This is a genomic window from Candidatus Manganitrophus noduliformans, assembly GCF_012184425.1.
Classification (GTDB): domain Bacteria; phylum Nitrospirota; class Nitrospiria; order SBBL01; family Manganitrophaceae; genus Manganitrophus; species Manganitrophus noduliformans.
Window position 1 is genome coordinate 228840 of record NZ_VTOW01000004.1, and the last position, 56070, is coordinate 284909.

Below are 56070 nucleotides of genomic sequence, written 5' to 3' on the forward strand. Positions count from 1 at the left end.
GTAGAGGTGAGGATCAATACCGACAAAGAGGACTAATGATGTCAGCAGTTAGTTTGGCTCCGCTACAAAAGAAGAAACCATACCTACCGCCGCCACCGTACTATTATCCTACCCCAACCAAATTCAAGGCTACGCTGACGAAATTAAAAGAGAACTTGAGGTCCAAGCTGCTCGCTCGTTTTCCACCTCCGGAAAAGAAATCCCGACCGTATCACGATACCGAGAGAACCCTGCTAACTTCCATGGACAACATGGAAGCAATGATTACAACGTACCTGGAGGTTAAGCCTGTGGAGCCGGTGCTGGTAGGAATGACGATTTTCCCTACATTGTCTGGTTCGGTAGGCCGGCGGAAGCCCACATTTAAGAGCAGCGCGGTGGGAGATTTCTACGTTCAAGTCGCCCCCCTGGTCCAGAGAGTTGAGACTGACCTTGCCCCAGAAGCCTTTCCGGTCGATGATTGGCAACAATTCTTGCCGAAATTTGAAGAGCATATGGCTTGGGTTAAAATCGTCCGATTGTGCATCGTCATAACGATGGTAAATGCCTTAGACTACAAAAGTATATGGGGAAAAAAAGATGGAGATGCTGGCTGGTCTCTTTCTGAGAGGGCAAAGGACTGTGCTGCTTTTATTTTGAAGTTAGAGGCTTATAATGAGATAAGTATTCACCTTTTGAACGAAGATACCTTCTTGGAAGATTTGGGTTTGAGGAACAGTGTTCAAACTTACATACAGGCTATTGAGAGCCTGATTCGTGAAGTAAATATTTGGCAAAACTGGTGCAAGCTTAAAGTCTGTTCCGTTGGGGAACTTGGCGAAACTTATCCCTGGGAATTTAAACCTATTCCGCGAGATCTATTTTCGGCGGGCGATCTAGTTTCTGCACCTTTTCCAGTTGAGATGTATGCACGGGATGGCGCGATAATCAAAGCAGCGAAAGTGAAAAAGTTGTGGGACAACCTTATTGAGAGGGGGGTAGTATCAAACGACTTTCAATTCTGTATCACTGCAGGGACGCTTAAACATGGAGGAGCCCATCCGCCACACATTGAACACAGGAATGGTTCAATGTTCGACTTTGACCTGAAAAATCTTCCAAATTTGGTGGGAAGAGAGGGGCCTGCAACTCTCGTCGTTACCATGGGACAGCACGTTGAAGAGGAGCCAATAGGAGTTGTGTTAGAACTTGAATACTCTCTGGGAGATCGCCTCTTTGACTGGGATTTTCCTCCGCACAAAAGGTATGAGGAGTTTTATAACGTAGCTAAGAAATTCACCAAGTGTATTTATCTGACCTTCCCAACTTCTGTCCTTTATGCCTCTGAGAAAATAACAGTACAGGCTAAGAAGGAATTATTAATACGCATAGACGAATTACTTGCAACTACGATAGATAAAGCAAACATTGCAGATCTCAGTGCCATTAGAGAAGCTATTAAAAAGATCAACCCAACACCGTGGAAGGGAAAGCCAAAGGAAAAACAGGACAAAATGAGATTACAACATAGGCACCATTGGCATGTTAATTATTCTCCAGACACGTTCGGTGAGTAACGCAGTATTCGAGGCTTGTACAGAACATGGATATTGCCGCAGCTAAAAAAAAAGAAGGGCTATGGAAGGAACTGTTGGAAGATCCGATAGTTTTTGGAAATTCGAATTTTTTCTCGCTCCTCAAGACCAGAGGAATTCCAATGGCGGTGGGAAAGGATAGCGAAGACCCTGAAGCCAATTGGGCGGTTGTAGAGGCATCGAAAGTTGATCTAAAAATCATTGAATACACGGTCGCAGGCAAAACTATTCATGATGCGGTCAAGGACTTTTCGGATTCTTCGATAATCATCAATGGTGCCATGTTCAACCCCAAAGGAATTGATCCTCCAAAGACAATTGGCTTACTCTATGATCAAGGGCAGCGTCTTTCGACCTCACTTGATCCCCAAGCAACGCCAGGGACTCAGGAAGCCAAATTACTGAATGTGGTCCGCAAGAGATTCACCTTCGGGCAAACTTCTCCAGGTAGAGGCATACGTTCATACAAATACGGTCAAAACGCTACGCTACCATTTGTCGAACAAATCAAAACACACGTCACTGGTCTTTTTTCATTCATAAGATTCGGGGTAAAGCAAACAGTGAACGATGACAAAGACCTTAATGTATTCTTCGATATGCAGCAGGATTGGAGGGGTATAGGAATAATTGGAGTAGCTCCAGAATCTGGCTATCTTTTGTTTTATGCTCGGGAAGGTGGAACATACGGCAGACATACGGATGACATTCAAGAAGCGCTGGTTAATATGGGTGTAAGAGATGCGTTCTTGGTAGATGGTGGGAGCTCTGTGGCGCTTGCAGTGAATGGTGCTGTTGTGGTCGCTTCGGACAGGCATGAGGATCCTAACCTGATTGCTACAGTTACAAACTATTTAGTATTTTATCCAAAGCAAAAGGCAGTGCATGCCAAGTGAACTGGACTGCACTCCTCCGATGACAGGGAGAAACCTGATGGCCAAGCCCAAAACCAAGTCCCAAATCGTTGAACATCTCTCCGCCAAGACGGACCTCTCCAAAAGGACTGTCACCCAGTTCACCATTCACAAATCGCATGGGAGTGAATTTGAGGCTGTCATTATCCCCGTGGCGACACAACACTTTAAAAAATCCAAAGACACCCTAAAATGCCTCACCAACTTTTTCTATCTCTGTTCTTGGGTGACACCAAGGAGTTGACCTCCAGCTTCATGTGTCAGGCCCAGGTCGAATCGTCTTTTTCGTAGATGCTCTCCGATAGTAACTGGTGAGACAGGATAGCCCTTTGGCGGTTGAATCGGGCGCGGTAATGAGATGGAATAGCGTAGATACCGGCCAAAGATTACCAAACCCCTGAGGATGTGGTCACCTTTGTTAAGTTGACCGGTTTTCGTAAAACTCAAGAGTCATTGTCTGCGAAGTGACTTTTTAATGTGTCAGGATTGTGTCATAACTCGTCTGAATAGGTAGAACCGGTATGAAAAGAAAACAATGTATAAAAGAGTTTTTTTCTTGTGAATCAATTGCATTGGGAGAAACCAGCCGAATCACAAGGACTTATGTTATATTTCTTTTTGGGATTGCCAAGGCGAGGGTCGCGGGTTCAAATCCCGTTTCCCGCTCCAAATTTTAATCAATTTTAAGTAGAAGCGATTGATTCCTGCCGATGTTACCCGTGACCCTCTGTGGGTTCCGCGACGAATACAATAAGCGAAGCTTCCCCTCGGCACGCTCCCTATCATTTGGGAGAGCCGATCCGGTTTCCTGCTTCAACACAATCCCGCCATTCCCTGAATCATTCGCCTCCCTCTCCGTTGTAAGCGCTTTCACGGACCGCCCTTCCATGTCGGTGTTAATCTAATTACATCCGATACGGAGGGCTGTCATGGACCATCTGTTCAAAACGGTTTTCGCTCTCTTTTTCATTCTCAGATTTATTTCCGAAGGGGTCCCTCTTCCGTTCCTCGCCCATGCCGTGGAGCCGCCCCGGGAGAGCCGTTCGCTTCCGGCGGATCCCCCTTTGTCGGAACCGGTTTTTGTGGAGATCGCGGAACGGATGACCCCGACGGTGGTGAACATCTCGACCACCAGCCTCCACGGCGGGCGCGATCTCCCCTCGTTGGACCCCTTTTCCGAGGACTCGTTTTTCAAGCGGTTCTTCGGCGACTCCCCCTCTCATCTCCGTCAGGTGCAAGGCCAGATCGGGTCGGGGGTGATCATCGATCCGAACGGATATATCGTGACCAATCACCATGTCATCGCCGACGCGAAGGAGATCCGGGTGATCTTAAACGATCGAAGGGCGTTTTCCGCAAAGGTCGTGGGGAGCGATATCAAGAGCGATCTCGCCGTGGTGAAGATCGACGCCCGGAACCTGCCGTCGGCCTCCTGGGGAGATTCTTCAAAATTGCAGGTCGGAGAATATGTGCTGGCGATCGGCAATCCGTTCGGACTGATGGAAACGGTCACCCTCGGCATCATCTCGGCCGTCGGGCGGGCGAATGTCGGCATCGCCGATTATGAAGACTTTATCCAGACCGACGCGCCAATCAATCCCGGAAATTCCGGTGGCGCGCTGGTGAATATCCGGGGGGAACTCATCGGGGTGAATACGGCGATTTTCAGCGAGGGGGGAGGATCGATGGGGATCGGCTTCGCCATTCCGAGCAACATGGCGAAGCCGGTGATGGAGAGTTTAATGAAAGCGGGGAGGGTCGTCCGGGGCTGGCTGGGGATCTCGATTCAGGAGGTGACCCCGGAGCTGGCGAAAGAGTTCGGTCTCTCCAAACCGAAAGGGGTCCTCGTCGGAGATCTTCTGATCAACGGTCCCGCCGACAAGGCGGGGCTGCGGCGGGGGGATATTATTTTAGAGGCGGACGGAGAGCCGGTCGAGAGCGTGGGGCAATTTCGGAACTTGACCGCCTCCGCTTCGGTCGGAAGCCCGCTCAAGCTGAACATTTACCGGGAAGGGCGTCCGCAGACGATCGGCGTCACCGTCGAGGAAAATGTGGGAGAAGCCGCTCGGGAAGCGCCGCCGCAAGCGGAGCAGAGGGAGACGAGCGCGCCGATGGACGGCATCGAGGTCCGCGACATCTCCCCGGAGGCGTTGGAAGAGCGCATTCTGAACAATAGCCGGGAGGGGGTCGTCGTGGAGGGGGTGGCGACGGGAAGCGGCGGGGAGGAGGCGGGGCTCCGGCAGGGCGATATCCTTGTGGAGGTCAATCGAAAACCGCTCAAGAATGTGAAGGAGTACGAGACGATGATCTCAAAGATGAAGAAAGATCAAACGGTGCTTCTATTGGTCGACCGGGGAGGCCGGACCTTTTTTATGGCCGTCCGGCCCTCCTAGAGGATCATCCGGAATAAAAACCGAACCCGTTGCGCGCTTTAAGCGGGTCGACGTTTCGCCTCTTTTCGGAGGCAGATGATCTTCCCTTCCATGCCGAGTCTCCGGTGGCCGGGGAGAGGGCAGAAGTAGGGGAACGCTCCTTTCTTCGCGACGAATTTGATGATCGTCCGTTCGCCCACCGTGTCAACGCGCGCCGACTTCACCGCCAGCTCGGGGATCGACAAAACATGCGGCGCCCCGTCGCCGTTTTCGATGATCAATTCAACCACCTCTCCCTCATACACCTCCAGGGTCGGGTTCTTGGTTCCATCCTCTCCGATAAAAGCGAACTCGCCCGACATCTCCGTCTTAAGAAGATACGTTTTGGCATGGGCCGTTCCGGCGCCGATGAGGATGAAAGAAATTAGGACCAACGCTGCGACCTTCATTGTTCACTCCTTTTCCGTGGGTTAAGAGACGACCATCGCCGTTTTTTTAAGATGCCGCTCGACCGCCCTCCGGTGGATCTGCTGCGGTCTGCTCTCGAGCAGGCATTCTTTCGAGCAGAGGATCTCCTCGCTGCAAAAGAGCGGGCAGCTCACGACGTCAAGCCCTTTTCCGATTTTTCGGGGATTCCGGAAAATGTTGATTTCCATCCCGACCCGGAGCGGGTCTCCCGTTTCGGGACAGATCACCGGAACGCGCTTGCGCGCCGGCCGCGCGACGGAGAGAAAATAGACGGCCGGAATCAGAGCGAAAACTCCCACGGACAAAAAGCCGATCCAGGGGGAGAGCGCCGATGTCAACCAGGCCATAGATTCCATAGGAGACCTCCTTGTTTGAGTGGGTGGACGGGTCAATCGTTTACAATTCCCAGTCTGCCTCATCCCTCAAGGAGGGGCAACACCACAAACGGGGTGTTTTGCGGGAGGACCGATCAAGGAGGGAGAGGGAGGGCGGAGGCCGTTGTTTCTGGAATTTTTGCGACGGAGTCGGGCCGGCACACCGGCAAGATCGTTATGGCCGTCCGTTGATTTGAAAAATTGACTTTGCCGAACGGAATTTCCTAAGATGGTATACTATCCATCGCAAGCCGATGTCGCGGGAGGGATCGCGTTGATGGGGATATTCCACAATGGGAAACGGATTATGTGTTCGAGGGGGGCGGTCTCGCCGGTTCTCTCCATTTTTCTTCTCTTCTTTCTCTCCGCCTGTGCGACACAGCGCTACCAGGGGCCGGTCAGCGGCCTCTCCGCCAATTCCCAGATCATCGAGACGGTGGCCCTTGGAAAGGTGGTCGATCGCCTTGATCTGGGCGCGTATTCCGGAAAAAAGATCTTCCTCGACGTCGTGACCCTTACCGAGCGGTTCACGGAACGAAGCCCGGAGGAGACCTTCATCCAGTCCTGGATCGCGGAGAAGCTGGTGGAGCAGGGGGTTCGGGTCGTTTCCTCCGAGGCCGACGCCGATTTGCGGTTGACCGCCCGGGCGCGCGCTTTTGGGGTCGATCGGGTCCGCCGCGATCTCCCGTTGATCTATTACGCCGAGGTCGTCCGCGGCCTCGCCGATTTCCACTTCGCCCTCTACGACCTGAAAGAAGCGCGCCTCGTCACCACGTTCGACCGCGTTGGGAAGGCCTCTCTGCGGGAAAGTTTTTGGTTTTACATGATCGGCCCTTTCCGGACGTTGAAATGAGGCTGCCGCTTCTCCCTCTGCTCCTTCTTCCGGCCCTCTTCCTGGCGAATTGCGCCACGGTGATGCAGGTCCCCCCGACGTCCGGAACGGGTTCTACCGCCCAGCGGGTCATTTCGACCGGGCTCGATCGTAATTTAATCCTCGATCCGAGCCTGGTGCAGGGGAAGAAGGTTTCGTTGGAGGTGGAGATGTTGGGGACGGCCCCCCTCTCCGCGGCGATCCTTTCTTACGCCCGATCGGTTTTAAAGGAAGCGGTCGAAGCGCTCGACGGCGAAGTCGTTCCCCGGGGAGACCTCTCCGTCGTGGCGAAAATAAATGCCGCCGGGATCGGCTCCACCAGCCGAACCTTCAGCATCCGCACCGGGACCCACCTTTCCATCCCGTTCTGGTACAGCGAAAGCCTCACGGGGGAATCGCACGTCACGCTCATATACCGGAATGCCGAGGGACGCGCGCTCCGCTCCGCCGTGAATCAAGCGGAGGTTCCGCATCAGGATATCTATCTCTTTTATTTCTTCGGGCTTCCTGAAACGGAGTGAGGCGGGTTCTGCGACGGCAACCGAATTTCCGCGAGGCTTCCGCTTGTGAACGCGCGCGCGTCGCATTCCTTGCGGCTTGTTGCGGGGAGCTTCAATGTCACATCAGCCACCTTTTTTTCATTAATGTATAGGAGAAAAAACAGGCCGCCAGACCGGCCAAAAGCAAGTAGGCCCATTCCAGGGCGAAATTCGGGAAGCGGTTTCCCTCCAAAAGAATCGCCCGGATCGGCTCATAGAGCCGATAGGAAGGGAGGAGCGGCGCCACCGCCGTCAATTTTTGAGAAAAGTCGGACAAGGCGGAGGGAAGCAGGTGCGGCAGATAAAAAAGGACGCCGAGGGTTCGGGCGCTCGCCTGATTGCGGCACAAAAAACCGACAAAAATTCCAAAGGCGCTGAAGCAGAAACTCCCGGCGATCAGAAAGGCCGCATAACTCAAGCCCCCTCCCGGATCGAATTGAAATCTTCCGAGCAGATGAAGAAAGAGCACGCCGGCGCCGGTTAAAGTCATCCCGAAGAATAACTTCGCCGCCAGCCACTCCGTCTCTCGGATCGGCGTTTGCAAAAGCCCCAGGAGGAGTTTCTTCTCTTTTTCTTCGGCCACCTGCGCCGGCAAGATGATAAAGCTCACCAGCAGAACCAGCATCAAGACCCAGGTCGGCAGGGTCTGCTTTTGGACCGCGGTTTCCTGAAGCGCCCGAATCTCGGAAATCCAGTGCTTGCGATTCCCCTCGACGGCATTTTGCAACGCGGAAACGCTTTCGATGATGGCGAGCGTTTGGAAAGAGGCCTTTGTCAAAACGATCAGCGCCAAACGGGGAGGCTCTTTCTCGGAGGGGATCAAAAGGCCGTCCCCTTTTTTTTCTTTCAACCATGCTTTCCCTTCCGCTTCATCCGCAAACCGGAAAACTTCGAATGTCTGATCGGCGGATCGGAGGCTTTCAATCATGGCTGAGGAATAGTTTCCTTTTTGAATCAGCCCGATTTTTATTTTTTGAAGGCCGGCATCGCTCTGATCGACGAGCTGCAAGGTGAAGAAAACGAACAGAGGGGTAAAAAGGATCAGGTAGAGGCTCTTGTTCTTGAATGCCATCGCCAGATCATTCGAGGTCAGCGTGACGATATTCCTGATCATGCGTAGAGGTTCTCATGAATCTCGGATTGGAAATAGGTCCCCGGCGGGCCGTCGAAGACGAGCCCCCCTTGATGCAGGACCATGATCCGTGTGGCGAGGGTTTGAATCTCTTCCGGCCGATGAGAGGTAAACAGAATGGTTTTCCCGGAGACATGAAGGCCCTTCAGCAGTTTGTAAATCTCTTTCGTCATTTCAAAATCAAGTCCGGAGGTCGGTTCATCGAAAAGAAGGAGCGGCGGATCGGGGAGCAGGGAGCGCCCGATGCTGACCCGCTGCTTGAGCCCCTTTGATAATTCCCGCACTTTCGTGTGGCGGAATGAGAGCAGATCAAATTCCTTCAGCGCTTTTTCGATCCGTACAAAAGGAATCTGAAATAGGCGGGCAAAGAGTCTGAAATTGTACTCCACGGAGAAGAGATCGAAAAGGTTCGGCGTTTCAGGAACAAAGCCGATCTTTCGAACCAGCGCCAATCTGTTTTTCAGGTCGATCCCTTCCACCCGCGCACGCCCGCTGTCGGGAACAATCCAGTTAGCCAATATTTTCAAAAGGGTCGATTTGCCGGCGCCGTTGTGTCCGACAATCGCGATGCACTCCCCTTTTTCCACTTTAAAGCTCGTCGCGAGGAGCCCTCTTTTTCCGGGATACACTTTCGTCAGATGGTCAACTTCAAGCTGCATGTTTTCCGCCGTTAATGTTTGCGTCGGTCCCGCCCCCGACAGGACCGGGGGCGGGACCCGCGTCTATACTCGCTGAGCTAAATAGATGATCAAAAGCACCAAAACGACCACGACTAATACACCGACCATTCGTTTGCCTCCTTATTCCGGATTTTCATCTCCGATCTCTTTTCGGGTACAATCCAACGTGAAGCGACCGTTGTCTCAGTGGATGACTCTGAATAAGTATGAAGGTTCTGAAGAATAAAAATCAACCCCGCGCCGCCGTCGCGCGACCGAGAGACTAAAATTTGCTTGCCTTTTTATCCCTTATTCGAGGATGAGGGAAAATGTGTCCCGCGTCACCGGGGAATCGACGGTTCCTATCTCTTTGACTCCCCCTTTCCCCCGGTGTATGATATCCTCTCAAGGAATTCGGTTCCCGCTTGTCCTTCACGGCGTGATGCTGGGCGCCGGCGGTGCTCCGGCCCCGAAGAGGAGGGTTTTCCGCAGCATCGCTTATGAATCTGTTTATCCGTTTGATCGCCATTTTGATCGGCAGCTTCTTCCGGCCCCCCTTAAAACCGCTCGACGCCTCGGTTTTGACGTTGCGGGTCTGGCCGACCGACCTCGACATCAACGCCCATATGAACAACGGCCGATTTTTGACGGTAATGGATCTCGGCCGGCTCGATCTGATCGCGCGGACCCCGCTGGGAAGAACGGTCGTCCGATTCCGATGGCAGCCGATCGTCGCCTCGGCCCTCATCCGTTACTTCCGCCCGCTGAACCCGTTCCAAAAGTATCGGTTAAAGAGCCGGGTCGTCGGCTGGGATGAAAAATGGTTTTTTGTCGAGCAGCGCTTCGAGCGCGGCGGGGAGTTGATCGCGATCGGATTGGTGAAGGGCTTGTTCCGGGGCCGGAACGGGAATGTCCCGATCGCCGATGTGTTGAAAGCGGTCGGCGTCACCCACCCCTCGCCCGATCTCCCTCCGGCGGTTCAACGCTGGCGGGAGGCGGAGGGGTCGCTGGAGAAGACCCGCCGGGGAGAGTCGTCTTAACGGGGGGCCGATCCGCGCGCCGTTTTGCTTTTGGGCTTCCCCTCTCGTGCGACGCTTTTCGGGTCCCTTCGGCGGCTTAATCGCCGCCACAGTGTATGAGTTTCGGGAATGACACGAGAAAAAAGGAAACATTCGAACCCGAGCGCCCCGATTCTGATCGGCCTTTTGGCCGGGACGCTCCTTGGCGTCGCGGCGCGGGGGTTGGGGGAAGGAGCGCCGTGGTTCGACCCGCTGGTGAACCAGATCGTCCTCCCCGTGGGACAGATCTTTCTTCGGCTTCTCTTTATGTTGGTCATTCCGATGCTTTTCTCGGCGCTGGTCGTCGGCATCGGGGGGCTGGACCTGCTGCGGCTGGGGCGGATCGGCGTCCGGACGCTGGCGTATACGGTCGTTGTTTCTCTCATTGCGGTGGCGATCGGGATGGGGCTGGTCAATCTGGTCCGGCCGGGGGAGGGGGTTCCGGCGTCGCTCCGCGCCCTTGCCGCGTCGGGGACGGCGCCGTTCGCCGCAAAGCCGCCGGAGCGGTCGGGGATCGGGCTGATCGTTTCGATGTTTCCCGACAACCCGATCCGGGCGGCGGCCGAAGGAGAGATGATCGGGGTGATCCTCTTTTCGCTCCTCTTCGGGATCGCCCTGTCGATGACCGAGACGAAAGGGGCGGCCCGGCTTCGGGAAACGATCGAGGGGCTCTACGACGTCAGCCTCACCCTGATTCACGGCGTTCTCAAGCTGGCGCCGTTCGGCGTCGGCGCCCTCCTCTTTACGATGACCGCCCGGCTGGGGGTCGACCTCCTCCGCCCCCTTGCGGCGTATGTCGGGGTGGTGTTGCTGGCCCTTTCGCTCCACATGTTCGTCGTCTATTCCCTCTCCGTTCGGTTTTTGGGGGGGCGGTCGCCCCGCTCTTTCTTTCGGGATATCCGGGCGGCGATGATCACCGCCTTCGCCACCGCTTCTTCCAGCGCCACCCTTCCGACCGCGCTGAAGGTCGCCGAAGAGGAGTTGAAACTCCCCCGCCACGTCAGCCGGTTTGTTCTCACCGCGGGATCGGCGATGAATCAGAACGGCACCGCCCTCTTCGAAGGGGTGACGGTCCTTTTTCTCGCGCAGCTCTTCGACGTTCCCCTCGACCTGTCGCAGCAGGCGCTGATCATGTTGATCGCCGTGCTGGGGGGGATCGGAACGGCCGGGGTGCCGGCCGGGTCGCTTCCGGTGATTGCGATGATCCTGGGAATGTTCGGCATTCCGTTGGAGGGGCTCGGTTTGATCCTGGGGGTCGACCGGTTGCTCGATATGTGCAGGACCACCCTCAACGTCACGGGAGATCTGGCGGCGGCGGTCTACGTGGCGCGGGGAGAGGCAAAAGACAATGAGGAATCTGGAATTAGGAATTAAGAATCAAGAGCCGACAGGCTAATGCGAATGGCCGTCGTCTTCGTGATGGTCGTCCTCTTCCGCCGGCTTGGCGAGCACTTCGGGGTTGATCCCGGTGCCGAACTCGAAGACCAGCCGGCCGCCCCGGTCGGCCCCCATGGCGACGAGGGCGGACAAAATCATCAGCCCGAAGAGGAAAGCCCACCGTTGCGAGCGCCACTTCCCCCAGCCGTTGATCCAAAAGAGATAGATCGTGAGAAGAATCCCGACCCCGGTGGTGGCGACCATCCAGTCCCGGTGCACGTGGATCAGTTCATGGCCGGGGGCGCTGTGGCCGCGCGGGTCGTTCTGCGCCGCCAATTCGCCCGCGATGAAGCCGGTCGGCAGGGCGATCAGCGCCGAAATCGTTCCGAGGTAGAGCATCCAGGTGGCGGCGAAGTGGAATTTCTCATCCCGGAACACCGCCATCGCTTCCATCGCCAACGCCCCGACAAAGAAGGCGATGGGGAAGTGGATCATCAACGGGTGAAGGTTATTCTTCAGGATGGTCATCCCCGGAAGTAAAGTTTCGATCATTCGGTCCTCCTAAAATAATGCCTTGGAAAGCTTCTTCTATTCTATCAATTCAGATCGACAAATGACAGAGTATATCGGGAAGAATGATTTGTCAATTTCCCCACCGTTTCCTCATCCATCGTGCTTCATTCGTAAGGAATCTACTCCATCGGGTCTAATTGCGGCTCGTTCCGGAGGGGGGGTAAGATGGGATTAAGATAGATCTAACCGAGGAGGATGCCATGGCAGAGAAAGCGGAAGCGAAGGTCACCACCGATCCCGAGACGATCCGCCGATGGGCGGAGGCGCGCGGGGGAAAACCGGCAGTGGTGAAGGGGACCGATATCTTGCGGATCAACTTTCCCGGCGGGGCCGAGGCGGAGTTGGAGGATATTTCGTGGCCGGAGTTTTTCCAAAAGCTCGAAGAGAAGGGGCTCGCCTTCCTTTATCAGGAGAAAAAAGCCGACGGGGAGCCGAGCACCTTCAATAAGCTCGTCAGCCGGGAGACGGTGAAAGATCAACTCAAAGGGAAAAAGGCGGCCTAAGCGCCGCCTTCACCCCTTTCTTTTCTGATCCTGCCTGAAGCGATTTAAAACTCCATCGTCAGATAGGCCACCGCCACCTGCGCCCGGTAGTCGGGGACCGACCCGCTCAGGGTCACAACAGTCGGAATGGTGGCGGAGCCGGGAACGATCCCGTCTGTCGCAAAATCGTCCGATCGGTAACTCTCATATAGAAAGCTCGCCCCCACGCTCAGCCTCTCGGTCACTCGGTATTGTCCCGAGAGCTCGACCGAATGGAGCTCGGTCGTTAAATCGGGGAGGTCGGCGGCGGGGGGGAGGGCCGGTCCGGCGGTCACCCCGATGGCGACGTTCGACTTCGAGACCGAGTAGAGGGCGCCGAGGATCACCCGATTCTCCATCAGGCTCACGTTGACGCCGGCGCCGAAGGTGTCGGTCCGATCATCCTGATCGATCCGCCAGTTCCGGTTCGGATCGAGATAACCGGGCTCGGGGGGCTCTTCAAAATTTCTCCCCGCCTGCCGGATGTCGATCTGCTGCCGGGTGTAATAGCCGTAAACGGAGAGGATCTCCACCGGGGTCACGGAAACGTCGACCGTGACGCTTCGATCATCCCGGTTTTGCAAGCCGAGCACCGAATCGTCGTAATCATCTCCGATGCGATTGTAGTGAAAGCCGACGGTGGTCGTCTCGTGGGGAAAGGTGGTCAGCTGGGCGCCGTATTTGACCCGATCCCGGTCGGCGATGTCGAATTTCCGGAGCAGGGGATGGTTTTGAAATCGAAGGGCCGGGTCGGCGATCGTGTTGATGTACTCGGCCGAGTGGATCTCATTGAAGAGCTTTGCCTGGTCGTAGTCGTCCACCCCTTTTCGGACGCCGGAGGAGGCGTTGAGGCCAATATGCGCCTTGGAGAAATAGGTGGAGCGAAGGCCGGCCCGGACCGTATTCTCCCGCGTCTTGTTGATCTCCCGGTAGTCTCGCTCGATCGTGTCGATGTCGTATCCCGCTTTCACGCTCGTCCCGGCCGCCAGATAATAGGCGGCGTCGAGCTTCATCTGCTCCTGCGCCCAATCGTAAGGAAGGCTGTAGTGCGCGTTCACGGAGGCGATGTCGGCCTGGGTTCCGAGGACGTTGTCGGTCTTCACATACAAGAAGAGATCTCGCGGCATCTTGTTTTTGGTCGTATAGTTTCGATATTGAGCGTCGAGCGAGAGGCGCGACAGCGGTCGGGAGGCGACCTTGAGCCAAAGAAGCCTTGTGTCGATCTCGGCGTCGGACGTTCTCCTTGGAAGCAGGCTGGTGTCGGTGCTGGTGGAAAAGGGGAGAAGGTCCTCGTTTTGCTTCATCTGGCCGAGACCGACCCAGGCGGTCACCCGGGTGGCATAAGGGAGGTTGATCCCCCCCGTCAGGTGGAGATTGTGCGCCTGGTTGTCGGGGTAGAGCTGGTGCCGGGCCTGAAAGCCGGTGGAGGGCATCGGGCTTTGATACGGCTCGAAGGTGAAGGTCGGCGGATTAAAATGGACGTCGAACGGCGTGCTCCAACGGAGCGTCTCTTCCCGATTGTTGAACTGGGAGTAGTGATAAACGAGCTCCGCCTGGCTCCTCTCTCCGCCGTAGGAGACCGAGGCCTTGATGTCGTCGGTGATATAGTCGATCGGCTCCGGCAGGATGATGCTCCGGGCATCCCCGCCGTTCGTTCCGACCACCCCGCCGAGCGAGCCGATCCCTTCCTTGTATTCCCTCTTGAAGGATAAATCAAATTGAATCAGGCCGATGACATAGGAGTAGCCGGCGGTCGCCGCCTTCCGCTTCACTTCCAAATCGACCTCCTTCAGACTGCTCTGAAGGGTGAGGAGGTCTTGGGTGTTCGCCCCGGTGACGAATCCGGCGGGGAGGGTCAGGTTGCCTCCCCCGGCGCCATGGAAGGGGGTTTGGCTCGTATTCGAGCTTCGCCGGATCGTTTCGTCGTAATTCAAAAGAATTTCATACCGCCCGTACCGCCCGCTCTTCAACGACAGATGCCGGTTCTCCAGGCCGAGATCTTCCGCCAGAAAGTCCATATGATAATCATTTCGGTTGAAATGGAGGTCGGCGTCTCCGACGAAGAAGAATCCGTCGTCCGGGATCCGGTCATACTCGGCGAATTTGAACGACTCGTTGTCGAGCCGGACCCCCCCGCCGCCGACGGTGACCCGCCCGTGCCACCGGTCGATTTCCGACGGCTCTTCCTTCGCCTCCATCGGCACCGCCTCTTCCAGCGGGGCATTCTCTTGGGACATTTCGGGTGGTTCCGCGGCCGGCGCCTCTTCGGCGCTCGAGTGAAGCGGGATCGAGAGAGGAGAGAGTATTAAAAATCCGGCCAACAGCAGCTGCTTCAGTATTGTTTTCCTCTTTTCGTTTTGATCTTCGCGCGTCATCGTTGGAACCTCGCTCCGGACGGGTGGCTGGAACCATGGATTTGGCTGTGGCAATTCACGCATCCTTTCCCGACGAGCCGTTGGGAAGGGGCCTCTTGCGGGGAGGGGGGGCCTCCCGGCAGGTTGGTTCCGCTGTAGAGCCAGCTCGGATGGAAGACCTCCGAATGACACGACTGGCAGAGCTGCGGCGGCCGCATCTTCAGCAGGCTCGGAAAATTGGAGCCGTGCGGTTCGTGGCAATTCGAGCAGCGCTCCCGGACCGGCGGATGCTCCCAGACCATCGGTCCCCGCTTTTCGGCGTGGCACATGTAACAGGTGTCGTTCACCGATTCGGTTTTCAGAAGCGACGGTCCCGGCCCGCCGTGCGGGTTGTGGCAGCTGGTGCAGGTCATCTTTCCCTCCCGCAACGGCATATGGGACGACTTCATCAGCTGCGCTCTTTTATCTTTGTGGCACTGGGTGCAGACCTGCTTGGGATCTTTGGCGACCAGGAGCGCTTTCGCGGAGCGCGGCTCCGAGAGGTAATGGCAGTTGCTGCAGCCGACGTTGCTCATCTCATGGAGGCTCCCCTGCCAGTGCATCCGCTCCCCCTTTTCATGGCACTGCAGGCAGACGGAGTCTCTCTGTTTCTGCGTGAGGGGACCGTCCGCTTTCAGGGAGAGGCGGAACTCCGGGACCCGCGGGCGCTGGACATGTTTGCTCTGGGGACCGTGGCAGGCCTCGCAGTAGCGCTCCTGGAGCGGGTTTTCGGGGTGACTAGTGAATCGTTTGCTGTGGGTCGTCTTCTCGAAGGTGTGGATGTACTCTTCGTGGCATTTGGCGCAGACCTTCACGTCGCCGACATATTCCGAATCGGCCATCGTCGGGTTAATCGCAACCCAGTTCACCGGTCCGGCCGCCTCCGCGGCGACTGCAAAGAGGCCGAAGGTTGCGACCATCCCGATCAGCACCGCCGATCGTCTGAAGATCTCTCGAATCCGACCCCGCTCGAATAGGAAATTGGGACCCTGCCCCTTGCTCATGAACGACCTCCTTGTCTATTTGATCTTGACCGCCTTGATCATCCCTGTCGACGAACCCAACCCGATGCTGATCGGAAACGAGACATAATGTCTTCTCTGTTTCACCTTGTCGTCATGGACCGCCACACCGACGGAGATCTCGTCCCCCGGCGCCAGCTGCACATCGTTGGCATCTCCGGTCTGGAGCTTTCTCTTCAGAACGACGGTATATCGTCCATCCTTCCAATCACCGCTCCCTTCGACATCGGCCTGCTTGTCTTTGAGCCGGTCGGCAAAAATCGACCAATCCTCGGACTCGGTCTTTTGTCCGGAAAATTTCACCCGCCAGAGATCGATCAGTCCCCCCTCGCTCAAAAGTTTTTTCAGATCGGCCTCTTTTTTCATCGAGGCCCACCCTTCCTCTTCCCGGGTATAGAAGGCATAAAGCCGGAGGTCGTCCCGTTTGAGTGGGCCGTAATAGGGGTGGCTCTCCAGTTCCTTTTTGGAGGGGGTTTCGATCATCGAGGTGAGGAACTTATGACAGGCGACGAAACAGCCGTATCGTTTAAAAGCGTTCTGGCTCTTGTTGACCTGAACCGCCACCGAATCGAAGCGTTCTTCCCCCGCCATCGCCGGCTCCTTCCAGCTTGTTCCGTTCGACTCCCAATCAAATCGCAGATATAAATAGTCGTCGTCGTACGCCGCTTGGACGTTGACCTTGAGGAATCCCTTTTTTCCGGGGATCGGATCGGGCTCGAAGTGTTGGCTCGACCGCTTCATCGTCAGTTTGCCTGCGGCGATCTGCTCCGCCCCGAGGTCGAGATTGCCGGTCGCTTCGTCGAGATGGCATTCGATGCAGGCCCGCTCCCCCTTCTTGATGTTCTTGCCGCCGAGGCGGTGGCTGTCGCTCAAGAGGAATTCCCAGGAGGCGACGCCCGGATAGAAAAGGGTTGCTTTGAAAGGGGGGATCTTCTCCCAGCCGATCTCTTGTGCCGCGCCGGCAGACGGCCGCCCCGCCGATGCAACGATCCAAACCAACATTAGGAATAAACGCAATGCCAACATGGGTCTCCCTCAATTGTGATTGAAACGGCGTTTTACGCTTGAGCTTGGTCGTTTTTCATCGGCGTTGAGATCAGCGGCTGCCGGGCCCGCTTTCCCGCCGGCGTCCGGTTTCAACTCGTTCGACTCCACCGTGAACTTGTCGATCAGGGCGATTAAATCGGACGCCCGTTTGGCCAGATCTTCGGAAGAGGCCAAGACGCTCACCGCCGCTTCCGCCGTGCTCTTTGAGGCCGCGGCCACGCCGCTGATGTTCTGTGCCACCTCGCTGGTACCGCGAGCGGCCTCCGCGACGTTGCGGCTGATTTCGTGGGTGGTGGCCGCCTGCTGCTCCAACGCTCCTGAAATGGAGGTCGCGATGATATTGATCTCGCCGATAATTTTTCGAATCTCGTTGATCGCCTTGATCGCCTCTTCGGTGTCGGCCTGAATGATCGAGATCTTCAGGCCGATCTCTTCGGTCGCTTTCGTCGTCTTCTTCGCCAGATCTTTCACTTCGTTCGCCACCACCGCGAATCCCTTTCCGGCTTCTCCGGCCCGGGACGCTTCGATCATCGCATTGAGCGCCAGCAGGTTGGTCTGCTCGGCGATCGACGTAATCATCCGCACCACCTTTCCGACTTCGGCGCTCGATCCGCCCAGCTTCGAGATGGTGCTATTGGTCGCCTCCGCCATTTGCACCGCGTGCGAGGTCTTCTGAGCCGCCTTCTGAACATCCTGCGAGACCTCCTTGAATGAAACGGACATCTCCTCCGCCGAGGTGGCGACCGATTGGACGTTCCGGTTGGTCTCTTCGCTGGCGCTGGAAACGTTGCTCGCCAGCGCTTCGGTTTCTTTGGAGTTGGCGCTCATGTGCTGGCTGGAGGCGGAGAGCGATCGGGAGGAGGCGACGATCTGCCTGGAATTCTCCCGGATGCCGGAGGCGAGCTCCCGCATGCTTCTTTTCAAGCTGGTGGCCATTTCCGAAAATGCGCGCGCTAAAATTCCGACTTCATCGTCGGTGCGGACCTGGATCTCCCGGCTGAAATTCCCCTTTGCGATCTGAGCGGCGATCTCGGTCATCTGTTTGAGCGGCGAAATCAGCCACCGGACGAAGAAGGTCAGGGTCATGCAGGTTCCGACGAGAATTGAGACGCCGTATAAAATCCAGTCTCTCCTGCTGTCGGCCAGCCGCGCGTCCATCTCCTGGAGGGAGGTGGAGATCATCAAGACCCCCCGGATCGTCTCGTCTTTGGTATGGCAGGCGTTGCATTTTTTCTGTTTGATCAGCGGGGTGAGATAGGTAAGGATTCGCCGGCCGTCGACCTCCTCGGTATAATAGATGCTTTCCAGACGGCCCTCTTTAAACGCCGCCAGCGCCTCTTTAAAGCGGGGATCGTCGACCCCCGCGGCGACATTGACCTCTTTGTTCGGATGGTTGTCGGTCCACTCGGGCCGGAGGCCGTCATACTCCACCTCCACTTCCCGCAGCGTTTTGAAGTCTTGAAAGGCCTCCTCCACCCCGTTTCCTCGAACGATCTGTGTCCGCACGGTGTTCCCCTGTGCGATCATCCCCGCAATCAGGTAGCGCGCCATGTCGGCCCTTTCATCGAGCATGTCCTTGTAGATGCTGTGGACGATCGGCCCGGCCATCAACTTGCTCGCCTGCACCTTCTCATCAAAGACGCCGCGCTCTTCATTTTTGATCGCGTGGGTGATGAGAACGGTTCCGCTGATCACGGCGATCGTGATGATCAAGGTCAGCAGCTTTGCGAGGAGACTCATCTTGAGAAGGCTCATTCGGACCGGCGCCTCACGCAAATCTCCGGCGGCTCGAAGCGCGCCGGATTCGAGTATGCTTTCTTCGTAGGAATGATCGGATCCTTCTAGCGTTTAAAAGTGCTCAGTGGGATATCCTGAGGCGCAATCAATCGCGAGGGACACAGTAAATATATCCGAGATCGTAAATTTGGCAACTGATCTCGGCCGTCGAAAGGAAAAAAGACGGGATTTGAAGAGAATCAATTGAAGAGAATCATTTAGAAATCCAAAGAGGCCCCCCGCTGCCGGGCCGCCCGGCCCGGTTCGGACGTCCTTCCTCCCCTCCATTCCGTTTGTTGTTTTTGACCGGGCCTCTCCCCGGGAGCGCTTTCTTTCTTTTCGCGTCGGTTGATCTCTCAATAAAAATGTAGATCCCTATAGTGAGCGGACCCTCTCTGATGGTATAGTGGACGCTTCGGCATCAGATCGACCCCCGGCCGGTTGTCGGGGCCGTTTTGTCCAAAGGGTTGGGAGGAAAATAAGAAGCGTGATCGCGAAATTGCTCCGGCGCCTGGGGCTGGACCGTTCCGAGCTGCGGGCCTGGGCCATGTATGATTGGGCGAGCTCGGCCTTCACCACCACCATCGTCGCGGCGGTTTTTCCGATCTATTTCCAGCGGGTCGCGGGGGCCGATCTCGATCCGGCCGGCGCGACCACCCGCTTCGCCCTCGCCACCACCCTCGGGCTGATCCTCATCGCGGTCGCCTCGCCCCTTCTCGGCACCCTCGCCGACTACGCCGCCCTCAAGAAAAAAATGCTCGGCGCGTTCGCCGCCCTGGGGGTGGCCGCCACCGCCTGCATGGTCTTCATCCAGCGGGGCGACTGGCTCCTCGCGGCGGTGTTGTTCGTCCTCGGCAACATCGGGGCGGCCGGCAGCTACGTTTTCTACGATTCGCTCCTTCCCCACATCGCGCGCGAAGAGGAGATGGACCGCGTCTCCGCCGCGGGGTACGCCCTCGGCTATCTCGGCGGGGGGCTGCTGCTGGCGGTCAATCTGGCCTGCATCCAGATGCCCGAGCGTTTCGGGATTCCCGACGCCGGAACCGCCACCCGGCTCTCTTTCCTCAGCGTCGCGATCTGGTGGCTCCTCTTTTCCTTTCCGCTCTTCCGGCGGGTGCCGGAGCCGGCCGCGCGGACGGAGGCGGGGCCGCCCCGGGCAGGCCATTGGGCGACGATCGCTTTCGGCCGCCTGCGGGAGACCCTCCGCCATCTGCGCGGCTACAAGCAGGCTTTCCTGATGATGATCGCCTTCATGATCTACAACGACGGCATCCAGACGATCATCCGGATGGCCACCATCTACGGCGCGGAGATCGGCATCTCCCAGGGGGCGCTGATCCTGGCCCTCCTGATCACGCAGTTCGTCGGCATTCCCTTCGCGTTTCTCTTCGGCGCCCTCGCCGGAAAAATCGGCGCGAAGCGGGCGATCTTTCTGGCGCTGACGGTCTATGCCGGCATCACGGTGCTCGGCTATTTCATGACCACCGCCTTCCACTTCATGCTCCTGGCGATCCTCGTCGGCACCGTTCAAGGGGGGGCTCAGGCGCTGAGCCGCTCTCTTTTCGCCAGCATGATTCCGCGCCACAAATCGGCCGAGTTCTTCGGCTTCTTCGGCATTTTCGAAAAGTTCGCCGGGATCGCCGGCCCGGCCGTCTTCGCCTTTTCGATCTGGGCGACCGGCTCGACCCGCAACGCGATTTTGTTGATCGTTCTCTTTTTCGTGGCGGGGGGGATTCTTTTGTCGTTCGTCAAGGTGGAGGAGGGGCAGCGGGCGGCGCGGGCGGCGGAGGAGCGGGGGGGCGTTTGAATATTTCCAAATGATATGATAAAGTCCGCGGCGATGCGCACTTAAGCGGCTTAAGCCTCCGCTTTTGTGACCCGGTACGACCCGTGCCGCTTTGCTCGCCCGGGGTTCGTTCGGCTCTCTGTCCGGCCTCCCTCTCCCGATGAATCAGAGAAACCACTCCCATCCGCAGGTTTTATTAAAGAGCAACGGGGAGAGATGAAACCGAAAGGGCTCTTTCCTCATGCCTAAGAAAGACAAAAAATCGGCCGCTTCGGCGCCGGCCCGCCGAAAGGGAAACAGACCGGCCGTCCACCGGTCGGGACAGAACTATCGCGCCCTCCTTCAGAATTCTCCCGACGTCATCTCGAATCTGGATCGCCGCGGCACGATCTTGTTTATCAACCGGACATTGCCTGAATATACGGTCGAAAACGTCATCGGGACGAACGCCTCGGACTATCACGCGCCGGAGGAGGCGGCGCGGTTTCAGCGGCTATTGGAAAAAATGTTCGATTCCGGAGAGCCCCAGAGCGTGGAGATGGTTGCGGTCGGCCCCACCTATTGGCTCACCCGGATCTTCCCGATCCAGCGGGGCGGAAAAGTGGAGTCGGCCCTGGTCATCGCCACCGATATGACGGCGCAGAAGCGGACGGAACGGGCCCTTTTGGAAAGCAGCGAGCTCAACCGCCGGATGATCGAAGGGGTCTCGGCCGGGATCGTCCAGGTGGCGGCCGACGGGACGATTTGCATGGCGAATGAGAAGGCCCAGGAGATTTTGGGCCTCCGGTTTGACGCGCTGAAGAAATTATACGTCGCCGATTTCGACACCAAAACCGTTTGGGAAGACGGCACCCCGTGCGAGAGCAAGGACTACCCTGTTTCGAAATGCATGGAGACGGGGCGGCCCCAGCCGGGTGTGATCATCGGCGTCCGCCGTCCCGACGGGAGCACCTCCTGGGCGATCTACAGCGCCCTTCCGATGAGAGATCCGGACAACGGAAAACTTTCCGGCGCCATCGTCACCTTCGTCGAGATCACCGAGCGAAAGCGGGCGGAAGAGGCGCTGAAGAACTCTCGGCAGCAGCTGCGGGATCTCTCCGCGCGGCTGCAAACCATCCTGGAGGAGGAGCGGACGCGGATCTCCCGCGAGATCCACGACGAGCTGGGGCAACAGCTGACGATTCTGAAAATGGATCTCTCCTGGTTGAAGAAGCAATTGTCTCGAAATCAGAAACCGCTCCGGGAGCGGACCCAATCGATGGTCCATCTGGTCGACGCGACGATTCAAACCGTCCGAAAGATCTCGACGGAGATGCGGCCGGTGGTCCTCGATGATCTTGGGTTGACGGCGGCGATGGAATGGCAGGTCGAGGATTTCAAGCGCCGGACCGGAATGCGCTGCCGGTTCACCGCCCGGCCGGAGGAGATCACCCTCGACCGGGACCGCTCGACGACCGTTTTTCGGATCTTTCAGGAAACCCTCACGAACATCGTCCGGCACGCCGGCGCCGATAAGATCGACGTCCGGCTGGAGAAAAGGGGAGATCACCTCCTTCTGGAGGTCGGCGATAACGGAAAGGGGATCACCGAGGGGCAGATCGCCAATTCGAAATCGCTCGGACTGCTCGGCATCCGGGAGCGGGCGCTCCTCTGGGGGGGGACGGTGTCGATTCAGGGGGAGCCGGGGAAGGGGACGACCCTCTCGGTGAAGATTCCGCTTGCTCCGCCGGACGGGAGAAACGAATGCGTGTGACCCATTCCGTCATCGCGGCGGAGGCGGCGGCGGAAATCGCTGCGCGGGAGTACGACCTCGGCGCTCCGCTGACCGGCCGGCTTCTGAGTGACACCGCCAATAGCCATTACCTTCTCACGGCTGGCGAGGCAAGGTATGTCCTGCGCATCTACCGCCGAGGAAAGTCGTGGGTGACGAAGGAGTCCGACTACCGTTTCGAGCTGGAGTGGCTGGCTTATCTGCACGAACAGGGCCTGCCGGTGGCCTATCCGCTTCCGCGCCGGAACGGAGATCTTCTCGGGCTTCTCTGCGCACCGGAAGGGGAGCGTTATTATGCCCTCTTCAGCTTTGCCCCCGGCCGGATTGTTCATTCGATGGATGCCGGACAAAGCCGTCTTTTCGGCGAAGGGATCGCCCGGATTCATCTTGCCTCCGACCGTTTTCAGGCCAAGCAGACCCGCTTTCATCAAGATACCGACGAGCTCATCGACGCCACGCTGGCGCGCATCGAGACCTTTCTCGAAGGCCGGCGGCCGGAGGATGTCGCCTTCTTCCGCGCGCTCGCTTCCTCTTTAAAAGAGACCCTGCGGGGTCTGCCCCGATCGGCGCCGTTCTACGGCATTATCGGAGGGGATTTTCATGGGGGGAACCACTTCTTCTCTTCGGAGAATCGGCTCACCTTTTTCGACTTTGACATGTGCGGGTACGGCTGGCGCGTTTACGACCTGGCGAACTTTCTCCGGTCGACGAAGCTTCGGTCGGAGATCGGCACGACCTGGACCGACGTTTTGCAGGGCTATGAAAAGGTCCGTCCCCTCTCGGAGGCGGAACGCGCGGCGTTGCCTGCGATGGTAAAGGTGCGGCATCTTTGGATCATGGGGTTGCATACCACTTACAGCGATCAGTTGGGAGTGGGATGGCTCGGTGATCATTATTGGGAGCGGAATGTGGCGCGGTTGCGGGAGTGGGGGGAGGAGGAGGGTGGGGGGTGAACCGGTACGGGGGAGCATTAGATCTAAGATCCGCGGTGCAGACCGTCTTTCCTATCCGTTCAACCACAATTTTTACGGAACATCTCCCCAGAGGTATGGTATGATCCTGCGACACAAGGGAGGTACAACAAAATGATTCAAGTGACCGAAGCGGCCAGAAAGAAGATCGACGCGCTGACAAAGGACCAGGAGACACAAAAGAAGACAAAGATTGAGGGGCTTCGCCTGACGATGAAGGGGGGGGCGACGAAGACCGAGTATAGCCTCGCTTTTGTCGAAGCGGGCAAGCGGAAGGAAGACGATGTCGTGTCGGAGGCCGACGGCCTCGCCTTTTTTATGGAGCCGCGGGACGCCTCGTTTCTGGAAGATGTGAAGATCGACTTTGTCACCACGCTCGACCAGACCGGTTTTAAGGTCGACAATCCGAAGGGGGCGATGCCGGCGCCGTCCGCCGATTTAGACAACCCGGAGGCGAAAGCGATCCAACACCTCCTGAATACCGAGATCAATCCGTCGGTCGCCAGCCACGGCGGCGTAATCACCCTGGTGGGGGTGAAAGACCATATCGCCTATCTTCGCTTGGGGGGCGGGTGTCACGGTTGCGGGAGCGCGGAGGTGACGCTCAAGCAGGGGGTGATCGTCGCCATCAAGAAGGCGGTTCCTGAAATCGTCGATGTTTTGGATGTCACCGACCATGCCGGGGGGAAGAACCCCTATTTCGTCGCGCACAGATAACCACCCAAGATCCGTCTGCGAGGAGCAAAGTCGTGGGGCTGCTCGCCCCACCCCCCTTCGGATTCCCAGGGCAGCGGGGGCTACCGCCCCCCAGCACCCCCCACGGTCAGAACTCGCTCAACACACGGAAAGACACCGTGGATTGAGCTTCGACATGCTGACCTGAATTGGTCGATAATACGTCTGACAGAAGGAACGCAGGAGAATGGGGGGCACAGGACGCCCTCGACGCGCAGGCTCTTTGCTCTTGGATTTTAAATTCCTAATTCCTAATTTTCAGATTTCTGATTAGCTAACTCCAGCGGGAGATCCGCTTTGGAAGATCTGTCACACCCCACGCTTCACACATCTCTTTGAGCCGGCTCCGGGCCCCCTGCCACTTCAAATCATCGAGCTTCTCCTGGAGCGGAACGTCGTCGCGGAGCGTCGCGAGCTTCCGGTAGAGGAGCGCTTCCTCCCGGTGGGCGGCCAGGCTCTCCGCGAGACGCGCGGCGCGGCCGGGGCCGAGGCCGAATTGACTCGGGTCGTTCGGGATCGATTCGAGGTGTTCGTAACGCGCCAGCACGGCCGATGCGGACTTGGCCCCCCAGCCCGGAATGCCGGGATAGCCGTCGGCGGCATCTCCCACCAGCGCCAGCCAGTCGGGGATCGATGACGGACCCACGCCGAACTTTGCCACCACTCCCGGCGCATCCAATACCATGTCTCGCCGCCGGTCCCAACAGACGATCCGATTGCCGGAGACGAGCTGCGTCAGGTCTTTGTCGGGCGAGCCGATGACGATCTGTTCGACGGCGGGGTCGTTCTTCCACCTCATCGCGGCGGCGGCCAACGCATCGTCGGCTTCGAACTCCACCATCGGCCAGACGACCACGCCGAGAGCGGCGACCGCCTCTTCGGCCAGGGGGAATTGGGCGAGAAGGTCGGGATCGATCCCCGCGGAGGTTTTGTATCCTGGATAGAGGTCGTTGCGGAACGATTCGATGACATGATCGAAGGCGCAGGCGACGTGGGTCACCTCCGGCCTCGCCAGTAATGCGGCCAGGCTTCTTAAGAGGCCGAGGGTCGCGCCGATCTCTTGGCCGTCGGGGGCTTGCTTCGGCGGGGCGCCGAAGTGGTTTCGGAAGAGTTCGTAGGTGCCGTCGATCAGGTGGAGTTTCATTCGTTCGCGGCGTCCGAGGTTAACCCTGTTGGTTCTCAACCACCTTCGCGGAACGCACTTTCGCCGTATCGGGATTGGCCTGGGCATCCCGCAGGCCGCGCCGTTGCCGCAGCAGGTCCCAGCATTGGTCCAACTCCGTGGTGACTTCTTTGAGGCGTTGCATTTCCTCGTCGCTCAAGTTTTCGTTGGAATAGAGTTGGTGTTCCTCTTTTGCGAGCTCATCGATGTGTTTTAACACCTGTCCATCTTCCATCTTCAAACCTCCATCGATTGGGGAAGTATGATGCAATCTATATGACTCATTTTAGTTTAATGAAACGCATTTTTGTTTACAAGCCGGCGCGAGGTGAAAGATGTGGTGCCATCTCTGCAAGTCAATATTCAACCTAACCCCGAAACCTGATCTTGCATTACCACATATATGAGTGAATGCTTGATTGCAAGACCTGACCATCGTCCGTGTACTCGTCCGTGTAGATGCCGTCGATCAGGTGAATTTTCATCGGTGAGCATTCCTTAGAGTTGAAGCAAGGCATCATAGGGAAAGAAAACTGTTTTGTAAAGGCAGACAGATAACAAGGGAGTATCTAGTTGGAATAAGTGCTAGTTGATGAGGAGCATAATTGTGGCAAAAGAAACTTGACATGGAAATCCTCGCTATTATATGGTTAGGCCACTTTCCTAGTTATAGGGTATAGTACAAGGTACAGGTTAATTAGAGATTTAGGCTATGGCTGAGCCAGAGATAATCTATCAGGAAGGAAGCATCGTTTTAGTTGGTTCTTTTAATCCTGAGATTTTCCATCCATCATGGTTTGCCAAAAATGATCTAATACAGAAGGTAGAAGCGGAAGAGTCTAAGATCGAAGGTCTTGAAATCGTACATCGTGAGCTAACGAAGTTCTCGCTTAACTGGCTAAGTATACAGGTCGTTCATCAGAAATTTGTTGCTTTGACTTCAGATGTAGCACATTTTAATCCATTACGTGATCTTGTAATAATGACATTTGAAATACTGAAGCATACGCCAGTAAAACAACTTGGGATGAACCGAATCGTAGATTTCTCTTTTGAAGATGAGCAAGCATGGCATAAGGTAGGCGATACATTGGCACCAAAGGGAATATGGGAGAAATCTCTTTCCGGCCGTGTTGGTTTAACAGCACTCGGTGTGCAGAGTAAATTGACAAATGGTCTGCAGGGTTACACCAACGTGAACCTGCAGCCCTCGGCCAGAACAAAACATGGCGTTACTATTAATATCAATAACCATGTCGAAATTGCTGATGGGCAGAATATTGCGGCAATTCTTTCTGAACATTGGGTGACTTCAATGGACAAAGCGATAAAGATTGCCCAGACAACCCTCCGAGAGGTATTAACCTGATGGGAACGGCAGAAAATTCTTCTAACCCCCGCGATACAACGCAAAACTTACCTGAAAAACTGCTGATTGATGATTTTGTTAGAGGAACTGGAATTGTGAAAGATCCTCAAACACTTCGAGAACTAGAAATTAGTCCGACCATCCATCAGTTACTACAGTCTCCCCGACGTGCAGTGATCAAACCTGTCAGCCCGTCGAAAGGCCATTTCCGGCTTCTACAGTTATGGGAAGGGCGTATTATTGAAGTACATGAGAAAGATTTTACTTCTATTATTTCAGACCGAACCAATCCAGATTTTCCCAATGAAGAAGTAACACTCGATTTGGAAGAAGTACCCATTGACGATCTGCCACTAATTAAACTTGGTGCAGTGTTTTATTGGTCAGTTGGATATGCTGATCATCCGGGACGCCCTAGAGTGCGTGAGTCTCGGATCCGTTTCCGTCGTTTACCTAAATGGACACAGGCAGAACTAGACCGTGCCAAAGAAAAAGCAGAACAGCTCTCAACCTTCCTTACCAGTTCTTGAAACCACTCCTCCTGCCTCCGATGAATTAGAGATTTCCCTCTTTGGTCCAGGAGTAGGAGAGTGCATTGTTGCTCATTTAGGGCAAGGAGTCTGGATGGTCGTCGACTCCTGCTTTGAGGCAACTACAAAAGAACCAATTGCTCTTCATTATCTCAGAAAAATTGGTGTCGATCCTGCTACTGCCGTAAAAATAATAATTATTAGTCACTGGCACGACGACCATACGGCTGGTGCTTCACGCATGATCACCGTGTGCGAATCGGCGAAGGTTTTCTACTCAATTGCCCTGCTGGGAAAAGAATTCATTACTTTATATCAAGCTCTCGCAAGTCCTATCTCGCTGGTTGATCGTTACATATTAGGAGTCAGGGAGATGGCATCCATTGTGGAGGTTCTTAATCATCGAGCCCGGCTCAATCCTCGCAATAAGGCACAGATTCTACATCCAGTTATTGCCGATCGGTTACTTTTTCAAAGTCAAATCGGAACTGATGAGGTAAAAGTTTGGGCGCTTTCCCCATCAGGCGGATCTGTTCAAAAAGCTTTGATGGAAATTGGATCCCTAATCCCTACTGAAGGGGACGATAGAAGAGTTGTACCGAGATCTTCACAAAATCATAATGCGGTAGTCGTCTGGATTCAGTTTGGAGAACGAGCTATCCTCCTTGGATCAGACCTTCTTGAAACTGGCGACCCCTATACCGGATGGACGGCAATTGTAAACTCACAGCTTCGGCCCCAAGGAAAAGCCAATCTCTTTAAAATTCCTCATCATGGGTCACACACTGGACATTGTCATGAAGTCTGGACTGAGATGACGGAAGGGGACAACAGCCACGCCATTCTTACGACCTTTACCCGAGGACAATCGATTCCAACAAAAAAAGATATTGATAGACTCAAAGGTTACACTCAAAAGGTCTACTGTACTTTAGAGCCTAAATCGAAAACCCAAAAACGACCTCCTGCCGTTGAGAAAACCATTAAAGGAATGGTAAAGCAACGTAAGGTATTAGGTGGTGAAATGGGGCAGATTCAAGTGCGAATGAAAAGGAACTCCGAGATCCGATTGGCTCTAAAACCCCCAGCAATTTTATTGTAGTTTAGACAACGTGAATAATCCATCGAAGAAGTCAGTAACTGCGAAACTGCATCCTAATTACTGAGGTCTCACTTCAAGGGAGAAGCCCCCTTATCCAGGCCGGCTCCTCCCTCAGTTCATTACCACCTCACTTCAAGAATCAGATTAAAAGGCGTCTCGGCCGCGCGCCGAAAGTGCGTGAACCCCGCCTTGCGGAAGACCTCCGCCAGACGCGCCTCTCCCGCCTGCGCCCCGAGGACGAGACGCCCCCCCTCCGAGACCGCATGCGTACAACAGAGCGTCGTCGAGGCGGCGTAGTACAGCCGCGCCACCGGCGAAATGTTTTCTTCCACCCGGTCGTTGGCGAACGGCTCGATCAGCAGGACCGTGCCGCCGGGGGCCAGCACCTCGGCCGCGTGCCGGGCGTCGGCGACCGGATCGCCCATGTCGTGCAGGCAGTCGAAGAAACAGATCAGCCCGTACTGCTTGTCGGGGTAATTCATCGCCCCGGCGACATCGCCTGGAAAGCGCATCCGCGCTTCGCGAGCCCGCGGCGAAGCGCCGGGGGATTCGTCACATCTGCTGGGCGCATTATATTCTGAAGACACGCTGTTCATTTCCCCGGACATCCTGGAAGTCGTGCAGACGTGAGCCGCCTTCGGTTCATCGCGAGCGACGATCGACGATGACTTGTATCCTGGAATGCCGCTGCGATATAATGCCTAAATTGATAATGCAGCTGACAAAGAGTCGCTGTTGTTTGGATGCTGAGAGACCCACATGGATAATCTGGCGAGAAAGCCTGAAGGGGTTGAACCGGAAGATTTCCTGGCCGGAGGCGGGGAGATGGGGGCGCTGATACGCGCGCTCGACTGGTCGAAAACGCCGGTCGGCCCCCCGTCGCAGTGGCCCCAGAGCCTTCGCACGGCGGTCGGCATTCTCCTCAGCTCCCGGCATCCGATGTTCCTCTGGTGGGGACCGGAGCTGGTCCAGTTTTATAACGACGGATACCGGCCGATCCTCGGCACCACCAAACATCCCGCCGCCATGGGGCAGCGCGGCCGCGAATGCTGGAAAGAGATCTGGGAGATCATCTCGCCGATGCTGGAGACGGTCTTCGCCGGGGGATCGACCTACGTCCAGGACGGGCTCCTCTGCCTCTACCGCCACGGCTTTCTGGAAGAGAGCTACTTCAACTACGCCTACAGTCCCATCCGGGACGAGGTCGGCAACGTCGCCGGGGTCTTTGTCGCCTGCTCGGAGAGCACCCGACAGGTGATCGGAGAGCGCCGCCTCAAGTTGTTGAGCGACCTGGGGGGAAAGGCGTCCGAGGCGATCGATCCCGCGGAAGCGTGCGAGACCGCGGCGCGGCTCCTCTCCGCCGCCGGCCCGGACGTGCCGTTCGCGCTGATCTACCTCCTCGACCCGACCGGCCGCGCCGAGCTCGCCGGGAGCGCCGGGATGTCGGACGCCGGCGATGGCGGCGACCCCTCCCACTGGCCGATTGAGGAAGCGATTGCGACCGGCCAGCCGGTCTTCGTCGAAAACCTGGCGTCGCGATTCGGAAAACTGCCGGGAGGCCCCTGGCCGGAATCGCCTCAGAGGGCGCTCGTCCTTCCCCTTGTCCGCCCGGGGTCGGGGAAGGCGAGCGGCGCCGTCGTCGTCGGCATCAGCCCCCGGCTGGCCCTCGACGATCAATACCGAAGTTTCCTTGAATTGGTGGCGGGGCATATCACCACCGCCATCAACAACGCGCGGGCCCGCCAGGAGGAGCGCCGCCGCGCGGAGGCGCTGGCGGAGCTCGACCGGGCCAAGACCGCCTTCTTCAGCAACGTCAGCCACGAGTTTCGAACGCCGCTGACCCTGATGCTGGGGCCGATCGAGGAGGCGCTGGCCGACGCCGAATCACCGCTCCCCCCCGCCCAGCGGGAGCGGATCGAGCCGCTGCGCCGCAACAGTCTGCGGCTGCTCAAGCTGGTGAACGCCCTTCTCGATTTTTCCCGGATCGAAGCGGGGCGGGCCGAAGCCGCTTATGAGCCGACCGACCTCGCGCAGTGGACCGCCGACCTTGCGAGCGTTTTTCGCTCGACCATCGAGAAAGCGGGCATCCGCTTTACCGTGGAGTGTCCTCCACTCCCCGAGGCCGTTTATGTCGATCGGGAAATGTGGGAGAAGATCGTCTTCAACCTCCTCTCCAATGCATTCAAATTCACCTTTCAAGGGGAGATCTCCGTGGTACTCCGTTGGAAAGAAGATCGGGTCGTGCTTCAGGTCCGCGACACCGGGACCGGTATTTCCGAGGCGGATCTCCCGCATCTCTTCAAACGGTTTCATCGGATCAAAGGAGCGCGGGCCCGGACGCATGAAGGCTCCGGCATCGGGTTGGCGCTGGTGCAGGAGCTGGTCCGGCTTCACGGCGGGAGGATCGAAGCGGAGAGCCGGATCGATGAGGGGACGACCTTCACCCTTTCGATTCCGACCGGGTCGTCGCATCTGCCGCCCGACCGGATCGGACCGGCGCGAGCGGGCGCTTCGGCCCCCCTCGGCGCGGCGCCCTATCTGGACGAAGCGATGCGGTGGCTTCCGATGGAGCTTTCCGATTCAGGGCCGGCGCTTTTTGCTCCGTCTCTCCTCCCGGCGCTTGGAGGGGATCAGCCTGCCCTTCCGCTTCAAACCCCGCGCGCCCGCCTCCTTCTGGCGGACGACAACGCCGACATGCGGGACTATGTCCGCCGCCTCCTCAGCCCGCGCTGGGAGGTCGAGACGGTGGGAGACGGCGCCGCCGCGTTGGCCGCGGCCCGGGAGCGCCCCCCCGATCTGATGATCAGCGATGTGATGATGCCGGGGCTCGACGGCTTTCAGCTCCTTCGCGCGCTCCGCGCCGATCCGTGGACCAAGGAGATTCCGGTGATTCTCCTCTCCGCCCGGATCGGGGGGGAGTCGCGTCTGGAAGGGCTGGCGGCCGGCGCCGACGACTATCTGGTCAAGCCGTTCTTCGCCCGGGAGCTGATCGCCCGGGTGGAGGCCCATCTGGAGCTGGCCCGCGTCCGGCGGGAGCGGGACAAGGCCCTTCGCGAAAGCGAGTGGCGGTTCCGGACCCTGGCCGATACGCTGCCGACCCTCATCTGGATGTCGGGAACAGACAAACGGTGCACCTATTTCAATAAATCGTGGCTGGAGTTTACCGGAAAGACGATGGAGCAGGAGTTGGGGGACGGCTGGGCAGAAGGGGTCCACCCCGACGACCTCGCCCGCTGCCTCGACACCTACGTCACGGCGTTCGACGCCCGCCGCGCGTTTGAAATGGAATACCGGTTGAGACGCGCCGACGGGGAATACCGCTGGGTGTTCGATCTGGGGAAGCCTTGGTTTCATTCGGATGGCGCATTCGCGGGGTATATCGGCTCCTGCATCGACATTTCCGATCGGAGGGGGATGGAGGGGGCGCTGCGGAGGAAGACGGACGAAGCCGAAGAGGCGAGCCGCCTCAAGTCGCAGTTCGTCTCCAACGTCTCGCACGACTTGCGGACGCCGCTCGGCGCCATCCTCGGCTACACCCATCTTCTTTTGGCCGAGACGTATGGGCCGCTCGGGAAGGCTCAGAAGGAGCCGCTCGACGGGGTCCGGAGAAATGCGGAGAATCTCGTCAAAATGATCAACGATGTTCTCGATCTGGCCAAAATCGAATCGGGGAAAACGTTCTTGGATCTGGGGCCGGTCGACCTCGCTTCGCTGATCCGCGACATCCTGGAGGAGATCAAGCCGCTTTTGGAAAAAAGATCGCTTTCGATGCAGTGCGAGATCGAGGAGGGAGTTCCGGCCATCGAATCGGACAGAACGAAGATCCATCAGATCTTGACCAATCTTCTGTCCAATGCGATGAAATTCACCGAGGCCGGAGGGATCGCGATCCGGTTGAAAGATCAGCCATACACGGGGGGGATCGAAGTCGCCGTTCAAGACACCGGGATCGGAATTCTGCCCGAAGACCTCCCCAGAATCTTCGAGGCATTTTATCAAGCGGAAGGAAAGGGGAAATCGGCCGGAACCGGTCTCGGCCTCGCGATCGTCCGAGATCTGATCGGGCTTCTGGAAGGGAAGATCGGGGTCGAAAGCGAATTTGGAAAAGGGACGACCTTTACTGTTTTTCTTCCTTACCGCCTAAATGGGAAGAAAGAGTGATGGACGACGATCTGGAAACCCTGTCGCGGGAGCAGCTGATCGAAGAGGCCAGGAAACTGCGAAACGGCATCCGCCGGCATCGCGACAGCACGCAGCATGAACTCTGCTGGCATCACCCCGCCCTCTGGGGGCTTTTGCCGGAGAAGAGCGACCCCTTACCCGTCGTCCCCGATTGGCCGCAGTTCCTGCAAGGGTGCATCAAGTATCGCCAGTCGCTCGACGAACAGGCGCCCGGCGCCCCCCGGACAAAAGAACCTTATCCGGAATGATCGACGATAAATTTGGAATGGGGCTCTTCACCCCAAGCTCCACCTGCGACGATCAAAGTCGTGGGGCTGCTCGCCCCACCCCCCGCCGCGGGGGGTGCGTGCCCACCCCCCTTCGGATTCCCAGGGCAGCCGGGGGGAAAGTACCCCCCCAGCTCCCCCCGTCTACGGTCAGAACTCGCACAACGCACGGAAGAGCACCGTGGATTGTGCTTCAAACATGCTGACCTGATTCGGTCGATGAAACGTCTGACAGAAGAAACGCAGGAGAATGGGGGGCACAGGACGCCCTCGACGCGCAGGCTCTTTGCTCTCGGATTTCTAATTCCTAATTCCTAATTTTCAGATTCCTATCGTAGTTTTTTCAATACAAAACTGTAATCCTTATTACAGTCCTCCTGATAAGAAAGAAGATAAAGTCATTTATATTACTTTTGGCTCTTTTTCTGGTGGAGGAAATGAATGAGTGAGTCATCCATGGTGTCCCAGCCGCCGGTCTTTCAAACCCCACCCTCCACCCGCAAAGGGGAGATGCTCTATCGCACCCTCGGCCGCACCGGCGAGGAGGTCTCCCTGATCGGCCTCGGCGGATACCATATCGGCGATCCTCCCGACGAGGCGGAAGCGATCCGGATCATCCGCAAGGCGATCGACCACGGCGTCACCTTCATGGACAACTGCTGGGACTACCACGACGGCGGAAGCGAAATCCGGATGGGGAAAGCGCTGCGCGACGGCTATCGGGAGAAGGTTTTTCTGATGACCAAGATCGACGGCCGCACCAAAGAGGCCGCCGCCCAACAATTGGATGAATCGCTCCGGCGGCTGCAGACCGACCGGATCGACCTCCTCCAACACCACGAAATCATCCGCCTGGAAGATCCCGACCGGATCTTCGCCGAAGGAGGGGCGCACGAAGCGCTGCTGGAGGCGCGGCAGGCGGGGAAGATCCGCTATATCGGCTTTACCGGCCATAAAGACCCGCTCGTCCATTTGAGAATGCTGGAGATCGCGGAAAAATATAATTTCCGGTTCGATGCGGTCCAGATGCCGCTCAATGTGATGGACGCCCACTTCCGCAGCTTTCAAAACCGGGTCCTCCCCCTTTTGATCGAAGAGCAGATCGGGGTGCTCGGGATGAAATCGATGGGGGGGAAGATCATCCTGGAAAGCAAGGCGGCGACGCCGATCGAGTGCCTCCACTATGCGATGAACCTGCCGACGTCGGTCGTCATCACCGGGATCGACAGCCTGCCGATTCTCGATCAGGCGCTCGAAGCGGCCCGCACCTTCCGTCCGATGACGGCGGCCGAGGTAAACGCCCTCCTTCAGCGGACCGCCGGGGCCGCCGCCGAGGGGCGCTACGAACGCTTCAAGACCTCTTCGATGTTCGACGGCACCGCCCTCTCCCCGCAATGGCTCGGCTGAATGTGGGGGCCTGGAGAAAACAGGACCGGGGCGGTCTGTGCCGTGGCGGGAAGCGGACTCCTTTTTGCCGGGACCGCGCTCCATCCGATGGCGGCCGACCCCAACGATGCCGTGGCCGCATTCACCGAATACGCCGCCGATTCCCTCTGGGTCGCCAGCCATCTGACCCAGCTTGCGGGCGTCGCGCTGATGGTCGCGGCGCTTCTCCTCCTCGCCCGGCAGCTGGAGTCGGGGACGGGCGCCGGCTGGGCGCGCATCGGGGGGGCCGGAGCGATTGCCGGTCTCGCCTTGGCCGCCGCACTGCAGGCGGTGGACGGAATCGCCCTGAAGGTCATGGTGGACGCCTGGGCCGCCGCGCCCGCATCGCAGAAAGAGAACGCCTTCCACGCGGCGTTTGCCGTCCGCCAGGTGGAAGTCGGCTTGGCCGGGATGTTCTCCCTGTTATTGGGTGTCACGGCGGCGGTGTATGGCGGCGCGCTGCTGGCGGACGGCCGGTATCCGAGGTGGATCGGTGCGCTTGCCGTCATCGGAGGGGCGCCCACGGCGGCGGCCGGCGTGGTGATCGCCTATACCGGATTTTCCAGGCGCGCGATGGCGATCAATATGCCGGCGAATTCCGTCCTGCTGGTGTGGATGCTCGCGCTCGGCGTCTGCATGTGGCGCCGCGGGGAGACCCGACGCGAACGTTAGCCTCACGATCGCGAATTGCAATTTGAAATCCGATCGATTAATATTCTAAAATTAAATCCGACCCGCCGAAGCGGCCCCGCTGCAAACGATCAGAGAGCGCGCGTGCGAACCACCGTACAAAGTCAAACGGGACTTCAGAAAAAAACATCTTCCCACCCGGCGGGACCGGACAGAACCCCCTCCGTTCCCGAAGATCACCTCGCTTCTCTCCTTCTCCTGCAACAGAAGATCGGAAATCAGGCCGCCCTGCGGCTTCGGACGAAGCTCGCCGTCAGCGCTCCCGGCGACAGCGATGAACGGGAGGCCGACCGGATCGCCGAAGCGGTGATGCGGATGCCGGACGAAGCGGCCGGCGAGCTCTCCGATTCGAAGGGGGAGCGGCTGCAGAAAAAATGCGCCCCCTGCGCCGGCGGGGAGGGGCCCTGCCCGAAATGCGCCGCGGAGGAAAAGCTCTCGATGAAACGGGAGAGGGCCGATCCGGCCGGGCCTTCCGCCGCGCCGCCGATCGTCCATGCGGCGCTTCGCTCCGCGGGGCGGCCGCTCGATCCGGCGACGCGTGCCTTCATGGAGCCGCGCTTCGGGTACGACTTCGGCCATGTGCGGGTCCATACCGGCGCGGAAGCGGCGGCGTCGGCCCATGCGGTGAATGCCTTCGCCTATACGGTGGGAAGGGATCTGGTCTTCGGGGCGGGCCAATACGCGCCGCAAACCGACCGGGGGCAACGGCTCTTGGCGCATGAGCTGGCGCATGTGGTCCAGCAAGGGAGCACCGGCCGGCCGGCGATCCAGCGCCTGAGCTACACGGAGGATGCGTCACGTTGCACCCTCACCGCCCACTACACCGCCTCGCTCGCCTTCTTGGCCTCATCGAGCCACGGGTGGACGCCCGCGCGGGAGGAGACCTTCATGACGGAGCTCAAGAGCGCGATCGAAACGACGTTCAACGCGAACCCCTACCGCATCACCCCCTCCGCGAGCAGCTACAGCAGCCTGATGGGGTTGTGGACCTCCGCTTGCCCCTGTCACGGCACCGGGTTTTCGCCGCGCGTCGACCTCACGGCGCGGCGCGGGGGGATCAATTCGCGCTCCGGCGACTGGAATACGACCGTGTTCGCGAACCCGACCGGCACGTTCCATCGGTCGAGCGCGGGAACCACGTCCGACGAGCTCGGCTTCCTAGACGAGGCCGATGTCCGATCGTCCGGCGGCCAAACGCCGGCCGTGCACGAGTTCGGGCATTCGATCGGTTTGGAGCACCCGGGGCGGGGGATCGCCGGGATCGCGCGAAGCTCGGAGGCGGAGTATCAGTACACCGGGCCCGACATCCACGGGCGGCCGGTGGCCGGAAGCGACCTGATGGGGGAAGGGATGGGGCTGCGCCAGTTTTATTTCAACCGCTGGCTCCAGCGCCTGCAGAGCGACTACCCCGATTGCAATTACAATTTCGTTTGATCTAAGAGAGGGTAAAAGGATCGGCCATGGGCGGCGCGAACCGCCCGATGAAAGACGCCATCCGATAAGGTTACTTCGATCCTATTATTGACTCGTCGTCGCGGTCGGATTTAACCTGAAGTCAGGAAGTCAAAAAACGACTTTTAGGAAATCGCAACGAGGGGAGGAGAGAAGATGAAACCATATCTGCTCATCGCAATCATGCTATCGGTCTTACTCGCCACAGGCGCGCCGAGTGCTCAGGAGAAACCGGCGGCCGGAATCGTCGATAAGGGGCCGGAGCATCATCTGACCTATCGGCCCGGAAAGATCGAATGGAAGGATGCGCCCGCGTCTCTCGAACCGGGGGCGCAGTTCGCCGTATTGGAGGGGAATCCCGGCGAGCAGGAGGTCTTCACCCTGCGGATCAAGATGCCGGACGGTTATTTCATCTCGCCGCACTGGCATCCGAACGTGGAGCGGGTGACGGTGATTTCCGGCGTGTTTCACCTCGGCTCCGGTGAGACGCTGAATCGAGAGGCGGCGGAACCGCTCCAGGCCGGGAGTTATACCTCTCTGCCGCCGGAGACGCGTCATTACGCTATCGCCGAAGGGGAGACGGTCATTCAGCTCACCTCCGTCGGTCCGTGGGTAATCAACTATGTCGATCCTGAGGACGACCCGCGTCTGAGGAAGTGACCGCTGGATGCCATCATGACGGATTTTTCAATGAGGAATCTTCCATGAGCGCCCCGCTTCGCGTCGTCTGCTCCCACTGCAACGCCACCAACCGCGTCCCGCCGGAGCGTCTCGGCCAGGGGCCGAAATGCGGCCGATGCCATCAGCCCCTCTTTACCGGCCGTCCGGTGGAGCTGAACGAAGCCGCCTTCGCGCGCCAGATCGCAAGCAGCGACATCCCGGTGGTCGTCGATTTCTGGGCCCCCTGGTGTGGGCCTTGCCACATCATGGCCCCCGAATTCGAAAAGGCGGCCGGGATGCTCGAGCCCCATGCGCGCTTCGCGAAGGTGAACACGGAAAAAGAGCAAGGCCTCGCGGCGCGTTTCAACATCCTCGGCATTCCCACGACGGTCCTCTTTCGGAACGGGCGGGAAGTCGCGCGCCAGTCGGGCGCGATGAACGCGGCGGCGATTGCGAAGTGGGTCCAAGGGAACATCGGGGGGCAAAGTAAAGCCGTCTGAGATTCCCTGTCAAGTAAGACACGCCGAAATTTCGAAGGATCTTCTCCGTTCTTCTTTACAAAAAAGAAACTCTTTGTTAGACTTCGCTGCTGTAACCGCTCGGTCGGAGATCACTCAAACCCATATAAAAAACAGAATCGACCTCGGAAGTAGGGATTACCCCGCCTGATTGGATGAGTCATTGCGTCGGCCGGCCCACTCGAAGGGATTCTAGAAAGCCGCCTCTTTATGCTGGTCGAACCAAACGAGATTGCAACCGAAAAAAGCGCGCGCCAACGGACCCGTCCCTGGTTCGAGATCCGCTCCTCTAAAATCCAGGGGTCCGGCGCCTTCGCCCTCCGGCCGATTTCAAGCGGAACGCGGATCATCGAATATACCGGAGAGCGGATCACCCACGCGCAAGCGGACGCCCGCTACAACGACATCGAAATGGAGCGGCACCACACCTATCTCTTCGCCGTCGACGAGCAGACCGTGATCGACGCCACCCACGAAGGGAACGACGCCCGGTACATCAACCACTCCTGCGACCCCAACTGCGAATCGGTCGTTGAAGAGGGCCGGGTCTTTATCGATGCGATCCGGGATATCGCCGCCGGGGAAGAGCTCTTCTTCGATTACGCCTACGAAAGAGACGGGGAAGAAGACCCGGAAGCGGAGAAACGATACGCCTGCCAATGCGGCACGCCAAACTGCCGCAAAACAATCCTCGCCCCGCGCGAGGAAGAGACCGAATCAGACGACCCATCATGAAGGTGACCCGCCTGCGTCTGTTTTTAGAATCAAACGTTTGATCGACCCCATCAGCAATGAAGAATTCAATTCCTCATTCGTCATTCTTAATTGATCTGCTGCGACAGCGTCCCGACCTCACCCGCCTAAAATTGACAGATCGATCTCTCCCGATATACTTGGATCGAATTCTTCCCCCCTTGAAGAGGCCTCCATGCAATCAGAAACAAAGTCGATCGATCCGTTCGGCCGGGCGGCGCACGTGTGCGGATGGATCGCCGCCTCCATCGGCGGCGTCGCCCTGCTCGGCTGGATGATCCGGTTTCATCTGCTCGCCAGCATCCGGCTGGAGTATATCCCGATGGCCCCCAACACCGCCCTCGCGTTTATGCTGCTGGGGAGCGCGCTCCTCATCCGCGTGCATCGTCCCGCCTGGCCGCCGGGGCAAACGTTTGGAAAGGGGGCGAGCCTCCTTGTGTTGATGCTGGCCGCCCTCACCCTCGGCCAGCATCTTTTCGGTTTCCAAATCAATATCGATCAGTGGCTGGTGAGCAGCTCCGAGAAGTTCGGCGCGGTCCTCATCGGACGGATGTCTCCCGTGACGGCGGCGAACTTCCTTCTCGCCGGCTTCTCGCTTCTTCTCGCCTTGACCGCCTCCGCGGAGAAGCCGCGCCGGCGCGGCATGGCCGCCGTCTTCGCAACGGGGGTGGTGTCGGTCGGCTCGGTCGTCATTCTGGGATATTTATATCGAACCCCGCTTCTTTACGGCGGCACGGTCATCCCGGTGGCCCTGACGACGGCGATCGCTTTTCTGGTTCTCGGCATCGGGATTGTCGCGGTCTGCGGCCCCGGCGTCTGGCCGCTCCGCTCCTGGATCGGCCGGTCTACCCAGGCGCGCTTGATGCGGGTCTTCCTCCCTTTTACGGTCGGGGTCATTTTGGTCGCCGGCTGGCTCAATACCCTCAGTCTCCAAAAGGTTGCGAATCCGGCGATGGTGGCGGCGCTGCTCGCGTTGGTCTCCGTTTTCGTGATGAGCGTGATTGTCTCGCAGCTCTCCCGGATCATCGGGGGGGCGATCGACCGGGCGGATGCGGAGCGCAAGGCGGCGGAAGGGGAAGTGCGGGCGTTGAATGAGGATCTGGAGCGCCGCGTCGCCGAGCGAACGGCGCAGCTTGAGGCGGCGAACAAGGAATTGGAAGCGTTCAGCTACTCCGTCTCGCATGACCTGCGGGCGCCGCTGCGCCACATCAGCGGATTCGTCGAAATGCTGCAAGAACATCAAGAGGGGCAACTCGACGAAAAGGGCCGGCGTTACATTCAGACCATCACCCGCTCGGCGGAGAAAATGGGGACCTTGATCGACGACCTCCTCCTTTTTTCGCGGGCGGCAAAGACCGAGATGCGGATCGGCAGGGTCCGGCTTGATCGCCTTGTTCAGGAGGTGATTCAACAACTGCAGCCGGATGTCGGCGGGCGCGAGATCGCCTGGACGATCGGGCCCCTTCCCGAGGTGGAGGGGGACGCCGCCCTGCTGCGGCAGGTCTGGACCAATCTGATCGGCAACGCGGTGAAGTATACCCGAACCCGCGCCCGGGCCGAAATCGAGATCGGCGTTACCTCGAAAGGGGAAGAGGACATTTTTTTTATTCGGGACAACGGCGCGGGTTTCGACCCGAAATATGCCGGCAAGCTCTTCGGCGTTTTCCAGCGGCTGCATCGCGCCGACGAGTTCGAGGGGACCGGCATCGGGCTGGCCAACGTCCGCCGGATCGTCCACCGCCACGGCGGCCGGACCTGGGCCGAAGGAGAGGTCGATCAAGGGGCCGTTTTTTATTTTTCGTTGCCAAAGAATTTGTTTGATGAATCGAGAGAAACGGGCCTGCGGATGGAATTGCACTCCTAATCCGTCGTTCCAAATCCTGCTTCATCCTCGTTGATTTTCACAGATTCCATCCTTTGGCCGGCGCCGTATCGGTGAACCAGGCATTCAGCTCGGACGGGGGAAGGGGAGGGCTGATGTGATATCCCTGCGCCGCGTCGCAGTCGAGCGCGGCGAGTTTTTCCAGCACCTCTTCGCTTTCCACCCCCTCCGCCACCACTTTGAGGCCGAGATTGTGGGTGAGCTCGATCGTCGAGCGGACGATGATGGCATCCTCTTCGTCGGTCGCCATTTCCTTCACGAACGATTTGTCGATTTTGATCTGATGGACCGGCAGCTTTTTCAGATACCCTAAAGAGGAATACCCGGTGCCGAAATCGTCGATCGAGAGCTGAATGTCCATGTTGTTCAGATGGGTTAAGGTCTCCATCGCCTGCGCGGGGTTGACCATCAGGGCGCTTTCGGTGATTTCCAGATTCAGAGAGGCCGATCCCACGCCGCTGGCCTCCAACAATTCCGCGATTTGATCCGGAAGTTTCGGATCTTCAAGGTTCCGAGCGGATAAATTGACCGCCACATTGGGAGCCTTCCCTTCCCGCTGCCAAATCTTGCATTGAGCGAGCGCGGTCTTCACCACCCAAAGGGTGAGCGGTTGAATGAGTCCGGAATGTTCCGCAGTCGTAATGAATTGATCGGGGGGGATCACACCGTACTGAGGATGTTGCCAGCGGACCAGCGCCTCCACCCCGATCACCCGTCGGGTCCAGAGGTGGATCTTGGGCTGATAGACCAGAAAGAGATGGTTGTTCTCAATCGCCTCGCGCAGCTCTCCGAGGAGGGCGAGGCGGCGCGGGCTGTGTTTGTCCACCTTCGAGGAGTAAAGGGCGACCCCTTTTTTGTTCTCCTTGGCGACATACATGGCGATGTCGGCGTGCTGAATCAGGCTGTCGGGATTTTCGCCGTGCTCCGGCGAGAGGGCGATGCCGATGCTCGCCTCGATCACGATCGGAATCCCTTCGATCAAAAAAGGCTTCTCCAAGGCTTTGAGAAGCCGGCCCGCGGCGAGGGCCGCCTGTTCGGAATCGATCCGGGGGAGCATCACGGCGAATTCATCCCCGCCCAAACGTGCGATCGTATCGGAGGGTTGCAGGACCGCGTGCAGCCGCGGCCCGATCTGTTGCAATAACGCGTCGCCCCGATGGTGCCCCAGGGTGTCGTTGATCTCTCTGAAGCGGTCTAAATCAAGAAGGAGCAGGCCGACCGATTTATTTTCATCGGCGGCGGCCGGAATCGCCTGCTGCAGCCGGTCGTGTAAAAGGGTTCGGCTGGGAAGAGCGGTCAGGGTGTCGTAATAGGCCATCTGTTTGATCGTCGCCTCCGCGCGCTTGCGCTCGGTGATGTCGGCGATGATCCACATGACGCCGCTGATCTCTCCCTTGTTGTTGCAGAGAAGGGAGGTGGAGATGCTGGTGTCGATCAAGACGCCGTCTTTCCTTTTATACCGGCGCTCCAAGTTGACGAATCGCTTCACCTCCCTGTCCCGGGTCTCTTTCTTTGTCTCTTCCGGGCGAATGGGGATCGGACGTCCCAGGACCTCCCGCGCGCTCCAGCCGAGGATCTGCTCGGCGGCCGGATTCCACATCCGAACATTTCCAGTCGGATCGATCACAATGATGGCGAGCGGCGACGACTGGACGACCGCCTCCAGGGTCTGATTGCTCTCCTGAAGCGCTTCCTCCGCTTTCTTCCGCTCCCGCCGCACCTCGGCTTCACGCAGCTCCCGGTTTACGGCGGGAATCAGCCGTTTTAAATTCCCTTTGATGATGTAGTCATCGGCACCCGCCTTCATCGCCGCCACGGCCCGGTCTTCCCCGATCGTCCCCGACACGAAAAGAAAGGGGGTGTCGTTCCCGCGCTCTCTCAAGAGGGCCAGCGCTTCCGTTCCTTTAAATTGCGGCATCGTGTAATCGGAGAAGACGATGTCCCACCGACGGTTGTCCAACGCCGCTTGCAGCGATTCCCGCGTTTCAACCCGTTCATGGATCGGGTCATACCCCCCTTTCTGAAGTTCCCGCAACAGCAGCTCGGTATCTTCTTCGGAGTCTTCGACGATAAGGGTATGAATCTGAATCGGTAAGGCCATGTTTACCTCTCAGTGGATGTTATTTGGATCTTCTGTCGCGCCGTCGTGATTTCGTGGATTCTGTCGAAATAGACCCGGTCGGATCACTCGTGTTCGATTCAAGAGGCGAGGGCGCGGATTGATGCCGATTAGTATACCATTCAGGAGTGAGACGCGCGCCGTTGATGATATGGAATTAATCGGAAGGGACCGCCGTTGGTTGGAAGATATCTTTCACCGCTGTTTTACCAAGATCAAAAATAGGAGCGGTTTTTTACTACAGGGAAGAAGGTGGAAAAATAAGATCGAGGCCTAAACAAGAGCGAATCGGCGCCTGAAAACGCCGATTCGCTCCGGCTGAAAACTTACTTTCCAAGCAGGCTGTAGTCCATGGTCCAGAGCATCCAGGCGAAGAGGATCAGTGAGCCAAAGAGGGTCAGAGAAGCGCCATACCGGTGCATTCCCTCATAGACTAGATCGAGTCCGGGGGCGACAATCGATTGGGACCATTGATCGGCCATCCACTGTCTCCATCCACCCACCTTCTCACTTCCTCTTCCGCCGACATTGCGGACGCTCCCGAGGCCCGGGGAGGACTTGCCTGCAGGAGCAGGGAAGGTCTTCATCGGCCACATTGCACGCTCACCTCCTTTCGGTTTGAGAGAAGCGCAGTCACCGCGCCGCATCAGGTCCGCAGAAACATTATTTCGTTTCGATTTTAATTTCCTTCGGCATCGCCTCGCTCGATTTCGGCAGCTCCACCGTGAGGATCCCATTTTTAAAGGTGGCCCGGATCTGATCCTGATTAACCGCCGAGGGGAGGGGGATCTCTCGGGAGAAGCTTCCGTAGCAGCGCTCGTTATAGTAATAATTCCGCTCCTCTTTCTCCTCTTCCTGCTTGACTTCCCCCCGGAGCTGAAGCGTATGATCGGCGAGCGAGATGTGAATGTTGTCCTTGTCAAAACCGGGGACTTCGGCCTTCACCACGTAACGGTCCTTCTCCTCATACATGTCGATCGAAGGCAACGCGACGCCTCCGAAAGGGGAGCGATCCCACCCGGTTAAATCTCGAAAGTCTCTGAAGAAATTCTCAAAGATATTCTCCATCTCACGACGGGAATTCAATGCTCCCGGCACGCGGGAGCGCCGTCGCGGCAACAATTGTCCGAAAGCCATCGCACACCTCCTTGTTAAAATGGACACAGTTAAATTATTTATCCTTCGATCACGATTTGCCTCGGTTTCGCCTCCGCTTTCTTCGGCAAGGTGATCGAGAGGACCCCGTTCTCACAATGGGCCTTCACTTCCTTGGTATTTACATAGGCCGGCAGCAGGACCGTTCGCAAGAAGGGGCCGCCGGCACGTTCGGCGGAGAAGAATTTGGTATTTCCGCCGTAGCTCAGTTTCCGCTCTCCCCCGAACCAGAGCAGGTCCCCTTTGACCTTTATCGCGATCGACTTGGGATCGACGCCGGGCAAATCAGCGACGATATTGAGATGATCCTCATCTTCATAGACATCGACCGCGGGGCTCCAGGTAGAGACCAAATCGGCCTGTCCCTCTTGAAAGAGGGGATCGGTTAATTCTGCTAAATCGACAAGTGGTTTTACGCTAAGAGACGTCATGGCAAATCACCTCCTCATTTTAGGCCGGTGCGGCGCTTCTGCGGCGGATTGCGACACCGGGCGGTAAGGATTTCCACTTTACTGAGCCATGAGGGGGAGAGAGGTTTAGAGGATAGACGAAGCTTCCGGACGATCCGCGCCGGGCACCTGACGCCCCTGTTTTGCCGGGCTGTTTAGAGAAATCCCGGCAGATGATGCGCGAGAGGGATTGGAGCCGGAGAGCGACCAAAAATTTAAGATCTTCCTCTGGTAGGGAGTATCCTCCCACCCCTCATGCCTCCGATATAAATCTCCACGAAAAGATGTCAAGGGGAGAGCCATGCGCCGCTGTTCCCCCCTTGACTCGATTTGTGCGGCGATTATATCTCCGCTCAGAAACACCCAGACCGGACAGCGGTCCTGTGCCGCTTGGATTGTTCCGGTTGAGCATGAAAGGCAGTGGGGTGTTTCGGATAAAAGTTCAACGTTCCATCTAAAGGAGGTGTTGTCTATGAAGTGGCTCAAACCAATTTCAATCTGTCTATTCTTGCTTGCGATTGTTTTGGCGCCCCTCTCGGCGCAGGGAGGGGATCTCTTCAACGGCGGACCTCACTTAAAGCCTGAAAGCCAGGCGATCCATCGAACGATCATCGGAGAGGTCCAAAAGATCAACAGAGGGTTGGTCTACGTGAAGACTCAGGAAGGGACCACCCGGAGCTTCCCGATCGAGGAAGCGAAAAAGGAGGGAATTCCCTGGATTCAGAAGGGAGACCTTTTGACGTTGGAAATCGATGAAGGAAATCTGATTATCGACATCCACAAACAGGAGGCGGTTGCGAAAACGATCGAATCGGCCGGGAGAATGGCGGCCGGCCATCAACATCAAATCTTAAGAGGCGCGCTTGATTCCTTTGATCCGCTCGGGAAGAAAGTGTCCCTCCGGCTTGACAGAGGCGAGACCCGGGCGTTCGAGGTGAAGGTCCCGGTGCTGACGAAATTAAACGGTGTACAGCCAGGGACCCGCGTCGCCCTGGAGGTGGATGAAGAAGGGCGGGTCATGGATGCACATCGAGGTTGATCGTCTCCCGCCGGGCGAAGGTCCGGCGGGACGCTCTCTCTGCGTGCGTCTTACTTACGCCAGAGCAGCCGATTCTTTTTGTGCAAATCGACGAATAGCGCCACTTTAGACCTTAAGGTGTCGGAATCAAAGGGTTTGAAGAGATAATCGACCGCCCCCGACAAGTCGGCTTTGAACATCGCCTCTTCCGGGTCCATTGCGGTGACAAAGAGAATCGGAATGTCTTTTGACTGATCTCGTTGTTTGAGGCGCTTCGCCGTCTCGAATCCATCCATCTCCGGCATCATCACATCGAGAAGGATGACGGCAAAATCCTCCTTGAGTATATATTTTAATGCCTCCATCCCGGAGGCGGCTTTCACCAAATGATACTCAGGGGACTCCAGAATCGCTTCCAATAACATAAGATTGTTGGGTTTGTCATCCACCAACAAGATATTTATTTTTTCTTCGAAGCTCATTTTAGCCTTGTTATATGAGAGAGGACCGAAGTTGGCTATCCCTAAAATCGTAGCATAACTCGGAATCCAAAGAACAGAAGGAGAATGTGTATTAATTATAATAGTCTAAATGCTAATTCCAATATCCGTTGATTCCATTGATGATGAAGAACAGCCGCTGAAGTCCGTCCAGTGAAACCGGATTCCCATTCTACGCCGACCTACACCGCCTCCGCCTTATCACCCGTTTGTATTAACCCGCAAGGTGCATGGACTCTGCCTCGGCTGAAACGTTATCCTAATACCAGGAAAGGGAAGTCCGTCACTGTCTCCTCCCAATCCGGAGGAGGGTATCCTTTCCATCTCCGGCAAAATGAAGAAAACCGAAATCTTAACGCCTTTAGGAACCACGGTTTGAAAATTCTGAATGGGTCAGAACGAGGAGGATGGGTATGTCGTCTAAAAACAAAAGTCACGCGAAACAGAAATCGGCCGATCTTTCCCGAGGCGAGTCTTACGCCGCGGGGATGAAGGTCAACAATATCGAACAGATTGCAGCGGTCGTCGGCGGCGGCGCACTCCTCCTTTATTACCTTCGGAAGGTGTCGTTGGCGGATGCTCTGATGGTCGGCGCGGCGGGGACCTTGTTTTATCGGGGGATGATGAATCGCCCGCTGAACATCGACGCCGCCATCCCGACCGCGCGTTTTAGCGAAGGGATCCAGACGCTGGCCGACCGGGCCAAGGGGTGGGCGCAAGGGTGGGCCGAGGAGTTCAAGGGTAGAATTGAGCAGTTCAGAAGCAAAGACGGACCGATCCGGGTGGAAAAAAGGATCGTCATCGCCAAATCGCCCGGGGAGATCTATTCATTCTGGCGCAATTTTGAAAATCTTCCCCTCATCATGAGCCACCTGGAATCGGTCACCCAGACTCGCGGAAAACGCTCGCACTGGATCGCAAAAGGCCCCGCCGGGGTTCCGATCGAGTGGGATGCGGAGATCACCGAGGACAAAAAGAATGAAACGATCTCCTGGCGCGCGCTGGCCGACGCGGATGTGCCGAACGAAGGGACGGTCTCTTTCGAAAAAGCGGGAGACGGGCAGACCGAACTGCGTGTTTCAATGCGATATGATCCTCCAGGCGGAGAGATCGGCGCGGCGGTCGCGGAATTCTTCGGCGAAGATCCGGCCTGGAAGATCGAAGACGATCTGAACAACTTTAAAGAGGCGGTGGAGGGAGGCGAGATCATGCTGGGCACCGACAAGTCGTATAAGTCTCGCGAGGATGGGAATTAACCTCGTATTGCCTCTTCGCAATGCTTCATCTCGTCTTCAACTGAAAGGGGTAGCCGTTTTCGGCCACCCCTTTTATTTTTGTCGTATGGAGGATATAAAACGAGTATTTCCGTGAAGAGTAGGCATAAGTTAGTTGCACTTCAACACATCCGATTGAAGATTCCCCGCCGCAAGCAGCGGGGAATCTTCGACCCGAATGGAGACGAATCTATTTGTATGGTTCGCTGCGCGAACGATGTGGGCGGAGGCTTCGCCTTATTGTAATCGGCACATTCGCGCGTCTAACCCATCCCCCAAGGGGCGGGGAATGTGCCGATATCCATCAAGCGCGAAGCGCTTCTGCTCACATCGTGAGCGAAGTGAACCATGCGACGCGCGTGCGTGTTCAATGAGCGAAATTTAGCTCGCCTCCGCGGCAATCCGAGCTCGAAGTTTTTCATCGGGGAGCCGGCCGGCGCCGGCTTTCATGTTGTCGCGGAGATGGGTTACTTTGGAAGTGGCGGGGATCGCGCAGGTGATCGCGGGGTGAGAGATCACGAATTTCAATAGAAGCTGCGCCCAACTGCCGCAGTCGATTTCGGCGGCCCACGGCGGGAGCGGCCGGCTTCGCAGTTGGCGGAAAATTTCGCCGCCGACAAACGGCCGGTTGGCGATCACCGCCACCCCCCGCTCCAGCGCCATCGGGAGGAGCCGCCGCTCGGCTTCACGCTCGCCGGCGGAGTAGTTGATCTGGATGAAGTCGATCGGCTGAGACGCCATGATCCGCGCCACGTCGTCGTGACGGCTCGCGGTGTAATGGGTCACGCCGGTGTAGCGGACGTGTCCTTCGTTTTTCCACTTCTTCAGCGTTTCGAGGTGGGTCTGCACATCGATCAGGTTGTGAATCTGCATCAGATCGATCGGGTCGGCCCGCAGCAGCCGCATCGACTCTTTCATCTGCGCGACGCCCGCCTCCTTCCCCGAGGTCCAGACTTTGGTGGCGATGAAGAGCCGCGGCCGCAGGCCCCGCTTGTCGACCAGGTCGCCGAGGACCGCTTCGGCATTCCCGTACATCGGCGAAGAATCGACCAGCGTCCCCCCTAATTCGACGAACGCGCGGAGAACCTCCTCCAGCGGCGCCCGCTCCGCGGGGGAGTCGCCGACGTCGAATGTCTGCCAGGTCCCGAGGCCGATCACCGGGAGGCTCTCGTCGGAAGAGGGGATGCGGCGGGTCAGGAGAGGGGGCTCGCGCGGCGGCTCCGCCCCGCCGGCCGCGAAGGCGGTCACGCCGATTCCGATCATCCGGAGCAGGTCGCGTCTTGTGAATCGGATCATCTGTCTCTCTGAAGTCCGGAGCGGGTTTTTGGGACGGCATTATTTAACATGAGATTGTATGTCGGTCAACCGGACTTATCCGCCGCCACTTGGGCATGGTTGATCGCGGCGACCAGCGCCACCCCGCCGATGGTGTTCCCGAGAAGGGCGGGGAGAATATACCCGCCGAGCACCTCTCCCCAAGAGGCGAGGCCGGTGATCGCCAGGTGGAACATTTCGATCGAACCGGCGATGATATGGCTGAATCCGCCCAGTCCGACCAGATAGGTGATCAGAAAAATAACATGAAATCGGGCCGCCTCGGCGAAAGGGAGAAGCCAGACCATCAGGGCGATCAACCATCCGCCGAAGATTCCGCGCACCAGCACGCTCCGGAAACCGGGGGCGATCGCCTCCCGGCCGATCTCCGAGAAGGCGGTTCGGACTTCCGGTTGAAAGGCCCTGGTCTCTCCGGCTGCCCAGGCGATCAGGAGGGCTCCGGTCAAGTTCGTCAAAAGAACAATTCCCCAAAGCCGCATAACGTTTTTGAAGGTGGCGGCGTCGCGCCGTTGAAGGAGGGGGAGGACGACGGTGAGCGTGTTCTCGGTAAAAAGCTGCTGGCGTCCTAAGACGACAATCAGAAACCCGACCGGATAACCGAGCTTGGCCAACAGCGGCCGCCACTCCGCGTCGGGGAGGTGGGCGCGAAGCAGACCCTCCATCACCAGTGAGAAGCCCATCGAGAGCCCCGCCGCGAGACCCGACCAGGCAAGCGCAGGAGAGGAGCGCTGCAGTTCCTCCTCTCCTTCCGCCTGGATCGCTTTGTGGACGACGGCGGCGCGGAGGGCCATCCGTCGTTCCGTTTCCCTCGCTTCCGACCGTGTCAGCTGGAGGGGATCTTTTCGTCGGCGACTCTCCTCTTTTTTCTTCTCAGGAATGGAAGGCATTCCGTTCTCTTTTTTGCATTACACCGCTCCCACGATCCCTCCCGCCACGGCCGCCGCGCCGGAAACCACGGCGGTGATGAAGGTCCACCATGCCGCGGCCGCGACGACCTTCCGGGTCTCTTCGGCTTGTTTCAGCGCCTCTTCTTTCAGCCGGTTCATCCGGCGCTCCACCTCGGCCTTCATCTCTTCCGCTTTGCCGACCACCTTGTCGCGCGTCGATTCGATCTGGTTGAGAATGTGTTCGACATCTTCCTCCGAAAGATCGGTGCGGGAGGCGAGGGTCGATTTAAGGGTCTCCCGGTCGATCGATTTAAGGCGATCGGCCAATGCCTCCGCGCCCCCTTTCGGGTCTCGGAAGAGAAGCATGAAGTCGTCGCGCAATCCGCCGTACTTTTGGTCGGGGCGATTTGCGGAGTCGAGATAGTCCCGCACCCGGGCGACGGCGCTCTCCTGGAGGGCGCTCAGACTTTCCTGGACCCCGCCCCCCCTTTGGCGAAACTCCCGAATGATCTGCTCGGCCCGATCGGCGGTCCGCTCCGCCTCCTCGTGGGACATATCCTGCCGCTGTTCTAGAAGCGAGACGACCGTCGATTTGTTGAAGGCCTCGTTGGCCCGGCTCTGAAGGAGGGCCGCCCCTTTCCTGGGGTCATGGACGAGCGTTTCGATTTCCCGCTTGATGCTGTCGGGATTGAGCGCTTCTTTGCCGGTGGTGCGCAAGTATTCCTCCCACTCCCGGCGGGTTCGCTCCGCCTCTTCTTTGGAGTAGCCGGCGGCCACGCGCAGTCCGGCATCGACCACCTTCTCGGCGACCGGTTTTTTCGATTTTGCCTCCTCCTGCACTGTGGCGACGGCCCCTTTGGCCCGGTCCATCTTCTCCCGTCTCCGCTCGGGGGAGCCGTATTTCGTTTCGAACGACGCAATCAGTTTATCCCGGTCCAATCGGTCGTCGTGAACGGTCATCGCCCGGATTTCGGTTTCGCTGAAGAGCTGCTCCAACTCCTCGCGGATCTGCCGGGGGTCGATCGGCTTGGGCTTGAGCTCCTGAATGAACTGCTGCATCCGGTTTCGGACATCCTCCGACGCCATCTCACCGAAGATTTCGTCCCGCACCGCGGCGGTCACCTGCGCGGCGGTGTCGGCCGCCTGTTTTTCGGGGGAGGTCCCGAAGAGGGAGGAGGCCGCCTCCCCTATGGAGCGAAGACCGGAGGTGGCGGTATTGATCATCGAGCCGACCAGCGAGGTGGCCGCCCCGAGCTGAAGATAGGTCATCGCCAGATAGAACAGCCCCCAGACGGTCAGGCCCAAAATCGCGCCGATCAAGGCGCTCGGCGTCAAGCTGATCTCGACCGCCAGCCAGCTGGCAAAAAAGAGGGCGATACTCGCCGTGACCAGTGTCCAGAGGCCGTACCCTGTCGTGATCTTGCGAACGGTCGCCATGGAGCCTTGATCGCCTTTGTTTTTCTTCTCATCCGGGGAGGTGTCGGTCTCTCTCTTGTCGACCGGTCCGACGGCGCTGACGCCGGCCGCCACCGAAAGGTGGGTGAGCGCGAGCTGAAACGCCACCGCAAGGGCGATTCCGACCAGAAGCGCGGCGAAAAAATGGGGACCGGAGAAGAGGATCGCCGCTCCTCCCGGCGTAACGACCGCCGCCTCTTGCGCATGGGCCAGGTGGGGCAAAATCAACAATCCAATCGTCGCAAACAACTTTCTCATAAAGATCTCTCCTTTTCAAACGTGTTTCGGTGAGTCATAATCGTGATGAGACGAAGTCCTCCGACCGAGGGTTCCCGAAATGGGCGGCCGGGAAAAGGGCCTTCTCCATCGTCCTCAGCGTCAAAATCCCTGCTTGGTTCGAGCCGAATGACTTCCCATTTCTATGGTAGGAACCTTTCAGGAATGAGTCAATCAGACGGAAGGAGGAGTCTTCGGCCCTCCAATGGAGTAGGCGAAACGAGATGCATTGCTGACATAAGTCTAAGCCTTGTATGGAGCTTGAAAAGCGATGTTGAAGACGAAATCGATCCATTCCCCCCTCGATCCGGAAGGAGACGGCTTGCGCATCCTGGTGGCCCGCTTTCGAGGTCGCGGGATAAAGAAAGATCGCTACGACGTCTGGATGGCGAACCTGGGACCGAGCGAGCCGCTGCTGAGAGGTTTTCTGGACGGAGAGATCGATTGGAAAACCTATACGCGCCGCTATAAGGTGGAGATGTTTCAGAGCGGCGGGGCCGATCGGCGGAACAGGGTCATCCGAAACCACGGGCAGAAGTTTACATTGAGGCTGATCAAGAAATTGGCGGAGAGCCGGCCGGTGACATTGCTCTGTCATTGCGCGGAAGAAGAAAAAGAGTGCCATCGCCATCTGCTCAAAGAGATCATTTTGAGCAGGAAGGTTTGACGTCATTCCTCCTCTGGAAAAGTCCTCTCACAGGTGAATACGCATCACGGCGGTAGGGGCGTATTGCACCTGATTGAAGTTGGTTGTAGACTGGACCGCTTATTCTGTCGTGAGAATGAAGATGGGAAAGACAAACCGATGATCGATCGTGTATGGCGTTTCTTGGCGAAATTCTTTCTGCTCTCCCCCGGTCCGACCGGTCCGGTCGCGGCCTCTCCGTCCCGGCCCGCGCTGTCCGCCGGCGTCTGGGCGACCCTCGGGGAAGCGGTCCGCGGGAGCCGGCAGGACTTTACCGCGGTGCCGATCCGGCGGGCGGTTGTCCTCCTTGCGGTTCCGATGGTGCTCGAGATGTCGATGGAGTCGCTCTTCGCGATCGTCGACATCTTCTGGGTCTCCAAGCTCGGCGCGGAAGCGGTGGCGACGATCGGTCTGACCGAAGCGATGCTCTCCGTCGTCTACGCGGTGGCGATGGGGCTGTCGGCGGGGGCGACGGCGACGGTGGCGCGCCGGATCGGCGAGAAGGATCGGGAAGGGGCCGCCCTCGCCGCCGTCCAGGCGATCTGCGCCGGCGTGGTGATTTCGGCCGCAATTGGAGCGACCGGCATTTGGTCTGCGCCGCAGCTCCTCTCCGCGATGGGGGCCTCCCCCGCCGTGGTGAGCCAGGGGGCGGGCTACACCGCGGTGATGCTCGGAGGGAGTGTCACCGTCGTCCTTCTCTTTCTGGTGAACGCGATCTTCCGCGGGGCAGGCGACGCCGCGGCGGCGATGCGGTCGCTCTGGCTGGCGAACATCATCAATATCGTCCTCGATCCCTTCTTCATCTTCGGGTGGGGGCCGTTTCCGGAGATGGGGGTCGCGGGGGCGGCGGTCGCCACGACGATCGGCCGTGGAATCGGTGTTCTCTACCAGCTGGCGAACCTGGCCCGCTCCGGGACGGCGTTGTCGATCGGAAGACGGCACCTCCGTTTCGACGTTTCGGTGACGGTTCGATTGCTGCGCATCTCGGCCTTCGGCATCTTGCAGACCCTGGTCGAGAGCGCAAGCTGGCTCGGCCTGGTGCGGATCTTGTCCGGCTTCGGAAGCGCGGCGTTGGCAGGCTACACGATTGCCATCCGTGTCGCCATTTTCGCGCTCCTTCCTTCGTTCGGTTTCGCCAACGCGGCGGCCACCCTGGTGGGGCAGAACCTGGGGGCGGGACGGCCGGAGCGCGCCGAACGGTCGGTCTGGATCGCCGCCTTCTACAACTTCGTCTTCTTGGGATCGGTGAGCGTCGTTTTTGTCCTTTTGCCGGGACCGATCGTTCATTTCTTCACTGTCGATCCAGCGGTCGTTCCGTTCGCCGTCGACTGCCTCCGGATCGTGGCGCTCGGGTTTCTCTTTTACGCCTACGGTTTTGTCTTTGCTCAAGCGTTCAACGGCGCAGGCGACACGACCACGCCGACGCTCCTTAACTTTTTCTGCTTTTGGCTGTTCAAGATCCCGGCGGCTTACCTGCTGGCGATGACGGCGGGGATGGGCCCGCGCGGCGTCTTTATCGCCGTGACCGCCGCCTATTCCACCCTGGCGGTGGCGGGAGGGTTTCTCTTTCGCAGGGGGGGATGGAAGGGCCGGAGAGTGTGAAATTCTCCGGCGGCTGAAGACGGACGAGGCCGGCCGCGGCAGGTTAGGTGGTATTGTATTTTTTCGAGGATGAGGAATTCTTGATAGTCTAAAGAGGGAAAGTACGGCGCGGGGCGAACTTCAACCCTGAGTCTTTTGCCTGACGATCGCCGGGCGGAAGGGAGCGGAGACCCCCTTCCCGCCCATTGAATATCAAAGAAGCGTCAGACGCTGGGACCGAACAGAATGAGCAAGCTGGGCGTCCTTGTTACTTCGGCGCTTCCGCGGGGGCGGCGGCCGGAACGCTCCAAGCGGAGCCTGGAATAAAGGTGGTGACGTTAAACTGGACGTAGGCAAAGAATCCCAGGACGCTGAATAAGAGGATGATTGCCCCATATTTGTGCATGATATCAAAAAGGGCGTCAATCCCTGGGGCGACGATCGTTTTCGAGCCTGTCTCTGTAGCCATTTTCTTCTCCCTTGTTGCTGACGAGTGATCTGACCATTCCGACGGAACCACCGGAAGCGCCGTCGTATTTGTTCTGAACGTCGTTCATGAGGGTAGATATATACCCCATGAATACAACCCCCATGAGAGTCTTTTGGAGGCGCTCAGCGGTCAGATTGCCGAGCGGAACCGAATATAACATACTCGCCCCGGCCTGCTCAAGAAAAAATTTTTACAGAAAAAACAGGCCGCATTTCTATCCTTATGAGGCTCCGGTCAGGTTCCGGGAATGAAAAGGCCCTGCCTTCGAAGAAAGCAGGGCCTTAGAATCATTGCGGGATCGCTTAAAGCAGATTGAACGCCATTTGGGGGGCCTTTTCGGTCGACTTTCTAAATCCGAGAAGAATATCCCGCCGGGCGACAACGCCGACGAGCACCCCTTCCTCATCGACGACCGGCACCCGGATGAAATGTTTCGCCTGGAGGATCGCCATGATGTCCGCCGCCGGGGTTTCCTCGGTCACTGTGACCGGATCGATTGTCATGATCTCCTTGGCCGTGAGTGTTTTAAGGTCTCTGCCGGCCATGATCGCATTTAATAAATCGTACTCGCTGACGATGCCGACGAGCACTTTCCCCGACGCGACGATCGGCAAACTTCCAAACCCGCCCCGCGTCATCGCGTCGATTAAAAGGACCGCGGATGCGTTCTCGACGAAGCAATGGACATCGGATTCCATGAAATGGCTCGCGGTCATCTTGTTAAAGTTTTCTCCGCCGAGCATATATTCGACACGTCTCATTTATTTCTCCTTACAGATCATCCATCATTGGTAAATACAACCGATAAATAACTTCCGAATGAAAGACCGCTGCACCACTCAAACCGGTTCTTACCCTTTAAGTTAAGAACCTTGAGGACGACGCGGTCAATCATTTAGGTTAGCAAACTATTTTCGATGCGGTATGGGGAATCGACCCAATTTTTAGAAAAAGAAATCCCAAGAGAGAAGGTTGACAGAAGGGAAGCTTGCGATAAACTTCTGGAACAGGTTGTCGAGGATCTGCCGAGAGCGGTCGAGTAAATAACTTCATCGGGTGGAGTGCATGTCACAGCGTACAAAAAACTTGAGCGGGGTTAATAAAGAAGGTCTGACAAGGATTTTCCTGATCGGGGCCGGGAAGGGCGGGCGGGCGGTCTTAAGCCGCCTGCTGCGATTTAACTGGGTGCAAATCGTCGGGGTCTCCGATATCGACCCAAAGGCGTCCGGCATCCTCCTTGCCCAAGAAGCGGCGCTTCCCGTTTTCATCGGAGATCCCGTTCAGTACATGCAAGGGATCGACGTCGATCTGGTTTTCGATTTGACCGGGAATCAACAGATGCACACGCGGCTGATCAATATCCCCACCCGCTCCTTTGATGTGGTGACGGGACAGGTCTCCTTTCTTATTTGGAGCGTCATTCATGAATTGGAGGAGCAGGAGATCCAATTACGGGCGCATCTGGCGGAGCATCGGGTTCTCTTGGAAATCAACCAGATGCTTTCCCGGTCGGAAACCTCCCAGCAGATCTTCGAAGCGATCGTGATGGGGGGGATCCGGATGACCGGAATGCCGGCCGGCTCCCTCTCGATTTTTGACAAAGACAAACAGCAATTGTTCCTCGTTGCGGCCAAAGGTTTTTCGTCCGATTTTTTTAGACAGGCGATCTATTCCGTCCGGGCCGGGGGACTGACGGAGCATATTCTCTCGCGCAATGAACCGGTCGTGATCCCGAATATTTCCGAATTCCCCTCTTTCAACAACCCGATCCTCCTTAAAGAGGGGGTCCGCTCCCTGATCGCCGTTCCGCTTCTCTCCGAGAAGGGACCGGTCGGCATCCTCTACAATGATGACTTTAAGCCCCGGACCTTCACCCCCTCCATGCTCGAAGCCCTCCGGCTGCTGGCGACGCTGGCCGTCATTGCGATTCAAAAACAGCAGGCGTTCGAGGAGATCAAAAGTCTCTCCATCCGCGATCCTCTCACCGGTCTTTACAACCGCCGTTACCTGAATGAAATTCTGGTCTCCGAAATGGACCGGGCGTTCCGCCTGCGCCGGCCTCTCTCCCTCCTTTTGATGGATATCGACCACTTCAAGTCGGTCAACGACCGCTACGGACATCTTGTGGGGGATCAAGTGATCAATGGGCTTGCGAGGCTCTTGGGCGTCATCGTCCGGCCTTACGACACCGTGGCCCGGTATGGAGGAGAGGAGTTTCTCATCTTGATGTCCGATACGGCTGAAGCGGAAGCCCTCGCCGCGGCGGAGCGGCTGCGGGAGGCGACTGCCGCCGAGAGATTCCTTCCGGAGGATACTGCCGTGACGTGCAGCTTCGGAATCAGCACAATGAAAGGGAACGAGGAGACGCTTCCCACCCCCGAGGGATTTATTCATCGCGCCGACAAAGCGCTCTACGAAGCGAAGCGGGCCGGCCGCAACCGGGTCCATTTTTTCCGGACCGATTCCGCTTCCTCCGCAAGCGAAAGCGAAAAGAGACGCTGAGAGAATTCCGAACGATCGTCTGACGGCTCCGAATACAATCTGCACAAAAAGCAAGGAGCGGGCCACCTCGCCCGCTCCTTCTCAATGACCGACAACGAATTCCGACCTTACTTCACCCGAAAGCCGGTGATCTTGACGACATCGTCCGTTCCATAGCCGTCGACCTGAGGCATGTTTGTGTCGTCGCTATGTTGAATCGAGAGATAGGCCGTCTTTCCGTCCGCGCTGAAGATAAAGCCGCTCGGCTCCGCCGAAGTATCTTTAACGGAGAGCATCTTCACGCAGCCGTCGGTTTTGATGTCCCGGTCGGCGCCGTCGGGTAAGCAGGCGAAGATATCGCCGTTGTCGTGATCCTCGATCACATAGAGGTTGCCGGTGACCGGCTGGAAATCGAGGTTGTCGAACGAGTTGAAATCGGGA

General features: G+C 57.8%; 53 protein-coding genes and 1 pseudogene (2 of these 54 running past the window's edge). 31 read left to right on the plus strand and 23 right to left on the minus strand.

Going from position 1 to position 56070, the window contains the following annotated elements:
• From MNODULE_RS19425 to MNODULE_RS19445, 5 genes are all read left to right on the plus strand, one after another.
• Positions 1–36, plus strand: partial view of a hypothetical protein gene (locus tag MNODULE_RS19425; protein ID WP_168062832.1) — the 3' portion only. The gene continues 2595 nt to the left of window position 1, outside the view; 36 of the gene's 2631 nt are visible here — the last part of the coding sequence; the start codon falls outside the window, past its left edge; it ends in the stop codon at positions 34–36.
• Positions 36–1556, plus strand: a complete 1521-nt coding sequence (locus MNODULE_RS19430) for a hypothetical protein (RefSeq protein ID WP_168062833.1) — start codon at positions 36–38, stop codon at positions 1554–1556. Before MNODULE_RS19425 ends, MNODULE_RS19430 begins: the two co-directional genes overlap by 1 nt.
• A gap of 26 nt (positions 1557–1582) precedes the next feature.
• Positions 1583–2470 carry a phosphodiester glycosidase family protein gene (locus tag MNODULE_RS19435; protein WP_168062834.1) on the plus strand — a complete coding sequence of 296 codons (888 nt, stop codon included), beginning with the start codon at positions 1583–1585 and terminating at the stop codon, positions 2468–2470.
• A gap of 37 nt (positions 2471–2507) precedes the next feature.
• Complete coding sequence (locus tag MNODULE_RS19440) at positions 2508–2732, plus strand: hypothetical protein (protein ID WP_168062835.1); 225 nt, start codon at positions 2508–2510, stop codon at positions 2730–2732.
• 685 nt (positions 2733–3417) lie between these two features.
• The gene (locus MNODULE_RS19445) at positions 3418–4881 is read left to right on the plus strand and encodes a DegQ family serine endoprotease (protein WP_168062836.1); all 1464 of its coding nucleotides are present in this window, start codon (positions 3418–3420) and stop codon (positions 4879–4881) included.
• Positions 4882–4919: 38 nt separating this feature from the next.
• Here MNODULE_RS19445 and MNODULE_RS19450 read toward each other — a convergent pair whose 3' ends face one another.
• Positions 4920–5309 (minus strand): cupredoxin domain-containing protein, encoded by a 390-nt coding sequence (locus tag MNODULE_RS19450; protein ID WP_168062837.1) that lies wholly within the window; start codon positions 5307–5309, stop codon positions 4920–4922.
• Between the two features lie 21 nt (positions 5310–5330).
• Positions 5331–5684: a hypothetical protein gene (locus MNODULE_RS19455; protein WP_168062838.1), complete on the minus strand. Its 354-nt coding sequence runs from the start codon at positions 5682–5684 to the stop codon at positions 5331–5333.
• A gap of 247 nt (positions 5685–5931) precedes the next feature.
• Here MNODULE_RS19455 and MNODULE_RS19460 point away from each other — a divergent pair, with 247 nt between their 5' ends.
• Positions 5932–6555 (plus strand): hypothetical protein, encoded by a 624-nt coding sequence (locus MNODULE_RS19460; protein ID WP_168062839.1) that lies wholly within the window; start codon positions 5932–5934, stop codon positions 6553–6555.
• A complete protein-coding gene (locus MNODULE_RS19465; protein WP_168062840.1) occupies positions 6552–7094 on the plus strand; it encodes a hypothetical protein in 543 nt (180 codons plus the stop codon). The genes MNODULE_RS19460 and MNODULE_RS19465 overlap by 4 nt, the downstream gene beginning before the upstream one ends.
• Before the next feature lie 97 nt (positions 7095–7191).
• Here the strand turns inward: MNODULE_RS19465 and MNODULE_RS19470 are convergent, their stop codons facing one another.
• Positions 7192–8226, minus strand: a complete 1035-nt coding sequence (locus tag MNODULE_RS19470) for an ABC transporter permease (RefSeq protein ID WP_168062841.1) — start codon at positions 8224–8226, stop codon at positions 7192–7194.
• Positions 8223–8903, minus strand: a complete 681-nt coding sequence (locus tag MNODULE_RS19475) for an ABC transporter ATP-binding protein (protein WP_168062842.1) — start codon at positions 8901–8903, stop codon at positions 8223–8225. The genes MNODULE_RS19470 and MNODULE_RS19475 overlap by 4 nt, the downstream gene beginning before the upstream one ends.
• A gap of 500 nt (positions 8904–9403) precedes the next feature.
• On the opposite strand from MNODULE_RS19475, the gene MNODULE_RS19480 reads away from it, so the two are divergent.
• A complete protein-coding gene (locus MNODULE_RS19480; RefSeq protein ID WP_168062843.1) occupies positions 9404–9943 on the plus strand; it encodes a thioesterase family protein in 540 nt (179 codons plus the stop codon).
• A 108-nt stretch (positions 9944–10051) separates the two neighbouring features.
• The gene (locus tag MNODULE_RS19485) at positions 10052–11335 is read left to right on the plus strand and encodes a dicarboxylate/amino acid:cation symporter (protein WP_168062844.1); all 1284 of its coding nucleotides are present in this window, start codon (positions 10052–10054) and stop codon (positions 11333–11335) included.
• Between the two features lie 18 nt (positions 11336–11353).
• Here the strand turns inward: MNODULE_RS19485 and MNODULE_RS19490 are convergent, their stop codons facing one another.
• Positions 11354–11890, minus strand: coding sequence for a DUF2231 domain-containing protein (locus tag MNODULE_RS19490; protein ID WP_168062845.1), 537 nt, complete (start codon positions 11888–11890; stop codon positions 11354–11356).
• Positions 11891–12111: 221 nt separating this feature from the next.
• On the opposite strand from MNODULE_RS19490, the gene MNODULE_RS19495 reads away from it, so the two are divergent.
• A complete protein-coding gene (locus MNODULE_RS19495; protein WP_168062846.1) occupies positions 12112–12414 on the plus strand; it encodes a hypothetical protein in 303 nt (100 codons plus the stop codon).
• Positions 12415–12458: 44 nt separating this feature from the next.
• On the opposite strand, the gene MNODULE_RS19500 is transcribed toward MNODULE_RS19495, so the two are convergent.
• The 4 genes from MNODULE_RS19500 to MNODULE_RS19515 are packed head-to-tail and all read right to left on the minus strand — an operon-like array spanning position 12459 to position 18649.
• Complete coding sequence (locus MNODULE_RS19500; protein ID WP_168062847.1) at positions 12459–14807, minus strand: MtrB/PioB family decaheme-associated outer membrane protein; 2349 nt, start codon at positions 14805–14807, stop codon at positions 12459–12461.
• The gene (locus tag MNODULE_RS19505; RefSeq protein ID WP_168062848.1) at positions 14804–15829 is read right to left on the minus strand and encodes a DmsE family decaheme c-type cytochrome; all 1026 of its coding nucleotides are present in this window, start codon (positions 15827–15829) and stop codon (positions 14804–14806) included. Before MNODULE_RS19505 ends, MNODULE_RS19500 begins: the two co-directional genes overlap by 4 nt.
• Before the next feature lie 15 nt (positions 15830–15844).
• The gene (locus MNODULE_RS19510) at positions 15845–16873 is read right to left on the minus strand and encodes an ethylbenzene dehydrogenase-related protein (RefSeq protein WP_168062849.1); all 1029 of its coding nucleotides are present in this window, start codon (positions 16871–16873) and stop codon (positions 15845–15847) included.
• A 9-nt stretch (positions 16874–16882) separates the two neighbouring features.
• The gene (locus tag MNODULE_RS19515) at positions 16883–18649 is read right to left on the minus strand and encodes a methyl-accepting chemotaxis protein (protein ID WP_168062850.1); all 1767 of its coding nucleotides are present in this window, start codon (positions 18647–18649) and stop codon (positions 16883–16885) included.
• 508 nt (positions 18650–19157) lie between these two features.
• On the opposite strand from MNODULE_RS19515, the gene MNODULE_RS19520 reads away from it, so the two are divergent.
• The 4 genes from MNODULE_RS19520 (at position 19158) to MNODULE_RS19535 (ending at position 23915) form a co-directional block, all read left to right on the plus strand.
• Positions 19158–20477: an MFS transporter gene (locus tag MNODULE_RS19520; protein WP_202882274.1), complete on the plus strand. Its 1320-nt coding sequence runs from the start codon at positions 19158–19160 to the stop codon at positions 20475–20477.
• A gap of 220 nt (positions 20478–20697) precedes the next feature.
• A complete protein-coding gene (locus MNODULE_RS19525) occupies positions 20698–22209 on the plus strand; it encodes a PAS domain-containing sensor histidine kinase (RefSeq protein WP_168062851.1) in 1512 nt (503 codons plus the stop codon).
• A complete protein-coding gene (locus MNODULE_RS19530; RefSeq protein ID WP_168062852.1) occupies positions 22200–23180 on the plus strand; it encodes a phosphotransferase enzyme family protein in 981 nt (326 codons plus the stop codon). The genes MNODULE_RS19525 and MNODULE_RS19530 overlap by 10 nt, the downstream gene beginning before the upstream one ends.
• Before the next feature lie 132 nt (positions 23181–23312).
• On the plus strand, positions 23313–23915 hold the full coding sequence (locus tag MNODULE_RS19535; RefSeq protein WP_202882275.1) for a NifU family protein: 603 nt from the start codon (positions 23313–23315) through the stop codon (positions 23913–23915).
• Between the two features lie 292 nt (positions 23916–24207).
• On the opposite strand, the gene MNODULE_RS19540 is transcribed toward MNODULE_RS19535, so the two are convergent.
• Both MNODULE_RS19540 and MNODULE_RS19545 read right to left on the minus strand, forming a co-directional pair.
• Positions 24208–25077, minus strand: coding sequence for a 5'-3' exonuclease (locus MNODULE_RS19540; RefSeq protein ID WP_168062853.1), 870 nt, complete (start codon positions 25075–25077; stop codon positions 24208–24210).
• A 19-nt stretch (positions 25078–25096) separates the two neighbouring features.
• Positions 25097–25330, minus strand: a complete 234-nt coding sequence (locus tag MNODULE_RS19545) for a DUF2630 family protein (protein WP_168062854.1) — start codon at positions 25328–25330, stop codon at positions 25097–25099.
• Between the two features lie 477 nt (positions 25331–25807).
• On the opposite strand from MNODULE_RS19545, the gene MNODULE_RS19550 reads away from it, so the two are divergent.
• Genes MNODULE_RS19550 through MNODULE_RS19560 form a run of 3 tightly spaced genes read left to right on the plus strand, consistent with a single transcriptional unit; the run spans position 25808 to position 28096 of the window.
• The gene (locus tag MNODULE_RS19550; protein WP_168062855.1) at positions 25808–26464 is read left to right on the plus strand and encodes a hypothetical protein; all 657 of its coding nucleotides are present in this window, start codon (positions 25808–25810) and stop codon (positions 26462–26464) included.
• Entirely contained in the window at positions 26464–26994 is a 531-nt protein-coding gene (locus MNODULE_RS19555; protein WP_168062856.1) for a hypothetical protein, read from the plus strand. The genes MNODULE_RS19550 and MNODULE_RS19555 overlap by 1 nt, the downstream gene beginning before the upstream one ends.
• Positions 26945–28096, plus strand: coding sequence for a ComEC/Rec2 family competence protein (locus tag MNODULE_RS19560; RefSeq protein WP_168062857.1), 1152 nt, complete (start codon positions 26945–26947; stop codon positions 28094–28096). Before MNODULE_RS19555 ends, MNODULE_RS19560 begins: the two co-directional genes overlap by 50 nt.
• A 119-nt stretch (positions 28097–28215) precedes the next feature.
• Here MNODULE_RS19560 and MNODULE_RS19565 read toward each other — a convergent pair.
• Positions 28216–28587 (minus strand): annotated as a pseudogene (locus tag MNODULE_RS19565) (methyltransferase domain-containing protein); the annotation flags it as partial.
• 268 nt (positions 28588–28855) lie between these two features.
• Between MNODULE_RS19565 and MNODULE_RS19570 the strand changes: the two are divergent.
• The 9 genes from MNODULE_RS19570 to MNODULE_RS19610 all read left to right on the plus strand — a co-directional run bounded on the left by MNODULE_RS19570 (position 28856) and on the right by MNODULE_RS19610 (position 39906).
• Positions 28856–32257 carry an ATP-binding protein gene (locus MNODULE_RS19570; protein ID WP_168062858.1) on the plus strand — a complete coding sequence of 1134 codons (3402 nt, stop codon included), beginning with the start codon at positions 28856–28858 and terminating at the stop codon, positions 32255–32257.
• The gene (locus MNODULE_RS19575; RefSeq protein WP_168062942.1) at positions 32257–32526 is read left to right on the plus strand and encodes a hypothetical protein; all 270 of its coding nucleotides are present in this window, start codon (positions 32257–32259) and stop codon (positions 32524–32526) included. Before MNODULE_RS19570 ends, MNODULE_RS19575 begins: the two co-directional genes overlap by 1 nt.
• Before the next feature lie 459 nt (positions 32527–32985).
• Positions 32986–33951, plus strand: coding sequence for an aldo/keto reductase (locus MNODULE_RS19580; protein WP_202882278.1), 966 nt, complete (start codon positions 32986–32988; stop codon positions 33949–33951).
• A 42-nt stretch (positions 33952–33993) separates the two neighbouring features.
• Positions 33994–34641 carry a hypothetical protein gene (locus MNODULE_RS19585; protein ID WP_202882279.1) on the plus strand — a complete coding sequence of 216 codons (648 nt, stop codon included), beginning with the start codon at positions 33994–33996 and terminating at the stop codon, positions 34639–34641.
• A 102-nt stretch (positions 34642–34743) separates the two neighbouring features.
• Positions 34744–36093 (plus strand): eCIS core domain-containing protein, encoded by a 1350-nt coding sequence (locus tag MNODULE_RS19590; RefSeq protein WP_202882280.1) that lies wholly within the window; start codon positions 34744–34746, stop codon positions 36091–36093.
• Positions 36094–36267: 174 nt separating this feature from the next.
• Positions 36268–36771: a cupin domain-containing protein gene (locus MNODULE_RS19595; RefSeq protein ID WP_168062860.1), complete on the plus strand. Its 504-nt coding sequence runs from the start codon at positions 36268–36270 to the stop codon at positions 36769–36771.
• Between the two features lie 44 nt (positions 36772–36815).
• Positions 36816–37271, plus strand: coding sequence for a thioredoxin TrxC (gene trxC / locus MNODULE_RS19600; protein ID WP_168062861.1), 456 nt, complete (start codon positions 36816–36818; stop codon positions 37269–37271).
• Positions 37272–37499: 228 nt separating this feature from the next.
• Entirely contained in the window at positions 37500–38024 is a 525-nt protein-coding gene (locus MNODULE_RS19605; RefSeq protein WP_168062862.1) for an SET domain-containing protein, read from the plus strand.
• Between the two features lie 193 nt (positions 38025–38217).
• Positions 38218–39906, plus strand: a complete 1689-nt coding sequence (locus tag MNODULE_RS19610; RefSeq protein ID WP_202882281.1) for a sensor histidine kinase — start codon at positions 38218–38220, stop codon at positions 39904–39906.
• A 37-nt stretch (positions 39907–39943) separates the two neighbouring features.
• Here the strand turns inward: MNODULE_RS19610 and MNODULE_RS19615 are convergent, their stop codons facing one another.
• The 4 genes from MNODULE_RS19615 to MNODULE_RS19630 all read right to left on the minus strand — a co-directional run bounded on the left by MNODULE_RS19615 (position 39944) and on the right by MNODULE_RS19630 (position 43629).
• Positions 39944–42025 carry a putative bifunctional diguanylate cyclase/phosphodiesterase gene (locus tag MNODULE_RS19615; RefSeq protein WP_168062863.1) on the minus strand — a complete coding sequence of 694 codons (2082 nt, stop codon included), beginning with the start codon at positions 42023–42025 and terminating at the stop codon, positions 39944–39946.
• Between the two features lie 344 nt (positions 42026–42369).
• A complete protein-coding gene (locus MNODULE_RS19620; protein ID WP_168062864.1) occupies positions 42370–42639 on the minus strand; it encodes a hypothetical protein in 270 nt (89 codons plus the stop codon).
• Positions 42640–42706: 67 nt separating this feature from the next.
• Positions 42707–43180 (minus strand): Hsp20/alpha crystallin family protein, encoded by a 474-nt coding sequence (locus MNODULE_RS19625; RefSeq protein WP_168062865.1) that lies wholly within the window; start codon positions 43178–43180, stop codon positions 42707–42709.
• Between the two features lie 38 nt (positions 43181–43218).
• Positions 43219–43629, minus strand: a complete 411-nt coding sequence (locus tag MNODULE_RS19630) for an Hsp20/alpha crystallin family protein (protein WP_168062866.1) — start codon at positions 43627–43629, stop codon at positions 43219–43221.
• A gap of 490 nt (positions 43630–44119) precedes the next feature.
• Here MNODULE_RS19630 and MNODULE_RS19635 point away from each other — a divergent pair, with 490 nt between their 5' ends.
• Entirely contained in the window at positions 44120–44686 is a 567-nt protein-coding gene (locus tag MNODULE_RS19635) for a hypothetical protein (RefSeq protein WP_168062867.1), read from the plus strand.
• Positions 44687–44736: 50 nt separating this feature from the next.
• Here MNODULE_RS19635 and MNODULE_RS19640 read toward each other — a convergent pair whose 3' ends face one another.
• A complete protein-coding gene (locus MNODULE_RS19640; RefSeq protein ID WP_168062868.1) occupies positions 44737–45147 on the minus strand; it encodes a response regulator in 411 nt (136 codons plus the stop codon).
• Positions 45148–45578: 431 nt separating this feature from the next.
• Here MNODULE_RS19640 and MNODULE_RS19645 point away from each other — a divergent pair, with 431 nt between their 5' ends.
• Positions 45579–46421, plus strand: coding sequence for an SRPBCC family protein (locus MNODULE_RS19645; protein ID WP_202882282.1), 843 nt, complete (start codon positions 45579–45581; stop codon positions 46419–46421).
• Positions 46422–46820: 399 nt separating this feature from the next.
• Here the strand turns inward: MNODULE_RS19645 and MNODULE_RS19650 are convergent, their stop codons facing one another.
• From MNODULE_RS19650 to MNODULE_RS19660, 3 genes are all read right to left on the minus strand, one after another.
• On the minus strand, positions 46821–47735 hold the full coding sequence (locus tag MNODULE_RS19650) for an aldo/keto reductase (RefSeq protein ID WP_168062869.1): 915 nt from the start codon (positions 47733–47735) through the stop codon (positions 46821–46823).
• 65 nt (positions 47736–47800) lie between these two features.
• Positions 47801–48661, minus strand: a complete 861-nt coding sequence (locus MNODULE_RS19655) for a formate/nitrite transporter family protein (protein ID WP_168062870.1) — start codon at positions 48659–48661, stop codon at positions 47801–47803.
• Between the two features lie 18 nt (positions 48662–48679).
• Entirely contained in the window at positions 48680–50374 is a 1695-nt protein-coding gene (locus MNODULE_RS19660) for a hypothetical protein (protein ID WP_168062871.1), read from the minus strand.
• Between the two features lie 289 nt (positions 50375–50663).
• On the opposite strand from MNODULE_RS19660, the gene MNODULE_RS19665 reads away from it, so the two are divergent.
• Complete coding sequence (locus MNODULE_RS19665; RefSeq protein WP_168062872.1) at positions 50664–51059, plus strand: DUF488 domain-containing protein; 396 nt, start codon at positions 50664–50666, stop codon at positions 51057–51059.
• Positions 51060–51197: 138 nt separating this feature from the next.
• Positions 51198–52679: an MATE family efflux transporter gene (locus MNODULE_RS19670; RefSeq protein ID WP_168062873.1), complete on the plus strand. Its 1482-nt coding sequence runs from the start codon at positions 51198–51200 to the stop codon at positions 52677–52679.
• 247 nt (positions 52680–52926) lie between these two features.
• Here the strand turns inward: MNODULE_RS19670 and MNODULE_RS19675 are convergent, their stop codons facing one another.
• Both MNODULE_RS19675 and MNODULE_RS19680 read right to left on the minus strand, forming a co-directional pair.
• The gene (locus MNODULE_RS19675) at positions 52927–53127 is read right to left on the minus strand and encodes a hypothetical protein (RefSeq protein WP_168062874.1); all 201 of its coding nucleotides are present in this window, start codon (positions 53125–53127) and stop codon (positions 52927–52929) included.
• A gap of 323 nt (positions 53128–53450) precedes the next feature.
• Positions 53451–53909, minus strand: a complete 459-nt coding sequence (locus tag MNODULE_RS19680) for a CBS domain-containing protein (RefSeq protein WP_168062875.1) — start codon at positions 53907–53909, stop codon at positions 53451–53453.
• Positions 53910–54213: 304 nt separating this feature from the next.
• Here MNODULE_RS19680 and MNODULE_RS19685 point away from each other — a divergent pair, with 304 nt between their 5' ends.
• Entirely contained in the window at positions 54214–55650 is a 1437-nt protein-coding gene (locus tag MNODULE_RS19685; protein ID WP_168062876.1) for a GGDEF domain-containing protein, read from the plus strand.
• A 107-nt stretch (positions 55651–55757) separates the two neighbouring features.
• Here the strand turns inward: MNODULE_RS19685 and MNODULE_RS19690 are convergent, their stop codons facing one another.
• A protein-coding gene (locus MNODULE_RS19690) for an alkaline phosphatase PhoX (RefSeq protein ID WP_168062877.1) crosses the window boundary here: on the minus strand, positions 55758–56070 show its final stretch. Its footprint extends 1142 nt past the window's final position; the window shows 313 of its 1455 coding nt (coding positions 1143–1455); the start codon falls outside the window, past its right edge; its stop codon occupies positions 55758–55760.

Excerpts from the sequence above, each read along its gene's own strand:
- MNODULE_RS19430 (WP_168062833.1), top strand. The coding sequence starts at position 36 with ATGATGTCAGCAGTTAGTTTGGCTCCGCTACAAAAGAAGAAACCATAC.
- MNODULE_RS19435 (WP_168062834.1), top strand. The coding sequence starts at position 1,583 with ATGGATATTGCCGCAGCTAAAAAAAAAGAAGGGCTATGGAAGGAACTG.
- MNODULE_RS19440 (WP_168062835.1), top strand. The coding sequence starts at position 2,508 with ATGGCCAAGCCCAAAACCAAGTCCCAAATCGTTGAACATCTCTCCGCC.
- MNODULE_RS19445 (WP_168062836.1), top strand. The coding sequence starts at position 3,418 with ATGGACCATCTGTTCAAAACGGTTTTCGCTCTCTTTTTCATTCTCAGA.
- MNODULE_RS19450 (WP_168062837.1), bottom strand. The coding sequence starts at position 5,309 with ATGAAGGTCGCAGCGTTGGTCCTAATTTCTTTCATCCTCATCGGCGCC.
- MNODULE_RS19455 (WP_168062838.1), bottom strand. The coding sequence starts at position 5,684 with ATGGAATCTATGGCCTGGTTGACATCGGCGCTCTCCCCCTGGATCGGC.
- MNODULE_RS19460 (WP_168062839.1), top strand. The coding sequence starts at position 5,932 with ATGGTATACTATCCATCGCAAGCCGATGTCGCGGGAGGGATCGCGTTG.
- MNODULE_RS19465 (WP_168062840.1), top strand. The coding sequence starts at position 6,552 with ATGAGGCTGCCGCTTCTCCCTCTGCTCCTTCTTCCGGCCCTCTTCCTG.
- MNODULE_RS19470 (WP_168062841.1), bottom strand. The coding sequence starts at position 8,226 with ATGATCAGGAATATCGTCACGCTGACCTCGAATGATCTGGCGATGGCA.
- MNODULE_RS19475 (WP_168062842.1), bottom strand. The coding sequence starts at position 8,903 with ATGCAGCTTGAAGTTGACCATCTGACGAAAGTGTATCCCGGAAAAAGA.
- MNODULE_RS19480 (WP_168062843.1), top strand. The coding sequence starts at position 9,404 with ATGAATCTGTTTATCCGTTTGATCGCCATTTTGATCGGCAGCTTCTTC.
- MNODULE_RS19485 (WP_168062844.1), top strand. The coding sequence starts at position 10,052 with ATGACACGAGAAAAAAGGAAACATTCGAACCCGAGCGCCCCGATTCTG.
- MNODULE_RS19490 (WP_168062845.1), bottom strand. The coding sequence starts at position 11,890 with ATGATCGAAACTTTACTTCCGGGGATGACCATCCTGAAGAATAACCTT.
- MNODULE_RS19495 (WP_168062846.1), top strand. The coding sequence starts at position 12,112 with ATGGCAGAGAAAGCGGAAGCGAAGGTCACCACCGATCCCGAGACGATC.
- MNODULE_RS19500 (WP_168062847.1), bottom strand. The coding sequence starts at position 14,807 with ATGACGCGCGAAGATCAAAACGAAAAGAGGAAAACAATACTGAAGCAG.
- MNODULE_RS19505 (WP_168062848.1), bottom strand. The coding sequence starts at position 15,829 with ATGAGCAAGGGGCAGGGTCCCAATTTCCTATTCGAGCGGGGTCGGATT.
- MNODULE_RS19510 (WP_168062849.1), bottom strand. The coding sequence starts at position 16,873 with ATGTTGGCATTGCGTTTATTCCTAATGTTGGTTTGGATCGTTGCATCG.
- MNODULE_RS19515 (WP_168062850.1), bottom strand. The coding sequence starts at position 18,649 with ATGAGCCTTCTCAAGATGAGTCTCCTCGCAAAGCTGCTGACCTTGATC.
- MNODULE_RS19525 (WP_168062851.1), top strand. The coding sequence starts at position 20,698 with ATGCCTAAGAAAGACAAAAAATCGGCCGCTTCGGCGCCGGCCCGCCGA.
- MNODULE_RS19530 (WP_168062852.1), top strand. The coding sequence starts at position 22,200 with ATGCGTGTGACCCATTCCGTCATCGCGGCGGAGGCGGCGGCGGAAATC.
- MNODULE_RS19535 (WP_202882275.1), top strand. The coding sequence starts at position 23,313 with ATGATTCAAGTGACCGAAGCGGCCAGAAAGAAGATCGACGCGCTGACA.
- MNODULE_RS19540 (WP_168062853.1), bottom strand. The coding sequence starts at position 25,077 with ATGAAACTCCACCTGATCGACGGCACCTACGAACTCTTCCGAAACCAC.
- MNODULE_RS19545 (WP_168062854.1), bottom strand. The coding sequence starts at position 25,330 with ATGGAAGATGGACAGGTGTTAAAACACATCGATGAGCTCGCAAAAGAG.
- MNODULE_RS19550 (WP_168062855.1), top strand. The coding sequence starts at position 25,808 with ATGGCTGAGCCAGAGATAATCTATCAGGAAGGAAGCATCGTTTTAGTT.
- MNODULE_RS19555 (WP_168062856.1), top strand. The coding sequence starts at position 26,464 with ATGGGAACGGCAGAAAATTCTTCTAACCCCCGCGATACAACGCAAAAC.
- MNODULE_RS19570 (WP_168062858.1), top strand. The coding sequence starts at position 28,856 with ATGGATAATCTGGCGAGAAAGCCTGAAGGGGTTGAACCGGAAGATTTC.
- MNODULE_RS19575 (WP_168062942.1), top strand. The coding sequence starts at position 32,257 with ATGGACGACGATCTGGAAACCCTGTCGCGGGAGCAGCTGATCGAAGAG.
- MNODULE_RS19580 (WP_202882278.1), top strand. The coding sequence starts at position 32,986 with ATGAGTGAGTCATCCATGGTGTCCCAGCCGCCGGTCTTTCAAACCCCA.
- MNODULE_RS19595 (WP_168062860.1), top strand. The coding sequence starts at position 36,268 with ATGAAACCATATCTGCTCATCGCAATCATGCTATCGGTCTTACTCGCC.
- trxC (WP_168062861.1), top strand. The coding sequence starts at position 36,816 with ATGAGCGCCCCGCTTCGCGTCGTCTGCTCCCACTGCAACGCCACCAAC.
- MNODULE_RS19605 (WP_168062862.1), top strand. The coding sequence starts at position 37,500 with ATGCTGGTCGAACCAAACGAGATTGCAACCGAAAAAAGCGCGCGCCAA.
- MNODULE_RS19610 (WP_202882281.1), top strand. The coding sequence starts at position 38,218 with ATGCAATCAGAAACAAAGTCGATCGATCCGTTCGGCCGGGCGGCGCAC.
- MNODULE_RS19615 (WP_168062863.1), bottom strand. The coding sequence starts at position 42,025 with ATGGCCTTACCGATTCAGATTCATACCCTTATCGTCGAAGACTCCGAA.
- MNODULE_RS19620 (WP_168062864.1), bottom strand. The coding sequence starts at position 42,639 with ATGTGGCCGATGAAGACCTTCCCTGCTCCTGCAGGCAAGTCCTCCCCG.
- MNODULE_RS19625 (WP_168062865.1), bottom strand. The coding sequence starts at position 43,180 with ATGGCTTTCGGACAATTGTTGCCGCGACGGCGCTCCCGCGTGCCGGGA.
- MNODULE_RS19630 (WP_168062866.1), bottom strand. The coding sequence starts at position 43,629 with ATGACGTCTCTTAGCGTAAAACCACTTGTCGATTTAGCAGAATTAACC.
- MNODULE_RS19635 (WP_168062867.1), top strand. The coding sequence starts at position 44,120 with ATGAAGTGGCTCAAACCAATTTCAATCTGTCTATTCTTGCTTGCGATT.
- MNODULE_RS19640 (WP_168062868.1), bottom strand. The coding sequence starts at position 45,147 with ATGAGCTTCGAAGAAAAAATAAATATCTTGTTGGTGGATGACAAACCC.
- MNODULE_RS19645 (WP_202882282.1), top strand. The coding sequence starts at position 45,579 with ATGTCGTCTAAAAACAAAAGTCACGCGAAACAGAAATCGGCCGATCTT.
- MNODULE_RS19650 (WP_168062869.1), bottom strand. The coding sequence starts at position 47,735 with ATGATCCGATTCACAAGACGCGACCTGCTCCGGATGATCGGAATCGGC.
- MNODULE_RS19655 (WP_168062870.1), bottom strand. The coding sequence starts at position 48,661 with ATGCCTTCCATTCCTGAGAAGAAAAAAGAGGAGAGTCGCCGACGAAAA.
- MNODULE_RS19660 (WP_168062871.1), bottom strand. The coding sequence starts at position 50,374 with ATGAGAAAGTTGTTTGCGACGATTGGATTGTTGATTTTGCCCCACCTG.
- MNODULE_RS19665 (WP_168062872.1), top strand. The coding sequence starts at position 50,664 with ATGTTGAAGACGAAATCGATCCATTCCCCCCTCGATCCGGAAGGAGAC.
- MNODULE_RS19670 (WP_168062873.1), top strand. The coding sequence starts at position 51,198 with ATGATCGATCGTGTATGGCGTTTCTTGGCGAAATTCTTTCTGCTCTCC.
- MNODULE_RS19675 (WP_168062874.1), bottom strand. The coding sequence starts at position 53,127 with ATGGCTACAGAGACAGGCTCGAAAACGATCGTCGCCCCAGGGATTGAC.
- MNODULE_RS19680 (WP_168062875.1), bottom strand. The coding sequence starts at position 53,909 with ATGAGACGTGTCGAATATATGCTCGGCGGAGAAAACTTTAACAAGATG.
- MNODULE_RS19685 (WP_168062876.1), top strand. The coding sequence starts at position 54,214 with ATGTCACAGCGTACAAAAAACTTGAGCGGGGTTAATAAAGAAGGTCTG.